The sequence below is a fragment of the Micromonospora sp. NPDC047738 genome, from assembly GCF_040642675.1.
In the GTDB taxonomy this organism is placed as follows: Bacteria; Actinomycetota; Actinomycetes; order Mycobacteriales; family Micromonosporaceae; genus Micromonospora.
The window spans coordinates 1-57671 of the sequence record NZ_JBEYSO010000030.1 but is presented as its reverse complement, the minus strand read 5'-3'; the positions used below and the strand labels follow the sequence as shown (position 1 = coordinate 57671).

Sequence of the window (57671 nt, the reverse complement as noted above, 5' to 3'; positions counted from 1 at the left end):
CCCGTTGAGATCGCCGTCGAAGTCGATCTTCGTGATGTAGTCGGACCTGCCACCGAGCGCGTGGCTGCCCGTGACGTCGACGTCCTGGTAGTGGATCGGCGCCCAGCGCAGCGCCAGCTGCGCCCTGGTGACCGCCGCGCTCGCCGGTGTCGGCACCGCGAACCCCACCGTCACGAGCGCCGCAGCCGCCACGGTCGCCACCAATGATCTCCCAGCGATCCTGCTTTTGTTGGGCATGCGTGCTCCCACGTCCCGGGGTGTAGATAGAACGATGACAATCTATCTTGTCCGCGGCCCCCGACGTGTGACCACCTGACGAAGAAAATCAACGGTGGTGAGGTAGATGAGCAGGAACGGCAGCGGGAGCCCGCGCCCCACCGCAGACAGGAGGACGCCGACTAGTAGTGCTTTGTTAGGTCGGTGGTTGTCGTTTCCGACGAATGATTCTGATCTTGCGTCGGCAGGTGGGGCATGCGCCGGTCCAGGTGGCGAGAAGTAGTTGGATCTCGCCGATGACCTTGTAGAGGGTCAGGCCGGCGCAGCCGCTTTTGGGTCAAGCCGCAGTGTGGTGATGAACAGGTGCGCGGCGGTGACGAGGGTGACGTGGCGGTGCCAGCCGATCCACGATCGGCCCTCGAAGTGGTCCAGGCCCAGGCCGGTCTTGAGCTCGCGGCAGTCGTGTTCGATTCGCCACCGGATCTTGCCGAGACGCACGAGGGTGGCCGGGTCGGTGTCGTCGGGCAGGTTCGACAGCCAGTACTTCACCGGTTCGGCCTCGCCGTCGGGCCATTGGGCGATCAGCCAGCTCAGCGGCAGCGATCCGTCCTGTGACAGGCGTGGGCGGCGTCCGGCCACCCGCACTCGCAGCAGCACGAACTGCGATTCGAGCCGGCCCTTGGATCCTTCACGCCAGCCGATGGTCTGCGCCGTGGCGCGGCCGGCGGCCAGGACGTGCTCGGTGAGGCTGACCGGCTTGCTGCGGTAGCGGGGCTTGGGCCGCGGTCCCAGACCGGAGTAGGCGATCATCTCGGGGCGGGCGCCGGCCGGGTGAGCGGTGGCCTCACCTTTGACCTGGACCGCCTCCATCAGCGGCGATGACCGGCGGACGCAGGCCCCAGCGGGCGAGTTCATCGAGCATCTCCATGGCCATCTCCCACTTCGGGCGATGACGCTCAGTCTCGGGTATCGCGCAGCGCCGCCGCCGCGCTGCGACACCCTCCGCCAGATCCTGATCATCGATGGCGGTGTCGTCCCAGGCCCGCGGCACGAACAACCGCCAATCCAGCGGGCATGACGCGCCGTCGCTGACCGCGTGCACGCTCACGCCGATCTGACAGTTAGCAACCTTTCCCAACGTGCCGGAGTACTGCCGGGCCACGCACGGCGAGCCGGTGCCGTCCTTCGGGAACCCAGTGTCGTCGATAACCCACGCTTCCGGGCCGACGACCTCGACCGCCCGGCGGGCAAGCCGCTGCCGCACCGCCACGGTGTCCCACGTCGAGGTCGTGACGAACTGCTGCAACCCCTGATGGTCCACACCCAGCCGCACGGCCATCGGCTGCATCGACTTGCGCCGTCCGTCCAGCAGCAGCCCGCGAACATACAACTGGCCTTTGGCACGCTGATCAGAACGTGCCAGCGCAGCGAACACGTCCGCGACGAACGTCTCCAACCGTTGCCGCACAACCGAAAGCTCGTGAGGGGTCACCGCGACATGACACTACCGCCAGCCCTCACAACCCCTCCGACACGCCGGACCTAACAAAGCACTACTAGAAACCGTCGCCGTTCCATCCTGGAGGGAAGAGCTCGCTGCAACAAGCGCCTGTTCTCCTGCCCTGCATTCCGCACCGCCGCCAGAAGCCCGCCCGCAACCAGGGCGGCGAGGATTTCCGATCCGAATGTCATCGAGCATGCGGCGGCGGCTTGTAGCAGGCGGCACCAGCGGTGCGCCCGCCCAAGCAAGGCCGGCCGGCGGTAACCACCCGGGTCGGGAACAGACGTGAACTGTTGACGCGGGCCTGGTTACGTGATGTGCTCGGAGCGTAACGCTAACGGCAATCATGGTCGTTAAGCCTTGAGGAGGACCATGTCTCTCACCGTGCCGCCTGCCCTGCTCGAAGCCGCCGAGGCCGGCCCCGTGGACGACGAGGCTTTCGTCGCCTGTGTCCGGGATTCCCTCCCGTACGCCTGGGACACCGTCAGTCGTGTGGTCGCCGACCTGGAATCGTCCGACGCCGAGTTCGCCGACAACGACGTACCGCCGCCCACTGAGGCGGAGCGTGGGCAGCTGCTGCGTGCGCTGGCCAGCGATGCCATCCGGGCGAGCTTGGAGCGCCACTTCGGGGTGAAGCTGGCGTTCCAGAACTGCCATCGGGTGGCGGCGTTCCGGGTGGGTGCCGTGGACTCCGGCACGTACCGTCGTTTCATCTCGACTCGGGGACAACTGCTCAACCAGTCACCAGAGCTGCGTGACTGCTGAACCGCCCGGCAGCTCGCGGCCCGGTGAGCAGGCCCAATGGCACCTGTTCCTGCTCGCCGGGCACCGCGCCGGCCGCACCCACGCGCAGGCGCTGGCGGACGCGCACCGCTACGGCCTGGCCGCAGAGGCCGCCGGCTACGCCGGCGTCTGGGTCGCCGAGCACCACTTCATCTCCTACGGCGTGTGCCCGTCTGCCATCACCTTCGCGGCGCACCTGCTCGGGGCGACCCGCCGCATCACTGTCGGCGCCGCCGCCTGCGTGCTGTCGGTCCGGCATCCGGTGAGCGTGGCGGAAGAGGCGGTGCTGCTCGACGAACTGTCCGGGGGCCGGTTTCGGTTGGGGGTCGCCCGGGGCGGGCCGTGGGTCGACCTGGAGGTTTTCGGCACCGGCCTGGATCGCTACGCGTACGGCTTCGCCGACGCGGTGGAGATCGTGGTGCGGTGGTTGTCGGGCGCGGCGCAGGTCGCCGGCAACGGCAGGTTCCCCTTCCGGCCGGTGCAGGTGGTGCCGCGGCCCCGCCGGCGGGTTCCGATGTGGGTCGCGGCGACCTCGCCCGCCACCGTGGACCTCGCCGCCCGCCACGGCCTCCCGCTGCTGCTCGGGCTGCACGCCGACCTGCCGGAGAAACGGTCGTTGCTCGACCGGTACGCCCAGGTCGCCGCCGCGCACGGCCACGACAGCACGCAGGTACCGCATGCCAGCGCCCATCTGGCGCACGTCGAGGACACCGATGCTGATGCAGCCCGGACGGTGCGAGAGCGGCTCCCAGAGTTGCTGGCCGGCACCAGGGAGTACGTCCGCCTCGACGGCGCCGCGGCCGGCCCGCCCGACATCGACGAGTACGTCCGGCGCCTGATCGCCATGCACCCGGTCGGGTCGCCGCAGCGGTGCCGGGCGGCCGTGGACGAGGCGGGGGCACTTCCCGGTGTGCGGCATCTGCTGTTTCTGGTCGAGGTGACCGGGGACCGCGCGACGACCCTGCGCACCATACGGCGGCTCAGCAGGGAGGTGTTGCGCCGGAGGTAGTGACGACCGAGAAGTGGGTGAACTGCCCGATGGCGAATCGTTGCGGCGAGTCGCGGGGATACCGCTCGGCAGGCCTGAACCATCACGTACGCTCGCGCTCATGGAAACGGTTTCCAATAGAGTGGGAGGGCATCAGCGGTGAAGGTCGCGTTCGTGGGCAAGGGCGGCAGCGGCAAGACCACCCTCGCCGCGCTGTTCGCCCGGCATCTCGCCGGCCAGGGCCTGCCGGTGCTGGCCATCGACGCCGACATCAACCAGCACCTCGCTGCCGCCCTCGGCGGGGATGCGGACGCGCCGCCGCCGGTGAAGCCGCTCGGTGAGCACCTGCCGGCCATCAAGGCCTACCTTCGCGGCGCTAACCCTCGCATCACAAGTGCGGATCGAATGGTCAAGACGACTCCGCCGGGGCGCGGTTCACGGCTGCTGCGGGTGGTCGAGGACAATCCGATCTACGCCGCCTGCGTGCGGGAGGTCGGTGGGGTGCGGCTGGCGGTCACCGGCGAGTTCGCCACGGAAGATCTCGGCGTGGCCTGCTACCACTCAAAGGTGGGAGCGGTGGAGCTGCTGCTCAACCACATGCTCGACGGCCCGGGCGAATACGTCGTGGTGGACATGACCGCAGGCGCGGACTCGTTCGCCTCCGGGCTGTTCACCCGCTTCGACCGCACAGTGCTGGTGTGCGAGCCGACCGTGCGCAGCGTCGGGGTCTACCGGCAGTACGCCGGCTACGCCCGCGACTATGGCGTGGCCCTGTCGGTGGTCGGGAACAAGGTCGAGGATGCCAGCGACGTGGAGTTCCTTTGCGAGCATGTCGGCGGCGACCTGTTGACCTGGTTCAGCAGGTCAGGCTACGTGCGGCGGGCGGAGCGGGGCATCGTCGGCCCGCTGATCGAACTCGAGCCCGCCAACCAGGCAGCCCTCGCCCAGCTCGTAGAGGCGGTGGATGACACCGTGCAGGACTGGGCGGCCTTCAACCGGTGGGCACATGAGTTCCACCGGCGCAACGCCGCCGCGTGGGCCAACGAGCGGGCCGGGGCGGATCTCACCGATCAGATCGATCCGGAGTTCCGGATGGGACCGCAGGCGGTCAGCGAGCCCGCGGTGGTGGGCCGCTGACCCACGGAGCCGCCCGTCAGGTGGCGCACTTGCCGCAGGTGCCGAAGATTTCCAGGGTGTGCCCGACGTCGGTGAAGCCGTGCTGGCTGGCGACCTGGTCGGCCCACCGCTCCACGGCAGGACCGGCGACCTCGACCGCACGCCCACACTCCCGGCACACCAGGTGATGGTGGTGCCGGCTCTGGCTACACCGCCGGTACAGATACTCCCCGCCCGGCAGCCGCGTCGAGTCGATCTCGCCGCTGTCCACCAGAATCTGCAGCGTCCGGTAGACGGTGGTCAGGCCGACCCGCGCCTTGCGGTCGACGAGCATCTGGTGCAGCTGCTGCGCGCTGTGGAAGCCCTCCACCTCGCGCAGCAGCGCCAGTACCTCGGCGCGCTGCCGGGTGTTGCGGGTCGCTGTGGGCATTGCCTCGGTCACCGTCCGTCGTCTCCGCTCGTCACAGCGCCTGCTCGACGCCCGATTCCCTGTCCTCCGTGACGTTGGTGGTCACGTGATTTCGGAACCCATTATGCATTGCGCATATGTTCACACCTCGTGCCGTAGCCGCCCGACGAGGATGGTCCAGCGAATGAAGGTGTCTGGGCGCGGCTCCAGGCGGTTGGCGAGGCGCGCGCCTGGAGGCAGGTCGACGGCTAGGCGACGCCGGCGGACATCGCCGAGTTCGACTACCGGGACTCCCCCGCCCTGGGCGCGGTCACCGCCCGGGCACGGTGGTTCTCTGGCCAACGATGCGGGCGCCACCGCCACCGGCGGTCACAGTGCATGCCACGCCCGCTGCCGGCCGGCAACTGTTCGGCGGGCTCAACCTGATCACCGACGAAGGCGGGGTCGTGGGCCGCAGCGCAATCGGCGCTGCGAAGAGGTCCCCATTCGCGATGTCCGTCCCCGGTTCCCCAGGGTTCTTGTCCCCGGGCCGGACCGGCAGCCCATGCTCGCCCACATCGTGCTGTCCTGCTGCGCCGCCGACGGCGTCCCCATCAAGATCGGCCTGCATGGCCAGGTTCCGCAGGCGCCGGCGAACACCTGGGTACGGGCCACTGGCCGGTGGATCCCGCACACTGCCAAGGTCCCCGTCAACGACGCCGAGGTTCCCTAATTTCAGGTGGAGGACTGGCAACACATCCCCGCACCCGCCGAGCCGTACGCGTAGGACCGGCGATGGTTGCACAGGTGCTGATATGAGCACCTGACAGCTAGACCCAGTTATTGGAAATGACTACCGTTCCACTCATCCAATGAGCAAGGAGCGGTTGTGACCCTATCCATCCGTACGCTCGGCACCGTCCTGGCGATAGCGACGATCGGCGCCGCCGCCGGCTGCGCTGCCAACACCGACACCGGCACCGCGACCGCGGCGAAGAACGGCACCATCGCCGTGGTCGCCACGACGCCCGAGGTCGCGGATTTCACGCGCAACGTCGGCGGCAACGCCGTCAGCGTCACCCAGATCATCAAACCGAACGTCGACCCCCACGACTACGAGCCCACCCCCGCCGACATCCAGGCGATCGGGGCCGCCAAGCTCGTCATCAAGAACGGCGTCGGACTCGAGGAATGGCTCGATGACACCATCTCCTCGGCCGGCTTCAAGGGCACGGTCGTCGACACCTCGCAGGGAGTGGCGCTGCGCAAGGGCGACCCCGGCGACGAAGAGACGAAGGACGGCGATCCGCACATCTGGCACAACCCCCGCAACGCCAAGATCATGGCGGAGAACATCGAGAAGGCCCTCGTCACCGCCGACCCCGGCCACGCCGACACCTACCGGGCGAACTTCCAGGCGTACGCGGCGAAGCTGGACAAGCTCGACGCGGACAACGAGCGCAAGTTCGCCGCCCTGCCGGCGGACGCCCGCAAGCTGGTCACCAACCACGACGCGTTCGGCTACTACATCGACCGCTACCAGCTGCAGTTCATCGGCGCGGTGATTCCCAGCCTGGACACCAGCGCCGAACTGTCCGCCACCCAGATCAACGACCTGGTCGCGAAGATCAAGGCCACCGGCACCAAGGCGATCTTCAGCGAGAGTTCCCTGCCGCCCAAGGCCGCCGAGGCGATCGCCCGCCAGGCAGGCGTGAAGGTGGTCGGCGGGGAGGACGCCCTCTACGGCGACAGCCTCGGCCCCGAAGGCACCCCCCAGGGCACCTACCTCGGCGCCGAGGAACACAACACCGACACCATCGTGGCAGCCCTCGGTGGCTGAGCCCACCCGCGCGCCGGTAGCCGACGCCGCCCTGCACCTCGCGCAGGCCGACGTCGGCTACCGGCGCCGCGCCGTGCTCACCGACGTGAACCTCACGGTGGAGCCCGGCCAGATCGTCGCCCTCGTCGGCGCCAACGGCGCCGGCAAGTCCACCCTCATCAAGGCCGTCGTCGGGCTCGCCGACGTCCTGGCCGGCACGATCACCGTCGCCGGACAGCCGGCGCGGCAGGCGCGCGGCGCTGCCGCCTACGTGCCGCAGGTCGACACCCTCGACGCCGACTTCCCCGTCACCGCCGCCGACGTCGTGCTCATGGGCCGCTACCATCCCACCCGCTGGCTGCGGCAAATCCGTGCGACCGACCGCGCCGTCGCCGCGGACGCACTGGAGCAAGTCGGGCTGGCCGACCGCGCACGCACCCGCTTCGGGCTGCTGTCTGGAGGCCAACGCCAACGGGTCCTGCTCGCCCGCGCCATCGCCGCCCAGGCCCGACTGATGCTGATGGACGAGCCCTTCAACGGGCTCGACGTCACCAGCCAGGACGTCATCGTGGCGCAGCTGCGGGACCTTGCCGCCGCCGGCACCGCCGTTCTGCTCAGCACCCACGACCTGCGCCTGGCCCGCGACCTCGCCGACACCGCCTGCCTCATCCACGGCGGGCACGCCGTCACCGGCCCCACCGAACAGATCCTCGCGGAGCTGCCCGGCACCTACGGCTACGGCAGCCAGGCCGCCGATCTGCACGCCGCGCGGCCCGGACGGTGACGGCATGAGTGCACTCGTCGCCCCGTTCAGCGTGCCGTTCATGGGCCGCGCCTTCGCCGAGCTGCTCCTGCTCGCCGTGGTGTGTGGGCCGGTCAGCGTGCTGGTCTTCCTGCGCCGGCTGGCCTTCGTCGCCGACGCGCTGACCCACACCGTTTTCCCCGGCGTGGTCATCGGATTCCTCGTCGCTGGCTGGACCGGCATCGCTGGCGGCGCACTCGTCGCCGCCCTGCTGACCGCGGTCGCGCTCACCGTGCTGACCCGCTGGGGACGGCTCAGTGACGACACCACGGTGGCTGTGCTGCTGACCGCCATGTTCTCTCTCGGCGTGGTGCTCGTGTCCCGTCAGCACTCCTACACCAGCGACCTGACCGCGTTCCTGTTCGGCCGGCTGCTCACCGTCACTCCCGCTCAGCTCGCGCAGACCGCCGTGCTGGCCGCGATCGTGCTCACCGGCCTCGCCGTCACCGCCCGGCCGCTGATCCTGCGGGCCTTCGACCCCATCGGCGCCGCCACCGCCGGGTACCGCCTCACCCTGCTCGATCTCGGGCTCAACACGGCCGTCGCGTTGGTCGTCGTCGCCGCCGTGCAGGCCGTCGGCACCATCCTGGTGATCGCCCTGCTCATCGTGCCCGCCGCCACGGCGCGCCTGCTGACCGACCGGCTCACCGCCATGGCAGTGATCGCCACCGCCGTCACCGGCCTTGCCGCCTACCTGGGCCTGTTGGCCAGCTGGACCGCCTCCGTCCGATACGGCGTTCGGCTCACCTCCGCCGCCGCGGTGGTGCTCACCCTTGTGGTCTGCTACCTGCTCGCCCTGCTCGCCGGCCAGCTCCGCCGCCGGCCGCACCCGCCCGCCGCGACGGTGACCCGGTGAGCTGGCTACTGCAGGACACCTTCGGCCGTGCCCTGGTCGAAGCCGTCGCCGTCGGGGTGCTCACCGGACTGGTCGGCGTGCACGTCGTGCTGCGCCGGCTGTCGTTCTTCACCATGACGATGGCCCACGCCACGTTTCCCGGAGTGGTCGCCGCGTCCATCCTCGGCATCAACATCTACCTCGGCGGCGTGGTCGCCGGGCTGCTGACCGCCGCCGCCGTCGCCGCGCTGGCGCGTACCCGCGGCCAAGAGGCCACCGCCGCGACCGGAGTGATCCTCTCCGCCGGCTTCGCGCTCGGCGTCGCGCTGGTTGCCACCCAGAACGGTTTCAGCCGAGACCTGTCCGCCTTCCTCGTGGGCTCGATCCTGACCGTCACCACCGAGAACCTGGTCGTGACCGTCGTCCTGCTGGCGCTCACGGCGGTCGCGCTCGCCGTCGGCGGCCGGCACCTGCTGTACGTCGGTTTTGATCCCGCCGGCGCCCGCGCCGCCGGATACCGCGTCCGGCTGCTCGACCTCGCTCTCCTGCTGCTGGTCGACCTCGTCGTCGTCGCGATCGTGCCCGCCGTCGGCACCATCCTCGCCCTGGCGCTCATCGTCGCTCCCGCCGCGGCTGCCCGCGCCTGGACCGACCGTCTCGCCCCCATGACCACTCTCGCCGCCACACTCGGTGCCGGCAGTGCCGCCGCAGGGCTGTGGTTCTCCCGGCTATGGGATGCTGCTGCCGGTGGCAGCATCTCGCTGACCGCCGCCGCCGTCCTGCTCGTGTCGCTGGCGGCACACCGCCTGCGCGACGGGTTCCGCACGACCTTCCTCACCGCGCCGTGACCGGCGAGCCCGCCTCGATTGAGGAGATCAGCGAGCTGCTACGCACCATCGCCCACCCGGCGCGCATCCGCATCCTGCAGCAGCTCACGCGAGCCGACGCGTGCGTCACCGAACTCTCGGGCGCGCTGCAGCTGCCCGCCTCGCACGTGTCGCACCAACTTCGGCACCTGCGCCACGCCCGCCTCGTCCGCCGCTACCGCCAGCAGGGCCGGATGCAATACGCGCTCACCAGCGTCCCCGCCGTCTCTCTCGTCCTGGACGTGCTCAAACACTGCACGTGAGCGTGCCAGGCGTCGACGGGCCCGACGCCGGACGAACTGTCGATGCGGCGTGGCTCCTGGCCTGGCCCGGAGAGGAGCCACGCCGCGTCGGGTTGTCCAACCGGACTCACCAGTCCCCCTGCTGAGGCATCCGGTCCAGTTGCCTCCGCTGTCGGCAGGGACGAGCGCCCGCGCCGACAGCGGCGCGGGCGCTCAGCGCGGTGGTTGGCGTTGTTACCAGGACGCCTTGCGGATCCCCGGCAGCTCGCCCCGCAGCGCCATCTCCCGGAACCGCACCCGCGACAATCCGAAGCGGGTCAGCACGCCTCGCGGCCGGCCGTCGATGACGTCCCGGTTGCGCAGCCGCACCGGGCTGGAGTCGCGGGGCAGCCGCGCCAGGTGGCGGACGGCGGCGTCCCGCACCGCCGGGTCGGTGTCCGGGTGGGCGATGGTCTGCTTCAGCTCGGCGCGGCGCTGCGCGTGGCGAGTGACCAGGTCGTCTCGGCGGGCCTGTCGGTTGGCGAGGCTCTTGCGGGCCATGTCAGCGCGTCTCTCGGAACTCGACGTGCCTGCGGACGACCGGGTCGTACTTGCGCAGCACCATCCGGTCGGGGTCGTTGCGGCGGTTCTTGCGGGTGACGTACGTGTAGCCGGTGCCGGCGGTGCTGCGCAGCCGGACGATCGGGCGGACGTCGGTCTGCCGGGCCATCAGACCGTCACCCCCCGGGCGCGCAGCTCCGCGACGACCTTTTCGATGCCCTTACGGTCCACGGTCTTCAGCGCCTTGGCGGTCAGCGTCAGGCGGACCCAGCGCCGCTCCGAGGGCAGCCAGTAGCGGTGGTTCTGCAGGTTGGGGTTCCACCGGCGGCGGGTGCGCCGGTGGGAGTGGGACACGGCGTTGCCGAAGCTCGGCTCCGCGCCGGTGACATCACAGCGACGGGACACAAGTACTCCTCAAGGGTTGCCATAACGATAATGGTTTTCATTCTTACCGTGGCTGACCGGGCGGCCTCCACTCGGGGTCCCCAACAACCTCGACCGGCACTGACGAACCGAGCCAGCACCTCCAGGGCAATGGCCCGAGAGCGGGACGGCCAGCAGAGTCGTGTCCCAGAGGAGGCGTGCCGGCTCGGCAGCGAAGCGGGCGTCACCTCTGTGCCGACCAGACGCCGGGACGTGACACCCGCACCGCGACCCTTGCGCGACCGACGCCGCCAGGCCGCCGTGGCGTGTCGTGCGAGAAGACCTCGCCTGCCACTCGCCGTCAACCACGTGCCTATAATGACAATCGTTTTCAACTAAGTCGAGAGGACTGTGATGTCGACGTCTCCGCTCGCACCGGCCGACGCCGGAGTTCCGGCGTCCGACGCCCGACCGTCGTTGACCGTGCTCAGTGGCTTCTGGCCGTCCGCCACGTACGCCCTAGCCCGCAGCCTGCTCGCGGCGGACCCGACGCTGCTGCTGATCCGGCACGACCTCGCCGGCCTCGACACCGGCACCGTCCACCGCATCGTGCGCGACCGCGAAGGAATACTCGAGGACGAGCGCATAACGCTCGCGCACGGCTGTGTCTCCTGCACCCTGCGCGAGGACGTACTGCCGACCCTCGCCCGGCTGGCCCGCGCCCACCCGCACCGCGACCTGGTGCTGATGCTGCCGGAGGTGGTCGAGCCGGAAGCCGTCGCCGCCGTCTGCGCACACTGCCTGATCGACGGCGCGCCGATCACCGACCTGTTGCACGTCGACTCGTACGTCACCGTCGTCGACGCCGAGCACCTGCTCGACGGGCTGGCCAGCACCGACGACCTCAAGACCCTCGGCATCCACGCCGCCGACAACGACGACCGCGGGCTCGCCGACGTCATCGTCCGCCAGATCGAGTACGCCGACACCCTCGTCCTGTGGGGACAGTCCCGGGAGGGCGCATACGACACCAGCCGGCTGGCGGTGCTGCTGGAGCGCATGGCGCCATGGGCGACCCAGGTGCGGGTCGACGGTGACGTCATCGACGCCGGCACCCTGACCCGCCAGCTGCGCGGCACCCGCCGGCACCGCCCCGAGACCCCCGGAGTCCTGACCCGCGGGCTGGAGGGCTACAACGTCGGCCTGCACGAGCCGCACCCCGACTGCGGAGTGGTGTCCGTGGTCTTCCGCGCCCGCCGCCCCTTCCACGCTCGACGACTGCACGACGTCCTCGAGGAGATCAACGCCGACGTGATCCGCTCCCGGGGGCACCTGTGGCTGGCCAGCCAACCGGACACCGTCATCGCCTGGGACTTCGCCGGCGGCGGCCTCAGCCTCGGCTCCCTCGGCCGCTGGCTAGCCGCACTCCCCGACCCGCACTGGGACGAGGTGTCCGACCATCGCCGGCTCGCCGCCGCCCTCGACTGGGACCCCTACTACGGCGACCGGCACCAGCACCTCGTCTTCATCGGCCTCGACCTCGACCCCGCCGGCCTGCACCGCACCCTCACCAGCTGCCTGCTCACCGACGCCGAACTCGCCGACGGCGAGGACACCTGGCGCGGCTATGACGACCCGTTCACCGGCTGCTTTCCGCTCGCCGATCTCGACCCGACCGACACCAACACCGAAGGAGACACCGCATGAAGCCCGACATCCACCCCAGCTACAAACCCGTCGTCTACCGCGACCGCGCCGCCGACTTCGCCTTCCTCACCCGCTCCACCGCCACCAGCGACCAGACGATCGAGTGGACCGACGGAAACACCTACCCCGTCATCGACGTGCAGATCTCCTCCGCCAGCCACCCCTTTTGGACCGGCAAGCAACGCCTGCTCGACACCGAAGGCCGGGTGGAGAAGTTCCGCGCCAAGTACGCCCGCCGCGGTCCGCAGCAGTCGCGATGAGCACAGCGCGCACCGACTGGGCAGGGCAGGCGCCCGCCTCGTCGGTGCCGCGAGACAGCCGGACCTAGGCCGTGTTTCGAAGTAGGTGGAGCCATTCGTTGATGGCTGGGATGTGGAGGGTGGCCAGGTAGCGGATAGCGACAGTCGTATCGGGTGGCCACCGCGCGGTGGCGTTTGAGGCGGTTGATGCCGCACTCCACCGCGTGCCGGCCGCGATAATCCTCGGGGTCGAAGGCGGTTGGGCGGCCGCCGCAGCCGCCGCGCCGGAGCCGGTGGCCGATCTGGTCGGCGGGCTCGGGAATGGTGCAGCCGATCCCGCGCCGTCGCAGGCGGCCGAGGATCGCGCGGGACGAATACACCTTATCGGCGCGTACCCGCTCCGGCCGGGTCCGAGGACGTCCGCCGCCCGGGCGGGCGATGCGGATGCCGGCCATCACCGCCGCGAACTGCGGGGCGTCACCGGCCTGCCCGGCGGTCAGCATCAGTGACATCGGCCGCTGGCCCCCTTCGCAGGCCAGATGCAGCTTGGTCGACAGCCCGCCCCGGGACCGGCCCAGCGCGTGATCGCCGGGCTCGCCAGCCGTCCCGCCACCCGTCCCAGCGGGCGGTTCGCGCTGCAGCTCACCGTTGCGGCGGGCGCCGGCGGCGTGCTGGTGCGCGCATGATGGTGGAGTCTACACTCACCTGCCAGTCGATCACCCCCGCCGCATCAGCCCGGGCCTGCAGGGCGGCCAGGATCCGGGTCCAGATCCCGTCGCGCTGCCAGCGCCGGAAACAGGGCGTAGACCGCCTGCCAGGAGCCGTAGCATTCCGGGACGTCCCGCCAGGGCGCACCCCCCGTACCCGCCAGCGGATACCGTCGATCAGAGCTGCCGCTTGGTCCACTTCGAGGGCCGGCCCGGCCGCCTGGGAGCGGGTAACAACGCCTCCAGGATCGCCCACTGGGCATCGTTCAGGTCGAACCGCCTCGTCACCGCTAGGGTGGCCACGAGGTCTCCGGTGTTCACGTTCTTCTTGGTCGATGAACCCTCTACCGGAGACCTCACTGCTTAGGGATCATGACACACCGTCACGCACCAGACTTCGAAGCAGGCCCTAGCGGACCTGCCCGCCGAGCCAGTCTTGAAAGGTGAGCAAGCCAGGGAAGTGGTCGCGCAGTTTGGCGAGGTCAGCCTGGTAGCCGCTCTCAGCGAACCACTCGAACATCCTGCCCTCGACCGGCAGGGCGACGAGGCGCGTTGGCACTCCGGTGACCTTCTCGTAGATTGCGGCCACCTCGGAGAAAGTCAGCTCGTCGCCGGCGATCTCAAGTTCCACACCCAGGTAGTCGTCCCGGTGGTCGATGACGTGCGCGGCGATGCGGCCGATGTCATCGGTGGCGATCAGCTGCATCGGCCGGTCGGGGAGCACCGGGAGCTCCATCTCCCTTTCGCCTGCGGTATCGGCGTAGTGCAGCAGGTTGTCCATGAAGAACACCGGCCGCAGGATGGTCGCGGGCAACCCCAGAGCGCGGATGTAGGACTCGATTGCCGCCTTGCTCTCGAAGTGCTCGATTCCGGTGTGCCGCTCGGCACCGCCGACCGAGCTGTAGACCAGGTGCCCGACTCCGGTATCCAGGGCGACGTCGGCGACGAGCATGCCCTGCCGTACCTCAGCTTTGAGGGTTTCCGGCTCGTAGGCCAGGGCTTGCATGCTGAACACGGCATCGACGCCACGCATGGCTCGCTCCAGGGACGCGGGGTCTCCCAGGTCGCCGACAGTGAGCTCGGCGCCGGCCAGGCGACGCGCGGCGGGGCTTTCCGGGTCGCGCACCAGGGCGCGAACCTGCCAGCCGCGGCGCAGCAGGTGACGTGCGGTGGCGCCGCCCTGCTGGCCAGTGGCACCGATGACCAGAGCCATACTCATGACGTCACCACCGGGGTGGTCTGCGCCAGCGCGATCCGCCAGGTGCCGGCGTCTTTGACCAGCACGAACGTCAGCGCTCCCGTGCGGCCGTCGTTGACGTGCTTGATCAGGTTGGCCAGCGCCACGTCCGGGCGCAGGAACGTGACGTCGAGCAGCTCGTTCGTGGTCAGCACGTCCTTCAGCGGGGTGCGCAGCGCCTCGGCCATGACCTTCTTGACCTGCTCGCGGCCGCGCAGTCGGATCCCGGTGAAGTTGACCAGGGACACCTCCTCGGTCAGCAGTCCAGTGAAACCGGCGACGTCGCTCTGAAGCTCTTCGGCGTCGCGGACGACCTGCTCGATCGCCTCGATCTCGGGGTCCATGTCGCATCTCCTCAACTAGCGGAGTGATCCGCTCCGCTTGAGGCTATGCCGGAGCGTTTCGCTCCGCAACTGGTAAAGTCTGTGGCGATGACCACGCGTAAAGACATCGCAGAACGCAACGACCGCGCGTTGCTCCAGGCCGCCCGTGACGTGCTCGCCGAAGACGGCGCGCACGCGTCCGTCGCCGCCATCGCTGCCCGAGCAGGGGTCGGCATCGGCAGCCTCTACCGCCGTTACAAGACAAAGGAGGAGCTGTTCCAGCAGCTCAGCCTGGTGTCCCTCGACCACTGGAACCAGGCGGCCGAGCAGGGCTTGGCCGATCCCGATCCGTGGGCGGGACTAACGGCATTCGTGCGCGGCTGCGTCGAGTTCGGGCAGGGCTCGCTGGCTCCCATCGCCGGCGCCATCGAGGTGACCCAGGAGATGAGCGCCAAGTCCCGCCGCGGCGACGAACTGCTCGATGAGCTGGTACGGCGAGCACACGAGGCCGGCGCCCTGCGCGCCGATGTGACCGCGGTCGACATCTCGCTGCTCATCGAGCAGCTCGGCCGTTCCCCGGTCGTCGATCAGCTTCGCAAGCAAGGCCGGGACGACCTGCTCCCCGCCGCCGCCGAGGCTCGCCGGCGGCTGATCGCGATAGCGCTCGACGGATTACGGCCGGGACATGACCCGTTGCCCGGTTCGCCGCCGGGCGTGGAACTCTTCACCGGTCGCTGGCCGAGCTAGGACGAGCCATCCATGGGATGCAAGAGCCCGGATCAGCAAACGGCGCTGATCGACTTTGAAACAGGCCCTAGCTTGATCTTTAACCTGCTGGGCGGTGGCATCGACCCCGGCTGATCATGGGGACAGCCCTTGATCGATCATTCCTCTTGTCTAGGGAAGAAGATCAAGAACCAAGGGCTGTCTGGTGATCAGTGTGCACGATGCCGGGACGACCGATGAGGTCGGGCGGCTGGCGGTGTTCCGGCGTGAGTTCCATCGTTGTCTGACCGCTCGTGGGGACGCGTTGTTCGAGCTGGCCGACGCGCTGTTGTGCGGTGACGCGCCGGTGCGGTCCCTGGTGGAGTTGTCGCTGGTGGGTGAGCACCGCCGCGGTCACGGCTCGCTGTACGCGGCGTTGAACCGCGGCCGGATCGACATCGCGCGGCTGCGGACTGCGGTGGCGGCGGTGCCGTTGCCGCGGGCCGCGGACGGGCGGATCGTCCTGGCGGTGGATGTGACGTGCTGGCTGCGGCCGGAGGCGCACACCTGTCCGGAGCGGGTGCTGTGCCATACCTACGGGCGCGGCAAGGACACCCACATCGGGGTTCCGGGCTGGCCGTACTCGTTCGTCACCGCCCTGGAGGCCGGGCGCACCTCGTGGACCGCGCCGTTGGACGCCCGCCGGCTGGCCCCCGGTGACGACGCTGCCACGGTCACCGCCGGCCAGTTGCGGGACGTGGTGCAGAGGCTGATCACTGCCGGGCAGTGGCAGCCTGGCGATCCGGACATGTGGATCGTCGCGGATGCCGGCTACGACGGGCCCCGGCTGGCGTTCCTGCTGGCCGACCTACCCGTTCAGGTTCTGGTCCGGATGCGTTCCGACCGGGTGCTGCACCGGCCCGCGCCACCCCGGCTGCCCGGCACCACCGGCCGCCCACGCAGGCATGGCGGCGAGTTCATCTTCGGTGACCCGGGCAGCTGGAGCGACCCGGACGTCGCCACGACCACCGACACCCGCCTCTACGGCACCGCGACCGCGCGGGCCTGGCACCGACTGCACCCCAGGCTGACCCACCGCACCGCCTGGGGCGCCCAGCACGGCCCGCTGCCGATCATCGAGGGCACCGTGATCCTGCTGCAGGTCGACCGGCTGCCCAGCGGCGCCACCGCGAAACCGGTCTGGCTGTGGTGGTCGCAGGCGACCGCCACAGACGTCGAGGTTGACCTGCTCTGGCAGGCGTTCCTGCGCCGCTTCGACATCGAACACACCTTCCGCATGCTCAAACAGACCCTCGGCTGGACCAGCCCGAAACTGCGCGACCCGCACGCCGCCGACCGCTGGACCTGGCTGGTGCTGGCCGCCTACACCCAGCTGCGCCTCGCCCGCACCGCCGCCAGCGACCTCCGCCGGCCCTGGGAACGCCCCGCACCGCCCGAACGGCTCTCACCGGCCCGCGTCCGCCGCGCGTTTCGGCACCTACGCACCAAAGCCGGCTGCCCCGCCGCCGCACCGAAACCGAGCCGACCAGGCCCCGGACGACCACCCGGACACCCCAACCGCCACCGAGCCGCCCGCCACGACGTCCACATCGTCACAGCCGCTACCAGCAACAAGCCGAACAGCAGCACCAAGAAAACGAAGACCTCGAATAACCCGAGGCCACGACGCACAGGTTAAAGATCAAGCTAGCCGCCGCCCGCGAGTTGGTCGCACCTGGCGACCGGTTCGCGGGCGACGCCGGCTACCGAACCGGAGCACGACCGCGCCGCGGCCCGGCACTCTGACCTGCGGCCGGGGCCGGACGGGCGACTCACCCTGGTCGAAGGCGGTTCTCCAGGGCGGCCAACCGTTCCTTCAGCAGCGACGCCATGGCTGCTTCCCTGGCCAACGCATTGCACCAGGCCGTCCACAGATCGATCCCAAGCCATGCGGGCTGCACCGGCCCGGCGGCCGGTGCAGCCCGCATGGCTTCGCCGACGAGAACAGAGCCCGGTCGCAGCAGATGTCGGCCGCCGGTTGTCTGCGGCGGAACGGGCCCGGCTGTCCCGGGAGATCCACGACACCCTCGCCCGCTGGTCGGGGCACGGGTCTCGTCGATGGTGAGCGTGGTCGGCACGTCAAGCCGGAACCGGGACCGGTTCCGCGAGGTCGTGGTCGTGCAGGTCGCCGAGATCCCATTCGGGGAACGGGTCGGGCAGGTCCCGCCAGGCGTCCTCCCCTGCGGTGATCTCCCGGTCGGTCAGCAGGCAGGCGGCCAGTGCGTTCCGCAGGCCGTCGCCGTCCAGGCCCACTCCGATGAGCACCAGTTCCTGCTGCCGGTCGCCGAAGACCGGGTGCCAGCGGGACTCCAGCTCGGCCCGCTCGTCAGGGTCGTCCGGCCATTCTCCGGACACCGCGACCGGCACGCCGACCGGGTCACACCGTCCCGACGGGCCCGCCTGGGACCACAGGGCCTGCACGTCCGGGCGGCTGGCCAGCCACAGGAACCCCTTGGAGCGCACCACCCCGAAGGCGTCCAGGCCGCCGGTCAGCAGGTCCCACAGCCGCTGTGGATGGAACGGCCGGTGGTCGCGGAACACGATGCTGGAGATGCCGTACTCCTCGGTCTCCGGCACATGCTCGCCGTTGAGCTCCGCCACCCAGCCGGGCGCGGTTTCCGCGCGGTCGAGGTCGAACCGGCCCGTGTTCAGGACCTCCGCTGGTGGTACCCGGCCGTGCGTCGCCCGGACCTGCCTGGCGGCCGGGTTGAGCCGGGTCAGCAGCGCCTCCACCACCGCCAGGTCGTCCGGGTCGACCAGGTCGGTCTTGTTGACCACCAGGACGTCGGCGAACTCGATCTGGTCGACCAGCAGGTCGGCGATGCTGCGGTCGTCACCCTCGTACGCGGCCAGCCCGCGCTGTTCGAGGGTCTCCCCCGCCTCGATGCGAGCGAGCAGCCCGGCGGCGTCCACCACGGTGACGGTGGTGTCCAGTCGGGCGAGGTCGTCGAGCACCTGCCCGTCCTCCACGCCGAAGGCGAATGTGGCGGCCACTGGCATCGGTTCGGAGATGCCACTGGACTCGATCAGCAGGTAGTCGAACCGGCCCTGCCGGGCCAGCCGCGCGACCTCGTCGAGCAGGTCGTCGCGCAGGGTGCAGCAGATGCAGCCGTTGGTCAGCTCCACCAGCCGCTCCTCGGTCCGCGACAGGGATCCACCGTCACGGACGAGCGAGGCGTCGATGTTGACCTCGCTCATATCGTTGACGATCACCGCGACCCGCAGCCCGTCCCGATTCGCTAGGACGTGGTTGAGCAGGCTGGTCTTGCCGGCCCCGAGGAAACCGGAGAGCACGGTCACCGGCAGGCGACCGGTCACGGCTCCCCCACCACCTGGCGGCCCTTGTAGAGCCCGCAGTGCGCACAGGCCCGGTGCGGCACCACCATCTCCTTGCGGGGGCACGGGCACGGGGTCAACTGCGGCACCTGCGCCTTCCACTGCGCCCGGCGGTGCCGGGTGTTCGACCGCGACATCTTTCGCTTCGGTACGGCCATGAGGGTCTCCTTCACGTGTCGAGCCAGGCTGAACAGCAACGCGAACGATAATGGTTTTCGTTTGACTCCTCGACGGCGGGTCGAACCTTCGGGGAGCACCTGCACCTCTTCGGCGGACCGGCGCAGGCCGTGCGGCACGAGACGACGCAGGTCACGGAGCCGTGCGACCACTGGAGGCGCCGGCGTGGTCGCCGACTGGCCGTCGCACCTGCCGAGGATGTCGCCGCATCCGGCTGGGCGGTCATCGGAATTGCGGCGTGGAAACCCGGCCGTTTACGGCCGGGAGGAAACGCCGCCCCTCCCCTCAGTGATCGTCTTACATGGACGGTTGGTAGGGTGTGAGGCGTGGGTGAGGTGGTGAAGCGGGCGTACAAGTACCGCTTCTACCCGTCTCCTGAACAGGCCGAACAGCTGAACCGCACCTTCGGGTGCGTGCGTGTGGTGTACAACCGGGCGTTGGAAGCCCGCACCCGGGCGTGGGCGGTGGACCGCCAGCGCACCACCTATGTGCAGTCGTCGGGGTGGCTGACCGAGTGGAAGCGCACGCAGGAGTTGGCGTTCCTGAACGAGGTCAGTTCGGTGCCGTTGCAGCAGACGCTGCGGCATCTGCAGGCGGGGTTTGTGGCGTTCTGGGACAAGCGGTCCCGGTATCCGCGGTTCAAGTCCAAGCGCAAGTCGCGGGCGTCGGCCGAATACACCCGCTCCGCGTTCCGGTGGCGGGACGGCCGGCTCACCCTGGCCAAGATGACCACCCCGCTGCACATCGTGTGGTCCCGGCCCCTGCCCGAAGGGGCGCAGCCGTCGACCGTCACGGTGTCCCGCGACGCCGCCGGCCGCTGGTTCGTATCCATCCTGATCGAGGACCCGGCCGTGAAGCCGCTGCCGCCCGCCGCGGCCGAGGTGGGCGTGGACGCGGGTATCACCAGTCTGCTCACCCTGTCCCACCCGATCCCCGGAATCAGCGACGAGGAAGGCAAGGTGGCCAACCCGCGTTACGGGCAGGCCGACCGGCGCAAGCTGGCCAAGGCGCAGCGGAACCTGGCCCGCAAACAGGAGGGCTCCGCGAACCGGGCGAAGGCCCGACTGAAGGTGGCCCGCATCCACGCCCGCATCGCCGACCGGCGGCGGGACCATCTGCACAAGCTGACCACTCGACTCGTCCGTGAGACTCAAACGGTCGCGATCGAAGATCTCAGCGTGCGCAACATGCTCCGCAACCGCCGCCTGGCCCGCGTCATCTCCGACGCAGGCTGGGGCCAGTTCCGCAGCATGCTGGAGTACAAAGCCGACTGGTACGGGCGTGAGGTAATCCCCGTCGACCGGTGGCTGCCCACGTCCAAAACCTGCTCGGAGTGCGGGCGGATCAACACCACCCTCGCACTCAACGACCGCTCCTGGACGTGCCCCGGCTGCAAGGCCGAGCACGACCGGGACATCAACGCCGCGACAAACATCCTCGCCGCCGGGCTGGCGGAGAGGTAAAACGCCTGCGGAGCTGCTGTAAGACCCCAAGGGAAAGTCCTCCCGGCAAGGCAGTCGGCGATGAAACAGGAAACCTCACGGGCGACCGTGAGAATCCCGGCCCTTCAGCTTCAGGGCCGGGAGGATGTCAATAATGTCCCGATCCGTGCGGCCAGAACCTCCAAGGAGAGGCCTCACCGACGGGTCGCCTGCTGGAGACGCCACGACCCAGGCCCACCAGCCGAAGAACACGTTGACCACCCGGCAACCACCCGGCGGGCTCGCATCCCGCCAACTACTTGACAACGGTTTTCATTTGCTGAGAGGCTGCGTTCCGGCGGCGCGAGTTCATGAGCGTTGATACCCAAGACCGGCCACGGGGCTCACGTAACTTTCGCCGCCATCACCGTTGGTCCACCCCGGCCACGTCTCGACCCGAAACGGACTGCTGCCTCTGCTATGCGTTCACTCATCGGTGTTTCCGCCGTCGTCCTGCTCGGCATCGCCCCGCCGATAGCCGTACCGGGACCGGTGCCTACGCCGCCACCCGCTGGCGGCTCTCCCAAAGCAGAGGCGCCGGCGGCTGTGACGTGGGGGGTGAGTCCGTCGAGCCCGAAGGGGCCCAACGGGCGTGCGGCATTCGCCTACAAGCTTGATCCCGGTGCCAGGTTGACCGACTACGTCGCTGTCACGAACCACTCCGCGCGGCCAATCACCCTGAGTGTCTACGCCAGCGATGCGGTCACCACAGCGCAGGGTGGCTTCGACCTGTTGCCCGCGGCGCGGCGGCCGGTCGATGTGGGTTCGTGGGTCAGCCTCACCTCCCGGCAGCTGACGATCCCGTCGAGCTCCCGGGTGGACGTGCCGTTCACCGTGAACGTGCCGGCCAACGCCACCCCGGGTGATCACGTGGGCGGTGTCGTGGCCTCGCTCACGGCTACGACCACCGACGCCCACGGCAATCAGGTGGCCGTCGACCACCGGGTCGGTACTCGCATCTATCTGCGAGTCACCGGCGAACTTCGGCCGGCGCTGGCGCTGGAAGACGTGCGGGTACAGCACCGCGGTTCACTCAATCCGTTCGGTGGCGGCGAGGTCACCGCTACGGCCACGGTTCGGAACACCGGCAACGTCCGGCTCGCCGGCGCGCCGACCGTGCACGCTGCGGGACCGCTCGGCCTGACCGCCGGGTCTGCGTCCGGCGGGACGCTTCCTGAGATCCTGCCCGGCGACGCGGTACGGACCACCGTGCGGCTCGCCCAGGTCCCGCCTCTGTTCCGGCTCACCGTCACCGCCGCTGTCACACCGACAGCCGTTGCCGGGCAGACGCTCGACCCGCCGCCGGGCACCGTGTCCCATCAGGTGACCGTCTGGGCCGTGCCGTGGTCCCAGCTGCTGATGCTGGCCCTGCTCGCCGGTGCCGCCTGGACGCTGGTGGCGGTCCGTCGACGGCGACGGCGCGCAGCGGCCCGAGACTTGGCGCACGCCCTGGCCACCGCTCGTGAGCAAGGCCGCGCCGAAGCCGCGGTGACGACAGCGGCACCGACCGAGAAACCTGCGGCCGACATGACCGCTGATGCCTTGTCGCGCGGGATAGGGCGCAGTCCAGACGACGTACCGGCGGCGCCCGTGCCGACTCCAAAGGTCGAGGAGTGACCGGCCCGCAGCGCGAGGGGTCGGCAACTTCGACAGACGACGGATCCAGTAGGGAGAATGATGAGAACAGCACCTCTGCGTGCTGCGGTCGCGGGATTCGCCCTGGCCGCTCTGGTATTGCCGGCCGGCGCTGTACCGGCGGGGGCCGCCGCGGTGTCGGTCGACGCCGCCGGGGCGGATCTGGTGTCCCTGTCGGTTGTCGACGGCGCGCTGTCGCTACGCATCCGGAACGCCACGCAGGTGGCCCGGCAGGCAGTCGGGCACGACCCGGCCGACGTGACGCTGGGACCGGACGGCGGGGTGGCCGTACGGGTACCGCAGAACAAGGCTTTCTCGTTCCTCGGTAGCCCCGGCACGTCGATCTGGTCGCTCACCCCCGGAGACACCGGTTTACCCATGCTCGACACCAGCGGGGTGCGGCGTGGCCTCGTCCGGGGGGACGTGGTGACGCTGTCACTGACAGCGGCTGAAGGTCCCGGGAACTTCACCGCCTACACCCTGTCCGGCCTTGGCGCGCCCCGCCATCTGCTCGGCCGGGCCGCACGGGACATCGCGTTGCCGGCCGCGACCCGCACTCCGGTGGTGTGGGCGTTCGACTCGGCCGGCGACTACCGGCTGACCTTCGCCGCGTCGGCGACGCTGTCCACTGGCCGATCCGTTACCACCGAGGCGACGTACCGGATCAGTGTCCCGCCCATCCAGCCGGGTCCTGCCGCGCCGGCACCCGCCCCGGCCGCTGCGGTCAAGACTCCCCCGGCCCCGCCGGCGCGTGCCATGGCGGTCCCGAACGCCGCAGCGGCCACGCCCACGGCCACATCCTCGCCCCCGCTGCCTGCGGCCGCGAACGCGGCCGCTGCCAGGTCGGCAGCCACCGGCGCCCGCCGGGTGATCGCTGATGGGCACGTCGACATGGGGCCGCAACTGTCCGGCGACGCTTGGACGATTCGGGTCCGGGACGACACGGCCAGCCCACCGGTGTGGCGCGAACTCGCCGACGTGGTCCTGCACGTCAAGGACAAAGCCAAGACAACGGTGCCGGCCGGGGCGGACTTCCTCGGCAAGGCAGGAGAGGCGATCTGGTTGCTGCCGCAGGCCCAGCAGGCCGGAATCGTCTGGCCCGGCTGGAACACCCAGCACGAGTCGGTCATCACCGGCACCCGGGGCAACGTGACCTGGACTCTCGCCGGCGTCGACGGTCCAGGACGCTTCACACTCTTCCTGACCGGATCGTTTGGCAACGCCAACGTCCTGTTCGACTCGACCAAAGGCCTGCCGCAGCGGCTGCCCATCCCACCGAACACGCACGCCCACGGCAATTGGGCCTTCAGCAAGCCCGGCCTCTATCGGCTTGCGGTACAGATGAGCGCCACCACCACCGCCGGAAAGACGGTCACCGACAGTAAGACGCTGACGATCGCGGTGGGCGACAGCACCAACCCGAACTCCGGGTTCGGCAGCGGATCCGGCACCGGCGGTGACGGCAAGCCCGGCATCGGCGATTCCGGCGGCACCGGCCGATTGCCCCGTACCGGAGAGTCGTGGGTCATTCCGGTCTCCGCCGGTGGGCTCCTGCTCGTGCTGGTCGGAGCGCTGCTGCGGATCGCCGGTCGTCGTCGCCGCGACCCGGCGGCGGCACCCGCCGGACCCATCCCCTAAGCGCCGAGGAGAGGAGGATGCAGGTGTCCGTTGTCGGTTCCGGGGCTTGCCGCGCCTGCCCGCGCCGGGCCGGCGCGTGGCCGCGACTTCTGGTGTTGCCCCTGCTCATCGGGGTGCTGGCCGGTTGCCGCGCCGAAGTGGCGTTGAGCGCGCACGACCAGCGGGTCCAGGTCATCACGACCACCGGGATCCTGCGGGACCTGGCGAGCCGCGTCGGCGGCGACCGGGTACGGGTCAGCTCACTGGTGCCGGACCGCGCCGATCCGCACAGCTACGAGCCGTCCCTGCGCGACGTCCGCAACGTCGTGTACGCCGACGTCGCGTTCAGCAACTACCTGCTGCTGGAGGAGCAGGCCGTCATCAAGACGCTGGACGCGAACCTGCGCGACGGCGTACCGAACATCTCGCTGGCCGAGGGAGCGGTGAAGTACGCGGCGGAGATCATCCCGCTGGTCGAGGACGCCTCGTTGGACACCATCTGGCTGGGCATGCGCGTGCGCGGCACCGGCACGGCGCTGGGCGCGAACCGCTCCTCCGACGTGCTTCTCACCGCCACCGCAGCGCACGGGCCGGGTGACCTGGTCGCCTACCTGACCGAGTCATTCGGCAACCCGTCGTTCTACGTCGACTCCGCCGACGGGTTCGATCCCGCAAACGGCTACCGGGATGACACCGCCCGCCTGCCACCGGACGCGCACACCCACATGAGCTGGGCGTTCACCAAGCCCGGAATCTACCGACTGACCATGCGGGCACAGCTCGCGGTCACCCCGCAGGCGGCGCCCGTCCCGCTCGGAGAGCAGGCGTTCACCTTCGCCGTCGGGGTGGATCCGCACTCGGTGCCGGGCATGTCGGACGCGGCGGTGCTGAACTCCGGACACGCCGACCTCACCGCGGACATCGACGAAGGGCGGCTGTACCTGTTCGCCGATCCGGAGGGCAACGGCGAGGCCAACCAGCGGGTGTACGACCCGGCCAGCACGGTGATCGAGGTGCCGAACAAGGCGCTGCTGGAGGTGCCCGGTGACCGCAGGTTCCGGTTCCTCGGCCGGCCCGGCACGCGGGTCTACCAGTTACCGCAGGCGGTGCTCGGCAAGCACGTGCACGGGGAGATCGACCCGCACCTGTGGCAGAACGTGCGCAACGCGATCTCCTACGTCGAGCTGATCCGCGACACCCTGGTCGGGGTGGACCCGCCGGCCGCGGCGACGTACCGCGCCAACGCCGCGGCCTACATCGCCGAACTCGAGCGGCTGGACGGCTACGTCCGGGACACGATCGCCCAGATACCCCCGTCCCGGCGGCACCTGGTCACCACGCACGACGCGTTCGGCTACCTGGGCCAGGCCTACGGAATCCAGATCTCCGGCTTCGTCACCCCGAACCCGGCCACCGAGCCCAGCCTCGCCGATCGGCGCCGGCTCACCGAGACGATCCGCAACCTCGACATCCCCGCCGTGTTCCTGGAACCGAACCTGGCGGCCCGCTCCACCACCCTGAGCGAGGTGGCCCGGGAAGAGCGGCTGCGGGTCTGCTCGATCTACGGCGACACCTTCGACGGAAACGTCACCAACTACGTGGACATGATGCGGTTCAACGCCCAGTCGCTGCGCGATTGCCTGACCGGGCCGGATCGAGGGAGGCACAAGTGACGGCACGACGGGCGCGTTCGCGCGCGGTGCGGACGGCGACGGCGATCAGCCGATGGGCGGTCGCAACCCTGGTCGCGGTGGTGGCGACGCAGACGCCTGCCGTGGCCGGGCAGCCGGCGCCGAGCCCGGGTCAGTCGATCGCCGCGGACCAGCCCATCGCCACCGGCCGGGTCGTGCTCGACGCCGGGCACGTGGACATCGGACCCCGCTACGTCGACGGCCAGTGGACCCTGCTCATCCACGACGGCACACAGCCGCAGCCGGTGTGGCGCAGCCCCGACGAGACCGTGCTACGCGTCTCCGACGCCGCGCTGCAGGCCGTTCCCGACGACCCCGCGTACGCCTTCCTCGGCATCGACGCGGGCAAGCGAGTCCACGTGGTGCCGCAGGTGCAGAACCAGGACGTGGTCTGGATCGGCTGGAACACCCAGGACCCCCAGGTGATGCAAACCATCGACCGCGGAGCCACGCTGAACCTGCTCGGCGTACGCGGGCCGGGCACGCTGACCACGTTCCTCCAAGCGGGCAACTTCGCCGCGCCGCAGGTCTTGTGGCGCTCCGCCGAGCCGGCCGCCCAGCCATTCTGGGTCGAGGTCAACACCCACACCCACGCCAACTGGGTCTTCTCCACTCCCGGCGTCTACCTGGTCACCGTGCAGGTGTCGGCCGACCTGATCAGCGGCGAAAAGGTCTCCGCCACCCGGACACTGCGCTTCGCGATCGGCGACGCGACCAGCACCGACGAAGCCTTCGCGGCTGTTGTGGACCGCAGCCGCATGCCGGTTGGCGAGGCGGCGGCCGGGGCGTCCCGCGACGCCGCTGGCGCACCAGACGACACCTCGCCGTTGCCGCTGGTCGTCGTGCTGGCGGGTGCCGCGCTCCTGCTCACCGCCGGCCTGCTCCTGGTCCTGCTACGCGGGCGCGGCGCGAAGCGCCGAGCCGAACGGGAGCGCAGCACGTCACCGTCGGGGGCTCAGCCGTGAGAGCACTGGACATCGAACACCTGAACGTGGACCTCGGCGGACGGCCGGTACTGCGCGACGTGCGGCTGCACCTCGACCGCGGGGAACTGGTCGGGCTGCTCGGCCCCAACGGCGCCGGAAAGACCACCCTGCTGCGCGCCATCCTGGCGCTGATCCGCACCAGGGGCGGCCGGGTGCTGGTAGAGGGCAAACCGTCCCGGCCCGGACGCTCGGCGATCGGGTACGTCCCCCAGCGCCATGAGTTCACCTGGGACTTCCCTATCTCCGTCGAACAGACCGTGCTCAGCGGCCGAACGGGTCGGATCGGCCTGCTCCGCCGCCCCGGCGTGGCCGACTGGCGGGCGGTCGGCGACGCACTCGACCGCGTCCAGCTGTCCGCGCTGCGCGGCCGGCCCGTCGCCGAACTCTCCGGCGGGCAACGCCAACGTGTCCTGGTCGCGCGCGCCCTCGCGCTCGCGCCGAGCATCCTGCTACTCGACGAACCGTTCACCGGACTGGACATGCCCACCCAGGAACTGCTGGGCGACCTGTTCGCCAACCTCGCCCGCGAGGGCCATGCGGTGCTGATGACCACCCACGACCTGGTCGCGGCGATGGAATCCTGCACCCGGCTGGTCCTGCTCAACGGCCAGGTCATCGCCGACGGACGGCCCGACCAACTCCAGGACGTCGAGGTGTGGATGCGCACCTTCGGGGTCAGCGAGACCTCACCGCTCCTCAAACTCGTAAAGGCCAGCTAGTGCCCATAACCGACTTCCTCACCGACCTGCTCAACCCCGACCTCGCATTCCTGCCCAAGGCACTGGCGATCGCGGTCATGTCCAGCATCGTCTGCGGCGTGGTCGGCTGCTACGTCGTCCTGCGCGGGATGGCCTTCATCGGCGACGCCGTCGCACACGCCGTCTTCCCCGGCCTCGCCATCGCCTTCGTCCTACAGGGCAGCCTGGTACTCGGCGGCGCCGTCGCCGGCGTCGCCACCGCCCTGCTGATCGCGATCTTCTCCCAGAACCGACGGGTCAAGGAAGACTCCCTGATCGGCGTCTTCCTGGTCGCCACGTTCGCCCTCGGCATCGTGATCATCTCGCAAGCGCCCGGATACTCCGGCTCGCTGCAACAGTTCCTGTTCGGCTCGATCACCGGCATCCCGGACCGCGACCTCTACCTGGTGGGAATCACCGGCCTGATCATCCTCGGCCTGGTGCTCGCGCTACACAAGGAATTCGTCGCGGTCTGCCTGGACCGGGAGATGGCCCGCTCGATGGGCCTGCCGGTGTTCTGGCTCGACATCGTGCTCTACGTCCTGGTGACCCTGGCCGTGGTGATCTCCCTGCAGACCATCGGCAACATCCTCGTCCTGGCCCTGCTGATCACTCCCGCCGCGGCCGCCCGGCTGCTCACCGACCGGCTCGGCGTGATGATGCTGCTCGCCCCGACGATCGGCGGCACGTCTGCGCTCGTCGGGCTGTACCTGTCGTGGAGCTACGACACACCGGTCGGCGGCACCATCGTCCTGGTCGCCACCACCATCTTCCTCACCGCCTGGCTGCTCGCCCCACGCCACGGCCTGCTCACCAAACGCCGCACGCGAATCCAGCGGCCTTCCGGCGAGGCAGAACCCGCCGCCGGCTCGGCCATCGCGGCCGGACATGTCTCGCCGATGCGCTGATCCGCGTCGTACGTCCGGGCACGGTGTCGGTCGGCAGAGCTCCAGGTGCCGGCCGACGCCGAGCCGGGGCTGCCGATCCCGCCACCCGACGCTGCAGAGCAGGTGTTCGTGGTGGAACTGCCCGCTACGTGCATGGATCGGGGGGTTCGGGTTCGCGGGAGCGAAGTCCGCAGCGAGTCACTGGGCGGCGCGTACGCCGAAGGCGAACCGGACGGTCGTGGTCAGCACCAGGTCTCCGCCGACGCGGGTCAGGACCCGGCTGGCGTCGGCGAGCGCGGCGGGAAGCCGCTCGGTCGGAATCCGTTCCAGCAGGGCACGAGCCCCATGCGACCAGGCCCACGTCATCCAGTGCTCGACGTCGCGGAACTGGCTGCGGAAGGTCGCCTCCTCAACCGTGACCCGTCGGTAGCCCGCGGTTTCCAGCAGCGCGGCGGTTGACTCCGGCGTGGCGAAGAGGCCCTCCTGGGCCGCCGTCGGCGACTGACGTTCTCCGTCGGGCAGGTGCTGCGCCAGAACGCGCAGTGCGTCGGTGAACCGGAGGTCGTGGGCGGCGAACGTGGTGAATCCGACCCGCCCGCCTGGGCGGAGCAGACGCCGATACGCGCGCAACGCCTCAAGGGGCGCGGGGAGCAGGAACAGCACAAGGCCCGCGAGCACCGCGTCCCAGGCGGTCTCGGGCAGCGGTGGGGCCTCGGCGTCGGCAACCTCCACCTGCACCTGCGTGAGGCCGGCAGCCCTGGCCTCGGCTCGGGTGAGCTCGACCATCCGCGGAGCCAGGTCGATGCCGATCGCCCTGCCTGTCGGCCCCACGGCCGCCGCCGCTGGGAGCAGGACGGCGCCGCGCCCGCAGCCCACGTCGACGACGCGCTGCCCGGGGCGCAGGTCGGCTCGGCGTACCAGCTCACGTCCCATCGGACCGAAGAACTCGACGCCGACCCGGTCGTAGGTTGCGGCGCCGCGGTCGAACATCTCCGCCATGGCTGCCTTCATCCGTCTCGCCTCGCTGGAGGTGAGGTTCACCTCAGGTCTCCTCGTACGGTTGTTGCCTTCGCTTCCGGAACCCACGTTAGTTTCGCCGTCTCGGCGGCCCCGGACTTCGCCGAAGCCGCCGAGACGGCGTAATGGATCTAGATGGCGGTCAGGGTCAACGTCGCGGTGTACTGGCCCGCGCCGGTATCGGTGGGCAGTTCCAGGTTGAGCCCGGCACCGAGTCGGGCTGTGCCCCGTCCGGCACCGACCGGTGCGGAGCCGAGCACGCTGCTGGCGGCCAGACCGTTGCCGGAGGCGAAGCCGGGCTTGACCTCCTGGCCCGCCGCCACACCCTGACCGTTTGCCTGTGCCAGCACGGTGGGTGCCCAGCCGAGGTACTTACCGCCCACCCGGGTGGCCCCGGAGGTGAAGTCACTCAACCGGCCGGCGACATTCCAGCCGGGCGCGCCCGGTCGGGTGTCGGTCACCGTGACAGGGCGCAGCTCACCGCTGCTCTGCCACCGGTCGCCAGCCGTGGACAGCACGGCCGCCGGCAGCGTCACTGTCCGGTCGTTGGGGTCCACGCTGACGACCAACGCCCCCTGTGTCCCGTCGATGGTGACCGTGATCGTCTGCGACGGTGCCGGCGAGGCGGCATCGTCGACGTTCAGGGTCGCCGGACCGCTCTCCGCGACCACCACCTCACCGTCGCGGTACAGCCGGACCAGGTACTGGCAGTCGTCCAGCTGGTTTGTGGCGGTGAACGAGTACGCCGCCGAGGTCTCGCCCGGCACCGCGGTGAACTCCTCCGTGCCTGGGCACTTGCTGAACCAGCGGTACCGGTTCAGGTCGCTGGTGGGGGTCTGGACCGCGGTCAGCGTCACGGTCGCGCCGGGAGCGTACGCCGGCTGCAGGCCCTGGATCGACAGCTGCACCTGCGGGTCGGGATCCGGCAGGTCGCCCACCACGAACCGGTACGCCACCGGACCGGTGGACACCTGCCGCCCGTCGGTGAGCGTGGCGTCGGCGCGGAACGTCAACGTGTAGCTTCCCAGTGCCCCGAACACCCAGTTGGCGTGGGCGTGCGTGCCGACCGGCACGTCGATCGCATCCGGCAGACCATCGTCGCTGCGGAACTTGATCAGCGGCTGCCCGACCGGGTCGGTCATGAACACCGAGACGCGGCCCGGTCCGGAGACGTCCACCAGGCTCAGGCTGACCTTCTCACCCCGGAACACCCCGGTCGGCAGCCGGGTGGTGTTCCACCCTGGCCATAACAGGTTCGGATCCTGCGTCATCGGCAGCAGCCACACCGTCGAGCCAGCCGGCCCGAGAAACGCGTACTCCGGCAGATCCGGCACCTCGACCGCAGCCTGCGGCAACACCTGGAACGCCACGTCCCCGGGGTCCCGGCTGACCGACGGCTGCACGGTGTCGTCGTGCACCTTCAACACCAACCGACCGTCCGCATAGTGCACGTCGACCGCATCGACGTGGCCCGCGGACAGCACCACATTTTCCTGAGCCGAAGCGGGGCCGGAGACGGCCACCACCAGGCCGCCGACGGTTGCGATGACCGTGCCGGCGGCGGCGGCGGCGAGGCGCTTCAGTCTTCTCGCCCTCATTTCCCTCCCTCCAAAACATAAAATGAAAACCGATGTCAGATACGCGGGGGAAGCTAGCACGGCCTCATCGCCATGTCGAGACAGCTGGACCGGCATGCGGCCCAGGCGTTCCACATACGCCTACGTGACGGGTCAGCTCGTCACCTCTGTCCTGTGTCGCGGGCGGGACGACACGCTTGACAGCTTCATGGAAACGATTATCGTTTCCAACTGCCTGCGACGTGGTGTCGCGGGCGTGAGGAGGAGTTGCATGCGAGCCAGGATGTCGGCACTGACCGCCGTCACGGCGGCGATGACCGCCGGCGTACTGGCCTGGGCCGCACCCGCCCAGGCCAGTACCGTGGTTCTGTCCCAGGGGCACGTCGACGCGGTTGACGTCGCCTTCGAGAACGGCGCGCTCGAGATCTCGGTCCACGACGAGACCGTCGACCCGGACGTGGAGCGCGACCCGGCCGACGTGGTGTTCGTCGTCAAGCCTGGGGCGGCCATGACCGTGCCGGACGACCCGAGGTACGCGTTCCTCGGCGCTCCCGGCGCCACCGTCCACGTCCTCCCCGAGGTCCAAGACGAGAACCTGCTGTGGCCCGGCCTCGCCACGGAAGAACTGCAGTCGGGCGTCTTCGCTAGCGACAGCATCCAGATCAGGGTCACCAGAGTCATCGGTCCGGACGGGTTCAGCCTGTTCACCACCGACCCGGTGGGCGCGCCGAACGTGCTGGTCGACAGCGAGGACGGCCTGCCCGACGCGATCACCAGGCCAGTCGGCAGTCACCTGCACGCCAACTGGGCGTTCGAGAAGGCCGGCACCTACCGCATCAAGGTCGAAGCGACCGGAATCCTGGCCGCCACCGGCAAGCGGGTGACCTCAGCAGCGGCGTGGCTCACCTTCCAGGTCCAGTGCTGACCCGCACCACCAACCCAGCTTTCAGCCGGTAGAACGGAGAAACAGATCATGAGGCTTGCCAAGCGGCTGCTGGCGGTCACCGCCGCCGTCACCGCCACTGTCCTCGGCCTGGCCGCCGCACCGGCGTCCGCCGCCACCATCGAGACCGGGCACATCGACGTCCTTGACCTCGACTACGCCAACGGTTCGCTCACCCTCGACATCAGGACGTACAGCCCCGCCAACGACGACCTCTCCCCGGCGGCCACGACCCTGCGGCTGCCGTCGAGCTCCGCCATCACGGTGCCGAGCGGATCCGCCTGGAACTGCCTCGGAACGGCCGGCTCCACCGTCTACGTCGCCCCGCAAGCCGAGAACACCAACCTGCTGTGGGCCGGCTGGAACACCGAGGACGTGCCCGCGGACCAGGGACCGATCAAGATGGAACTGGTCAGCGTATCCTCGGTCCCCGCCGGCGGCCGATTCACCCTCTACACCACCAACGCCTTCGGCACCCCCAGCTACCGGCTCAACTCCAACACCGCCACCGGCTGCCCGATCTCCGCCTGGCCGGGGGGCATCAGCGCCGGCACGCACGCCCACGGCAACTGGGCGTTCTCAGCACTGGGCACCTACACGCTGACGTTCAAGGCCACCACGCAGGGCGGCTCCGGGGTCGCCAGCCCCACCGTCAGCTACACCATCCAGGTCGGCTGACACCGTAACCATTCCCGCGGCCCCCGACCGTCCATCAGGACCCGGTCGGGGGCCGTGGGCAACGTGACGGTCTGTCGACGGCGACCCTGTCCAACTGGTTCAGCGATGCCATGCCGGTGCTGGCTCCGGCGCTCTACCTGCTCGGCGGCTGAGATCTCCTCCGGCTTGCTCCTGGCGCAGTACGGACTCGCCGTTCACCTCCTCTTCGATTCCGGTTGGGCAGCGCACTCTCATCGCCCCCTTGTGGCCTCGCCGATGCCGCTACTGGAAATAGTTTTCGTTTTCGTGTTCTAATGCTTGCCCGAAGCCGCCCGGAGAGGGAGACGTATGACCCAGCCGTACCGGCCAGCCGAGTGCCTGGAGGCCGTGAGCGCCTGCCTGGCGGAGGTGCTCGATCTCGACCCGCTGCAGGTGCAGCCCGAGGTGCTGCTCACCGAGCTGGGCCTGGAGTCGTTCACGGCCGTGCGGCTGCGGCGCCGGCTGCGCGAGGATCTCGACGCCGACCTGCCGCTGACCGTCTTCCTGGACGGGGCGACACCGCGCACGGTCGCGGCCGCGGTGGAGTCGGCGCGCCTGCAGGCCACCGACACGATCCCAAGCGTGCCGGCGCAGGAAAACGCCTCCGCCGACCCCGGACGCGAGGCGTTCCCCCTCACCGCGGTCCAGGCCGCCTATCTGGTGGGCCGAGATCCGTCCTTTCCGTTGGGCGGCGTCGCGACCTTCTTCTACTTCGAGTACGACCGGCAGCCCGCCGACGATCCGGAACTGGACGTGCTGCGGCTGGAAGCGGGGTGGAACCGGCTGATCGCCCGTCATCCCATGCTGCGGATGGTGGTCGACGCCGACGCGCGGCAACACATCCTGCCCGCGGCGCCGCCCTACCGCATCGCCGTCGTCGACCTGCGCGCCTGCGACGACGATGACCTCGCCGGTGAGCTTGCCCGGCTGCGGCACCAGTGCTCTCACCAGCTACGGCCCGTTGAGGTGTGGCCGCTGTTCGATGTGCGGGCGGCGCTGCTGCCGGACGGGCGGACTCGCCTGTTCCTGGGGATGGACATCATCGCGCTGGACATGGCGAGCTGGATGCGGCTGATGCGCGAGTGGGGGCAGCTCACCGCTGATCCCGACGCGGACCTGCCGGAGGCGTCCACCACGTTCGCGGCGGTGCTGGCCCGCCGCGACCACGATCCGGCTGAGACGGCGCGGCGGTCCACGGATCACGCCTACTGGTCGCAGCGGGTGCCGGCCCTGCCGCCCGGGCCGGCCCTGCCATGGGCGAGGCCCGCCGTCGACCTCGGCGTTCCGCGCTTCACCCGGTACGCCGCCGAGCTGACCGACCAGCAGTGGGCGGCCCTGCGGCGCCACGCTGCGGCCCGTGGCCTGTCCGCGACCGCAGTGCTGCTGGCCGCATGCGCGCTGGTACTGCACCGCTGGGGCACCACCGCGCCGTTCTGCCTGAACACCACGCTGTTCGACCGGCCCGACGATGCCGACCTCGACGCGGTCGTGGGCGACTTCACCACCACGGTGCTGAGCGAGTCCCCGGCCCTCGACCTCACCGCATGGGACGGGTTCGGCTCGTACGCCGCCGTGGTGAACCGCCGGTTCTGGACGGACCTGGACCACCGCTCCGTTTCCGCCGTCGAGGTGCTGCGCGAGCATCGCGACGGCGACCTCACCCCGGCCTACCCGGTGGTGTTCACCAGCGGTGTGGGTCTGGGCGGCGACGGCGAGGCACCGACCGCCTGGCTCGGGCGGGAGGTATTCGGGGTGTCGCAGACCCCGCAGGTGCTCATCGACCACATCGTGTGGGACGAGGCCGACCGCCTGCGGATCGCCTGGGACACCGTCGACGGCTGCCTGCCCGACGGCTTCGCCGCCGCGATGCGCGATGCGCACCTGCGCCTCCTGAGGCGTCTCGCCGACGATGAGGCCGCCTGGTCCGACCCGGCGCTCGGGTGGGACCCGTCGTTCCTGCCGGACGAGCCGATGGACTGTGCACCGTTCGGCGACGCGGGACCGCTGATCGACGACCCGCTGCGGTCAGCCGCCGCGCTGGCGCCGGACGCGGTCGCGCTGATCGGCGACGGTGGCCCGGTGACGCACGGCGACCTTGCGGCGCGCGCCGGGCGCAGCGCCGCAGCGCTGACCGGCCTGGGTATCGGGCCCGGCGATCTGGTGGCGGTGGCGGCACCCAAGGGAGCGGCCCAGGTCGCCGCCATCCTCGGTGTCACGGCCAGCGGCGCCGGCTACGTCCCGGTGGAGCCGACCTGGCCGGCGCCCCGCATCGCCTCGGTATGTAGCCAGGCCGGCATCCGGCACGCCCTGGTGGTCGGCGACCCGGCGCCGGCGTGGCCGCGGGAGGTGCGGGTGCACCAACTGCAGCCGGACGGCACCCTGCCGGCGCCGCAGGTCGACGGGTCCGACCGCCGCCGGGCGGCACCGGACGATCTGGCGTACACCATCTTCACCTCCGGCTCGACGGGGCGACCCAAGGGCGTCGCGGTGGAGCACCGGCAGGCCCGCACCACCCTGGACGACCTGGCCGACCGGTTCCCGCTGGCCGCCGGCGACCGGGTCCTGGCGCTGTCGGCGATGAGCTTCGACCTGTCGGTGTACGACGTGTTCGCCATCCTCGGCGCCGGCGCGGCGATGGTGTTGCCGGATCCGGCCCGGCAACGCGACCCGGGCCACTGGCTGGGCCTGATGCAGCGCCACCGGGTCACCGTGTGGAACACCGCCCCGGCGCTGCTGGAGATGCTCGTCGAGTACGCCGAGATCGACCCGGACGCGGCCAGGGCCGCGCTGTCGGCGCTGCGGCTGGTGCTGCTGTCCGGTGACTGGATCCCGGTCACCCTGCCCGACCGGCTGCGGGCCCTGGCCCCCGGGGCGCAGGTGGTCAGCCTCGGCGGCGCCACCGAAGGCTCGATCTGGTCGATCTGCTACCCGATCGGGCAGGTCGACCCGTCCTGGCCGAGCATCCCGTACGGGCGCGCACTGCGCGGCCAGTCGTTCCACATCCTCGACGACAGCGGCCGGCCATGCCCCGTCGGGCAGGCCGGGGAGCTGTACATCGGCGGTGACGGAGTGGCCCGCGGCTACATCGGCGACCCGGAACAGACCGCACACCGCTTCTCCACCCACCCGGTGCTGCGCCGCCGCGTCTACCGCACCGGCGACCTCGGCCGGTGGCGGCCCGAAGGCACCATCGAGTTCCTCGGCCGGGTCGACCGGCAGGTCAAGATCCGCGGTCACCGCATCGAGCTGGGCGAGATCGAATCCGTGCTCGACCGGGCACCCGGCGTGCGGCAGTGCGTGGCCCGCTCCGTGCCCGGCCCGGATGGCCGTCCCCGCCTGGTCGTCTACGTCGCGGCCGCCGATCCGAACACCGCGCCCGGCGATGAGGAGCTGGTGGCCCGGCTGCGGGCCAGCCTGCCGGACTACATGCTGCCGAGCCGGTTCGTCCGCCTGGCCGCGCTGCCGGTGACCGAGAACGGCAAGGTCGACCACGCCGCCCTGCCGAACCCGTACGAGACTGCTCCGTCCCCGCCTGCTGCCGTCGCGACCGGCCCGGCCGGGGCCGCTGAGACTCCACGTGCGCCGCAGCCTGCCGCCGACCGGTTGCCGGCGTTGCTGCAGCATGCCGTGCGCCTGGGTCTACAGCTGCGCGTCACCGTGCACCCGGGACGCCTCGACCCCGCCGCAGCCCTGGCGGCGGCGGCCGCCCTGGCGGCCGTCGGCCCGCTGCCCCTCGCCGACGGGTACGAGATGACTCCCCGCCTGACCGACGACGCGCTGCTCGAGCTCACCGTCACCGCCCGTTCGGCGCCGCCGGCCATCGACGACACGGCGATGGAGCCGTCGCTCGCGGCGTCCGCCTCCGCGGTCGCCCCCGGGATTGCCGATCTGCCGGACCCGGAGCTGGAGCGAGGCATCGCCGCCGTTCTCAGCGACCTGCTGGGCACGCCGGTCGACGTCACCACCCCATTCTTCCGGCTCGGCGCCACCTCGCTGACCCTCGTTCGCGCCCACCGCAGGCTGGCCGCCGAGGTCGACGGCGACCTGGCGGTGGTCGACCTGTTCACCCATCCCACGGTGCGCGACCTGGCACGTCACCTCACCGCCCGACGGTCCGTCGGCGCACCCACCGCCGCCGGAAGCCAGGACCTTCCCGCGTTGGTCGCCGCCACCGGTCCCCTGGAGGCCAGCACCCACTCCCCTGCCGGCGAACCGCCGCAGCCGCCCGTCGTAGCGCCGCGGCCGGCAGGCCGGCGGCAGGCTCGGGCCGTCGCGGCGGAGGCCGCCCGATGACCGGCGGGCAGATCGCCGTCACCGCCGCGTCCTGCCGGTTTCCTGGCGCGGCCGACGTCGACGCCTTCTGGCGGCTGCTCGTCGACGGCCGCGAAGGGCTGACCCGGTTCACCGACGAAGAGCTGGCCGAACGCGGTGTGCCGCGGCGGCTGCGCCGCGACCCGGGTTACGTGCCGGTCGGTGGGCTGATCGAGGGGCAAGAGCTGTTCGACCCGGCGCCGTTCGGGCTCACCGACGCCGAGGCCGCGCTGCTCGACCCGCAGCAGCGGCTGTTCCTGGAGTGCTGCTGGCAGGCCCTGGAGCAGGCCGGGCACGGCGGGGGCCGCGACGCCGGTGCGGTCGCCGTGTTCGCCGGCGCGGCGCACAGCGCGTACCTGACCAGCAACCTCGCCGGCCGATGGGACCCCACGGGCGGCGGCGCCGACCCGGGCGGCAGCCTGCAGACCGCGATCAGCACCCACACCGACTACCTGCCGCTGCAGGTCGCGTACCGGCTCAACCTGACCGGGCCGGCGATCGCGGTCAACACCACCTGCTCCACCTCCCTGGTCGCGGTGCACCTGGCCGCGCAGTCGCTGCTGGCCGAGGAGTGCGACACCGCGCTCGCCGGCGGGGTGTCGCTGATCGTGCCGCAGGGCCGCGGCTACCGGCACGTCCCGGACGGGATCTTCTCCGCCGACGGGCGGGTCCGCCCGTTCTCCGCCCGCGGCTCCGGCATCGTCTACAGCCAGGGCGTCGGTGTGGTGGTGCTGCGGCGGCTGGCCGACGCTCTCGCCGACGGCGACCCGGTGCTCGCGGTGCTGCACGGCAGCGCGGTCAACAACGACGGCGCGGACAAGGCCGGCTTCACCGCCCCGTCGGTGCGCGGGCAGGCCCGCGTCGTGGCCGAGGCCCTCGCGGTCGCCGGTGTCGAGCCACGCCAGGTCGGTTACGTGGAGGCGCACGGCACCGCCACCCGGCTCGGCGACCCCGTCGAGGTGGAGGCGCTACGGCGGGTTTTCGGCGCCGACGGGCCGGCCTGGTGCGGGCTCGGCTCGGTGAAGGGCAACATCGGCCACGCCAACTCCGCCGCCGGCATCGCGTCGTTCATCAAGACCGTGCTGGCCCGTCGTCACGGGATCGTGCCGGAATCGCTGCACGCCAAGCCGGTCAACGACCTGCTCGGCCTGGACGGCTCCCCGTTCGACGTCGTCACCGAGACCCGGCCGTGGTCGGCCGCGCCGTACGCCGGGGTCAGCTCCTTCGGCATCGGCGGCACCAACTGCCATCTGGTGCTCGGCCCGGCACCCCAGCAGCCACCGTCCACCCCGGACGCGCGGCCGCAGCTGCTCGTCGCATCCGGCCACACCCCGCAGGCGGCCGCCGCCGCGAGGGACGCGCTGGCCGCGGTGCCGGCCGACGAACGGCTGGCCGACGTCGCGTACACGCTGCAGGTGGGCCGCGCGCACGGCCCGCACCGGGTGGCCGGCGTGGCGGCCGTCGGGCACCGGCGACGGATGCCGGCGCCGGTGGCCGCCGCGACGCGGCCACCCCGGCTGGTGTTCGCCTTCCCCGGCGCCGGCAGCGCGTTCGCCGGCATGGGTGGGCAGCTCTACGAGCAGGAACCCGTCTTCGCCGCCGCCATCGACACCTGCGCCGACCTGCTCGCCGGCGAGCTCGACGCCGACGTACGCGCGGCGCTGCACCCGGCCACCGATCCGGCACGGCTGGCCGACGCCGCGTTCGGGTTGCCGGCGCTGTTCGCCGTCTCCGTCGCCACCGCCCGACTGCTCGACAGCTGGGGTGTGCGACCGGACGTGGTGCTGGGCCACAGCGTCGGCGAATACGCTGCCGCCGTCGCCGCGGGGGTGTTGAGCCTGCCTGAGGCCGCCCGCCTGGTCGCTGTGCGGTGCACGCATGTGGCTCGGTCGGCCGGTGGCGGGGCGATGCTGGCGGTGCCGCTGCCCGCCCACGAGGTGACGGGGCTGCTCGCCGGGCACCCGGCGCTCGACCTGGCGGTGGTCAACGCGCCGGACGCGTGCGTCGTTGCCGGCCCGGCGGCGCCACTGCAGGCGCTGGAGGAGGCGCTGCAGGCCGACGGCATCGCGGTGACCCGGCTGCGGGTGTCCGCCGGGCTGCACTCCCGGCTGGTCGAGCCGGCTCTGCCGGCGCTGTGTGCGGCGGCCGACACGGTCCGCCCGCGCCGGCCACGCATCGAGTACGCGTCGACCGTCACCGGTGCCCTCGCCGACGCCGAGCTGACCGACCCCGGCTACTGGGTGCGGCAGCTGCGCCAACCGGTCAGGTTCTCCGAGGCGCTCCGTGCCGCCGTCGGCGACGCACCGGCCGTGCTGGTGCAGGCCGGGCCGGGTGCCGCGCTGGTGACCCTCGCCCGACGGCACGGGTTGGCCGCCCTGCGCGACGCGTTCGCGACGCTGCCCGCCGACGAGCCGGGCACCGACGCGGTCACCCTGCGGGAGGCGGTCGGCGGCCTGTGGTGCCACGGCACCCCGGTCGACTTCGCCGCCCTGCACCTGCCGGGCCGCCACCGGGTCACCGCGCCCGGGTACGCCTTCCAACGCCGACGCCTGTGGATCGACCCGGTGGACACCAGCAGCATCGCCGGTGCCGGCCGGCCCGACACCGACGAGCCGCTGCTCGTGCCGGTCTGGCACCAACAGCCCCCGGCGCCAGCCGCGCCGCGGCTGCCCGGTAACTGGCTCGTCGTGCCCGGCGTCGACCAGCGGCTCGCCCGGGCGGTCGTCGACGCTGTCCGCGCCGCCGGTGGCGCGGCCCGCACCTGCGACGCCGACAGTGACTTCGCGGCCCAGGAGGAGCCGGCGTGGGCCGGACTGATCGTCCTACCCGGCGCGCCGGTCGCCGAGGATGTCGCCGATGCCGATGCCGGTGCGGGCGCCGGCATCGGTTCCGCGGCGGCCGACGTGGACCGGGCCGCCACGCTGGCCGGCCAGCTCGCCGCAGCCCCGGTCCCGCTGCTCGTCCAGGTCACCCGCAACGCCGTCGCGGTCCTGCCGGCTGAACGGCCGGATCCCGGCGGCGCCGCGGCCCGCGTGCTGCCACGCGTCATCGCCCAGGAGCGGCGCGGGCTGCGGTGGCGCACCATCGACATCAGCGGCGACGACAGCACCGAGATGGTCGCGGTCCACGTGGTCGCCGAGGTGGCGGGTCTCGCCGACGGTACCGGGTCGGGCGTCGAGGTGGCTGTCCGCGGCGAGCAACGCTGGCGGCGCACCGTTGTGTCGTGGCGCCCAACAGCCGGGAACTTCTCCGAAGCCGCCGCAGCGACCGCGGTGATCGTCGGCGGGCTCGGCGAGGTCGGCCTGACCATCGCCGGTCACCTCGCCGGCGCCGGCCACCGCGTGGTGCTCACCTCCCGGCACGGCGAACCGCCGCCGGACAGCGACCGAGGCCGGGCGCTGACCGCGCTGCGCGACGGCGGTGCCGACGTCACGGTGCGCCGGCTCGACGTCACCGACGCGGCCGCCACCGCCGCCCTGCTCGCGGAGCTGTCCGACCGAGGGCCGCTGGCGCTGCTGGTGCACGCCGCCGCGGCAGCCGGCGACGACCGGTGGGTGATGCTGCGCGACACCGCACCCGCCGACATCACCCGGCACCTCGCGCCCAAGCTGACCGGCGCAGGCGTCCTGCGCGACGCCGTAGCCGCGCTGCCGGACGAGCGGCGCCCCGGGCTGGTGCTGCTGATGTCCTCTGCGGCCACCATGCTCGGCGGCGTCGGCACCGGCCCGTACGCGGCGGCCAACGCCGCCATGGAAGCGTTCGCCCACACCGCCGCCACCGGACGGACCCGGTGGCTGGCGGTGGCGTGGGACGGCTGGCGCACCAGCGCCCACGGCGAAGACGCCGCCGTCACGCTGACGAGCACGCTGGACGCCGCTGGCGGCCTCGCCGCCCTCGACCGGCTCCGCGGCGCGATCACCGCACCACCAGTGGTGGTGGTGTCCCACCGCGACCTGGTCACGGCGATGGCCGATGCGGCCCGGGCCGGCGCGCAGGCCGCGCCGGTCGCATCGGTCGCGTCGGCGGAATCTGCGCTGACGGCGGTCGAACGCGCGGTCGCCGACGTGTGGGCGCGGTTGACGGGCAGCCCGGTCGACAGCCCGACGGCCGACTTCTTCGCCCTCGGCGGCCACTCCCTGCTGGCGACGCGGATGCTCGCCGAGCTGCGCGACCGGTTCGGTGTCGACCTGCGCCTGCGTGACCTGCTCGACCACCCGACCGTCGCTGGACTGGCCGCGCTGCTGAAGCCGGCCGCCGGTGTCCCGGCAGCCGAACCCGCAGCGGCAGCGCTGCCGTCGCCGGCTGGTCCATCGGGCGTCGATGCGGAGGGCACGTTCCCGCTGACCCGGGTGCAGCATGCCTACTGGGTCGGCCGCGCCGGCGGCTACCGGTGGGGCGACCGGCCCTGCCACTTCTACCTGGAGTACGACTGCCCGAACCTTGACCTCGACCGCTACCAGCAGGCGTGGCGGCAGGTAATCGACCGGCACCCGATGCTGCGGGCCGTCGTCACCACCCAGGGCCGCATGCGCGTCCTCGACCACCTGCCCGCCTACCGCATCCGGGTCCATGACCTGACCGGCGCCGACGATGAGTACCGGCAGCGCCGGCTGGCCACGCTGCGCGAGCGGATCTCCACCCGGCCTGGCCCGCCGGAGACGTGGCCGCTGTTCACCGTGCAGGCCGCCCGCCTGCCCGACGGGCAGGTCCGGCTGTTCATCGGCGTCGACGTGCTGATCTGCGACGCGTCGAGCTGGTGGCTGATCGACCGGGAGCTGCACGCCTTCTACACCGACCCGCACGCCCCGCTGCCGGCACCAGTGGTGCACCCCGCCGCCTGTGTGGCGGCGCTCGAGGCCCGCCGCGCCGGCCCGGCCGCGACAAAGGCCGCCGCGTACTGGCGGCAGCGGCTGCCCGGCCTTCCACCGGCGCCGGCCCTGCCGGTAGCCGAGCACACCGCCGCCCGGTTCGTGCGCCGGACCGCGCGGCTGTCCCCGACCCGGTGGCGGGCGCTGCAACGGCACGCCGCGCAGCACCGGCTCACGCCGAACGCGGTGTTGCTGGCCGCCTACGCCGATGCCCTGCAGGAGTGGTCCGGCAATGACCGGTTCAGCCTCATGCTCACCCTGTTCGACCGGCCGGACGACCTGCCCGGCGCGGGTGCGGTCGTCGGTGACTTCACCTCCCTGATCGTGCACGAGGTGGACCGGCGCGCACCGGCGCCGTTCGACGAGCGGGCCGCCGCAGCGCAGCAGCGGCTGTTCGCCGACCTGGACCACCGCGAGTTCTCCGCGCTGGACGCCCTGGCCGAACGCTCCGCCGCCGGAGGACAGCTCGCGTCGGTGCCGGTGGTGTTCACCAGCGCCCTCGGTGTGGCCGACATGATCGGCGAGGACCACGACCTGCAGTGGGCCGGCCGGCAGGTGTACGGGGTCAGCCAGACCCCGCAGACCCTGCTCGACCATCAGGTCCTCGAACAGGGCGGCGAGCTGTGGCTGCAGTGGGACGCCCTCGAACCGGTCCTCGACCCCGACCAGGTCCAGGCGGCGTTCGACGCCTACACCACCGCGCTGACCCGCCTGGCCGACGACGCGGACGCCTGGACCGACCAGCCGGCCGCCGGCTCCCGCACGCCGGCACCTCAGCCAGCCGCGTACCGGCCGGCGCCGGTCGAGCTGCCGGACGTCGCGCTGCCGATCCGCGCCGGCACCGGCGCGCACACGCTGTTCCTGATGCACCCGTCCGGCGGGGACATCCTGTGCTACACCGAGCTGGCCCGACTGCTCGACGAGCGGGTGAACGTGCTGGCGCTGACCGACCCGGCCCTGGTCGGCGCGGCAGCGCCGGACACCATCGCCGACCTCGCCGCGCTGTACCTGGCCGTGGTGCGGCGGGTGCAGCCGGCCGGGCCGTACCTGATCGGCGGCTGGTCGATGGGCGGCAGCGTCGCCCAGGAGATGGCCCGCCAGGCCCACGCCGACGGCATCCCGGTGCCACTGCTGGTCATGGTGGATTCCAACGACCCGACCTACATCCGCCCGATTTCCGGCACGCCGCCGCAGGTGCAGGCCGACCTGGTCGTCCGCCACCTCGGCGCGCTGGAGGCCTATCTCGGCATCGACCTGGACAGCACCCGCCCCGGCCTGCGGGACCGGCTGGCCGCCGCCACCGAGGACAACCGATACGGCCACGCCGAACAGCAGCTACGCGCCCACCGACTGCTCGGCCGCGGCGAGCAGGTCCGGGACCGGCTGGCGGTCCTCGACCGTCACCTGCGGGCCCTGGCCGCCCACGGGCCTTCCCGTCTCGACACTGCCGGCACCACCACCCTGCTGGTACGCGCGGCGCAGCCGGCGCCGCGCAACTCCGGCATCGGCATGGGCGTCGACGACACCCCACGCGGCGAAGCCGGCCTCGGCTGGACCCGGCACCTGACCGGTCCGCTGCGCGTCGTCGGCGTCGACGCCCACCACTACTCGGTGCTGCGCCGACCCGCGGTCGCCGCCGTCGCCGACGCGATCAACGACGCACTTCACCCGCACCTGTCCACGAACAACGACATCCGATCCTGAAGGTGATCATGGCAACTCCTCTACGTCGCCGGCATGCCGGCGTCCTGACCGTCCTCGCGCTGCTGGCCACCATGGCCGGCTGCGGCGGCACCGCCGCGCCGGCCACGACGACCTCCGGCGACACGCTGCGCTACGTGTCGATCGGCTCGCCCGCCACGGCCAGCAACGACCCCCACGGCGGGCTGGCCAACGAATCCGACGCACTGCGCTTCGCCCTGACCTACGACGTGCTCACCGGCCAGGGACCCGACGGCCGCACCCAGCCGCGGCTGGCCGAAACCTGGCAGCCCGACAAGACCCTGACCAGATGGCGGTTCACCCTGCGCCGCACCGCCGTGTTCAGCGACGGCCGGCCGGTGCGCGCCGCGGACGTGCTGTACTCGCTGCGGCGCATCGAACGCAAGGCCACCGAGAACTACGGCCGGCTCGCCGCGTTCGACCTGGCCGCCTCACGGGTCGTCGACGAGCACACCGTCGAGATCGTCAGCCGGCAACCGTTCGCCGACGTACCCCGCGCCCTGGAGTCGGTGACGTTCGTGGTGCCCGAGGGCAGCGACGACTTCACCACCCCGGTGCCCGGGTCCGGGCCGTTCCGGCTGATCAGCAGCGACGCGCAGACCGCGGTGCTGGAACGCCACGACCGGTGGTGGGGGCCCACCCCGCCGCTGCGGCGGATCGAGGTTCGCGCCGTGGCCGACCCGCAGGCCCGCGCGCAGGCCGTGCTGTCCGGGCAGGCCGACGTGGCCGCCAGCATCGCCCCGACAGCGGCGAAGCAGGCCGAAGGCCGCGCCGATCTGACGCTGGTGCGCCGCCCGGCGGTGACCATGTACCCGTTCGTGATGCGCACCGACCGCAAGCCCTTCAACGACCCCCGGGTACGCGAGGCGGTCAAGCTGGCCGCCGACCGGCCGGCGCTGGTGCAGGCGGCGTTCCTCGGCTACGGGCAGGTCGGCGACGACGTGCTCGCCCCGGCCGACCCGTCCGCCCCGACCGGGCTGGCCCCGCGCCAGCGCGACGTCGCCCGGGCCAAGCAGCTGCTGGCCGAAGCCGGATACGGCAACGGCCTGACGGTCACGCTGCACACCACCACCTCCTACCCGGGCATGGACACCTCCGCCACCCTGTTCGCCCGCCAACTGGCCGAGGCCGGTATCACCGCGCAGGTGAAGCTGAACCCACCGGACACCTACTTCACCAACGTGTGGGCCAAGCAGGACTTCTACACCGGCTACTTCGGCGGCATCCCCTTCTTCGACGTAGCCCGGGTGGCGCTGCTGTCCACCTCCCCCACCAACGAGACGGCCTGGAAGCGGCCGGCGTTCGACACCGCCCTGAACGCCGCCCTGGCCAACCCCGACGAGGCCGCCCGCAACCGGGCCCTGGGTGAGCTGCAACGGCAGGTCCGCGACGAGGGCGGCTACGTCGTGTGGGGCACCGGCGACGGCCTGGACCTGACCCGCAAGGGCGTGCAGGGCCTGCCCACCGGTCCGGGGTTCGCCCGGCTGTACATCGACCAGGTTCGGGTCGACGGATGATCCGCCGGCTGGTGCGGGCGCCGCTGCTGCTGGTCGGGGTCTCGGTGCTGGTGTACGCCGCCACCGAGGCCCTGCCCGGCGACGCCGCGGACGCCCGCACCGCCGGGCGGGCCACCGCCGCGCAGCTGGCCGAACTCCGTACCCGCACCGGCCTGGACGCCCCGGCCTGGCAGCGGTACCTGGACTGGGTCGGCGGGCTGCTGCGCGGTGACGCCGGTGTGTCGCTGCTGTCCGACCGGCCGGTGGCCGACCTGGTCGGCCAGCGGCTGCCGGCCACCGCCACCCTGGCTGCCGCCGCCCTGGCGGCGGCCGTGCCGGCGATGCTGGCGCTGGCCTGGGTCGCCGGCACGCCGTCGCGGACCGGCCGGATCGCCGCAGCCGCCGTCACCGCCGCGGCGGCGGTGCCGCAGGTGGTGGTCGCCGCCGGCCTGACCGCCGTGTTCGCCGGGATGCTGGCCTGGCTGCCGCCGGTGTCGCTGCTGCCGCCCGGCGGCACTCCCGCCGACCTGCGGGCGCTGGCGCTGCCCGTGCTCAGCCTGGCGCTGCCGTCGGCGGCGTACGGGGCAGCCCTGCTGCACGGCGTCGTCGCGGACGCCGCCGCCCGGCCGTACGTGCGCGACGCGCACCTGCGCGGGCTGCCCCGGTGGCGCGTCGCTGTTCTCTACGTCGGCCCGATGCTGCTGGCCCCGGCCGCGCGGGTCGTCGCGGTGGTCGCCGGTGGTCTGGTCGCGTCGACCGCGGTGGTGGAGACCCTGTTCGGCTACGCCGGGCTCGGTGAGCTGCTCACCGGGGCCGTGGCCAACCGGGACACCCCGGTGGTGCAGGCGGTGGCGATGCTCGCCGCCGCGGTCGTGCTCGCCGGTCTGTTCCTCGCCGACCTGCTCGCCGCCGCCACCGACGCGCGGCGTTCACCGGCATGACCGGCCCCGCTGCGTGGCTCTCCCGCGTCCGGCACGGCGCCTGGACCGGGGTCGCGGCCGTAACGATCGTCGGTCTGCTGGCGATGGCGGGCGGCATCCTGGCTCCCCACGATCCCACCGCTCCGGTTGGTGCCCCTTGGACGCCGCCAGGCCCCGACGCCGTGTGGGGCACCGACGCCCTCGGCCGCGACGTGCTGTCGAGGGTGCTCGCCGGCGGCCGGTATCTGACGGTGACCGCCGCTGCGGCGGCGGTCACCGCCAGCACGCTCGGGGTGGCCGGCGGCCTGGTCGTCGGCTGGCACCGCAGCCGGGTCTCCCGGCTGCTGACCGCCAGCATGGACCTGCTGCTGGCGGTGCCGCTGCTGCTGATCGCGATGGTCCTCGCCGTCGCGCTGCCGGGCCCGGCAGCGGTGGTCGCCGGCACGGTGTGCGGGGGCACCCCGCTGACCCTGCGGGTGGTCGCCGACACCGTCACCGCGGTGCGGCACACCGGGTACGTCGAGGCCGCTCTCGGCCGCGGCGAGTCCGACCCGGTGATCCTGGCGCGGGAGGTGCTGCCCGCGCTGGCCGGGCTGGTCCGCGCAGACCTGGCCGCCCGGTTCGTCGTCGCCCTGCAACTGGCCGCCGCGCTGAGTCTGCTGGGTCTGGGGCCGGCGCCACCTGCGCCGGACTGGGCCGCCATGATCCGGGAGAACCTCACCGGCGCCGCGCTCAACCCCGCTGCGCTGGCCGCGCCCGCGGCCGCGCTGGCCGTGGTGTCCCTGCTCGTCACGGTCGCTGGTCAGCTCGCCGGCCGCACCCGCGGACGGCCGGCATGACCGGCAACGGCTCTACATCAGACGCGGCGGTGGCCGGCGGGCTGTCCGTCACCGGCCTGCACGTCGTGGACGCTGACGGCCGCACCGTGATCGGCCCGGTCGACCTGCACGCCGCGCCGGGTGAGGTCGTGGCGCTGGTCGGCCCGTCCGGCGCGGGCAAGACGGTCCTGCTGTCGGCCGTGCTCGACGCGCTGACGCCGCCGCTGCGACGCGCGGCGGGTCAGGTGCGCTGGCAGGGCACACTCGTCGCGCCCGGCGCGGCGGCCCGCCGGTGGCGGCGTCGCCGCGTCGGGGTGGTCGGCCAGGATCCCGCCCAGGCGCTGCACCCGTTGCGGCGCGCCGCCGCGCTGATCGCCGAAAGCGGCGCCGATGCCGCATCCAGCCGGGCAGCGCTCGCCGCGGTCGGCCTCGCCCCGGCCAGGTACGCCGACCGTCGTGCCCACCAGCTCTCCGGCGGACAGGCCCAGCGCGTCGCCGTCGCCCGGGCGGTAGCCGCCGAACCCGATCTGCTGGTCCTCGACGAGCCGACCAGCGCTCTGGACGAGGCGGCCATGCAGTTCGTGGCCGCCGCGGTCCGCGTCCGGCGTGGCGATCCCCGCTGTGTCACCCTGCTCGTGTCGCACGACGCCGCCGTCGTGGCCGCCCTCGCCGACCGCGTCGTGCAGATCGGCGCACCGGCGACGTCCACGGCGACCGGATCGGTGTCGCGGCCGGCGCCCGGGGCCACACCGCTGCTGAGCGTCCGCGGCCTGACGGTGTCGCAGCCGCCCGGCGGCGCCGCCCTGCTGCGCGAGGTCGACTTCCAGGTGGCCGCCGGCGAGTTCGTCGCAGTGCGCGGACCGTCCGGCGGCGGAAAGAGCACCCTGCTGCGGACCCTGGCGGGGCTGCACCCGGTCGACGCCGGGCACGCCCGGCTCAGCGACACGGACCTGCCCTGGCCGGTCCGCCACCGAACCCAGCCGCTGCTGCGGGCCGTCCAACTAGTCGGCCAGCACCCGGCCGACGCGCTCAACCCCGCCCACCGCGTCGGCGCCACACTGGCCCGCCCGCTACGCACCCTGGCCGGCGTCGACGCCCCCGACACTCACATCGCGCGGCTGCTGACCCAGGTCGGCCTGGCCCCGGACATCGCCGCACGCCGCCCCCACGAGCTGTCCGGCGGGCAGCGGCAACGCGTCGCGCTCGCCCGCGCCCTGGCGGCCGGACCGCGGCTGCTGCTGGCCGACGAGATCACCGCCGCGCTCGACGCCGGCACCGCAGCCGGTGTCCTGGACCTGCTCGACCAGCTGCGCGCCGGCGGACTGGCGGTGCTCACGGCCAGCCACGACCCGGCGGTCGCCGCCCACGCCGACCGCGTCCTGCTCCTGCACGACAACGACCTCACCTCGGAGGACCCTGCCCATGCCCGTTGACCCGCCCACCACCAGCCAGGCTGCCGCAGTGCTGGCTGCACACCCGTGGATCGCCGACGCGTACCCCGACGAGGCGGGCCTGCGGATCGCACCCGAACCCGCCGCGCTGGCCGTCGGCGCCCACCCCGGCGCGCTGGTCGTCGAGTTCCTCGACCACTGGAGCGAGCTGTACGAGGCGACGTACGCCGGCGCGCACGGCCGCCACGCCGACGACCTGGATCTGTCCGGCTGGCGAGCCACCGACACCGGCAAGCCGCTGCCCACCGAACACATGACCGAATGGGTCGATCGGACCGTCGCGCTCATCCGTGGCACCGGAGCCCGTCATGTGCTCGAACTCGGCTGCGGCACCGGGCTGCTGACGCACCGCCTGCACCCGCACCTGACCGGATACGTCGGCACCGACGTCGCCGAACACGCCGTAGCCACCCTGGCCGCGGCCGCGCCACCCACCGTGCGGGTGCTGCGCGCCGCCGCCCACGAGCTGGCCGGAGCGCCCGTACGACGGGCCCTGCACGAGCTGGGCTTCCCCGAGGGGCGGCCGGACTGCGTCGTGCTCAACTCGGTCACCCAATGCTTCCCCACCGTCGCCTACCTGACCCATGTCGTGGCCACCGCCATCGACCTCGTCGCCCCGGGCGGCGCCGTGGTCGTCGGCGACGTGCGCCACGCCGGGCTGCACGAGCACTTCTGCCGGTGGGCCGAACGCGCCGCCGACCCGGACGCCGACGACGCCACCGTGGCCGCGCGGGCGACGGCCCGCGCGGCCCGGGAGGAGGAGCTGCTCGTCGACCCGGCCACCATCGCCGCCGCCACCGGCGGCACCGGCCGGGCCGTCCATGTCGGCGTGTACGCCAAGACGATGCGGGCCGACACCGAACTGACCCGCTTCCGCTTCGACACCGTGCTGCACGTCGATACCGCGGCCCCGGCGTCGCGGCCGCCCGCCGTGCGGTGGGCTGACCTGCCGGTACCCGACCGCCTCGACGTGGTGCGGAAGCTGCTGGCCGGCGGGCCTGTCCACGTGCACGGCATCACCAACGCGCTGCTGCACCCGGACGCCCCGGACGCGGTCACCGCGCACGCGCTGTACGACGTGGTAGGCGACCGCGGGGCGGTGCTGCTGGACCCGCGCGACCCCACGCTGCTGGAACTGGTCTCACCAGCCGACGCTGCTCCGGTTCCGGCCGCTGCCCTTGCCGGCGGCGACCGGCAGGCCCACGAGCCGCTGCCCGCGTTCGTGCGCCGACGCCTGACCGAGGAGGCCCGCCGCACCCTGCGCCGCCGCCTGCCCGCAGCCGCCGGCACCCCCGTCCGCGTCGACCTGGGCCGGGCCGCCGGATGAGCGTCGAGTTGATCCGGCAGCGGGCGACGCGGGCCGGCGAGCAGGCCATGGCCGGGGTGAACCGGGCGGCGTTGCCGGGGTTCATGCGCCGGCTCGACGAGGCGGCGCTGGTGGCCATGGCGGCCACGCTGCACGCTGGCGGCGCCTTCCGGGCAGGTGTGGCGCGCACCGCGGACGAGGTCGGTGACCTGCTGCGCGTCGCCCCGCGGCACCGGTGGATCCTGCGCCGCTGGCTGGCCGTGCTCACCACCGAGGGCTGGCTGCATCACGACGCCAGCCCCGGCCGCTACCACGGACTACGCCCGGCCACCGACGATGATCTGGCCGCCACCGCCCGCGACCTCGACGCCGCCCGCGCCGGCCTGGGCTACCCGGCCGCGATGACCCGGTTCTTCACCACCACCGCGGCGCACCTGCCGCAACTGCTACGCGACGAGGTCCCCCTGCAGGCGCTGCTGTTCGCCGACGACGACCTGGCCACCGCCGAGGCCGCCTACAAGGACAACGTCATCAACGGCTACCTCAACGCGGTCACCGCCGCCGCCCTCGCCGCGCTGGCCAGCCGGCACCACGGGGCACAGCCGCTGCGAATCCTGGAACTCGGCGCCGGCATCGGCGGCACCACCACCGACGTGCTGCCCACGCTGGCCGGGCAGCCGGTGACCTACCACTTCACCGACGTGTCCCGGTTCTTCCTCGACACCGCCCGGGACCGGTTCGCCGCCTACGACTTCCTCACCTACGGGCTGTTCGACATCAACCGCCACCCCACCGACCAGCTACCCGCCGGCTCGCAGGATGTCATCGTCGCCGCCAACGTCGCGCACAACGCCGTCGACGTGACCCGGCTACTGGCGGGGCTACGCACACTGCTGACACCCGGCGGGCACCTGCTGCTCATCGAATCCTGCCGCGAGCACTACCAGATCGCCACATCGATGCAGTTCCTCATGTCCGCCCGCCCAGGCACCCCGGCTGCCGGAAGCGGCGACCTACGCGCCGGCACTGATCGGATCTTCCTCACCCGCACCCAGTGGCTGGCGCAACTGTCCGCCACCGGGTTCACCGCCGTGCTGGACCTGCCGCACCCCGACGATCCGCTGAGCGCCCTCGGCCAGCACGTCTTCCTGGCAGCCCGGTGAGCCGCCCCGGACGTCCTGCCGCTGCGGCCACCGGCCGTCGCGATCCCGCTGCCTCACCCGACGCGTACGGCACGGACCACATCCATGGGGCCGACCTCGGCACGCAGCCCCGCCTCGGCCAACTCGGCCCTCAGGTCGTGCTCCGACAGTACGTGCCAGGGGTAATCGACGGTGTGTTCCCGCAGCACAACGTCGCCGTCGAGCACTCGGTAGCGCATCCGCCAGGTCACCGTGTCGGGCCCGGCCGGCTCGGCGCTGCCGCCGCCCTCATAGGTGTGCCGGCCGATGCGCACCGCGCCGAAGGTGGTGAACCCGACCACCGCCGGCTCAGCCGGCGGCTGCAGGTTGACCACCAGGGGCGCGCCGGGCGCCAGGCGCGCGGCGACCCGATGCCAGAATTCGCGCCGGTCCTGCGGGGGCAGGTGCCCGATCATGTTGGCCGCAAGCACCGCGCCGAGCCGCTCGGGTAGTGGCGCGCCGAGCGCGTCGCCGGCCAGCACGGTGACCCGCTCGCGCAGGTCCGCGTCGGCGGCGACGCGGGACAGCAGCACCGCCCGCAGGACCGGCGACGGCTCCACGGCCAGCACCGCCGCGGCGGGGCAGGCGCCGGCCAGTATCTGCGTACCGAGGCCGGTGCCGGCGCCGACGTCGAGCACCGGCCCGTGCTCGGGTTCGACCCCGCGCAGCGCCGCCCGCACCGGGTCGCGGAGCACCTGCCACGCCGGTCCACTCAGGACGTCGATGAACTCCCCAGAGGCTTCGTACCCATCTTCCATGCCGCCAGGTTACTGGAAACCGTTCTCATTTTCGACTAGGCTGCCGTGGTGACACGCCGGCCATCACCGCTGGAGGCTGCGCCGCCCATGACCCTCACCTCGACCGCCGCCCCCACCGAGCACGACCAGACCACCGTGCTGGCCGGCATCTGGGCCGAACTGCTCGGCATCGACCCCGACGCGCTACCCCGTGACGTCAGCTTCCTGCGTCTGGGCGGCGACTCCGTGCTGGCCGTACGGATGTCCGCGCTGGTACGTCGGCGACTCGGCGTGCAGCTCGCCCTGTCCGACGTACGCGTCGACACCACACTCACCGAACTGGCCGCCCTGGTCGCCAGCCGCGCCGCCGGCACCACCACCGGCGACCGGCCCCTACCCGTAGACCTGCACCGCCGCGCCGACCCGGCAGCGCCGTTCCCGCTGCTGCCGCTGCAGCAGGGCTACTTCGTCGGCCAGCAGGACGGCTGGGAACTGTCCTACGACTCCGCGCACTACTACCTCGACCTCGCCCTGACCGACATCGACCCCGACGAGGCACCGGAGGCGCTGCGCGACGCGCTGCAGCGCCTGGCCGCCCACCAGCCCACCCTGCGGGCCCGGGTCACCCCGGAAGGCCACCAGCACGTGCTGCCCCTCGAGCATCCCGGCGCGGTTCCGCCGCTGCACGTGCTCGACCTGCGCGACGATCCGCACCCCGACACTCGGCTGGAGGTGCTGCGCCGCGAGATGAGCACCCGCGGCCCCGATCCCACCCGCGGGCCCGGCGTCGACGTGCGGCTGAGCCTGCTGCCCGCCGGCCGGGGCCGGCTGCACCTGTCGCTGAGTCTGCTGCTGCTCGACGGCTGGTCGTCCAACGTGCTCACCCGCGAGCTGCTCACCCTCGCCGCCGACGTCAACGCCACCCTGCCCGCCCTCGACGTCGACTTCGGCGACTACGTCAACGCCCTCGAGCAACTTCCCGCCACCACCGGGTGGCGAGCCGACCGAGATTGGTGGCGGGCGCAACTGCCGAGCTGGCCGCCGGCGCCAGCGCTACCGCTGACCCGCGACCCCGCCGAGGCGACGCCTCAGGTGATGGCGAACCGGGAGGCCCGGCTGCCGGCAGCCGTCTGGACGGCGCTGCGGCAGCGGTGCGCCGAGCAGGGCGTCACACCGTCCGTCGCCCTGCTCACCGTCTACGCCACGGTGCTGGCCCGCTGGGCCGGGCACCACCGGCTGCTCCTGAACACGTTGCAGCTCAACCGGCTTCCGCTGCACCCCGACGTGCACCGCCTCGTCGGCGCGTTCGCCTCCACCATGCTGCTGCCGGTCGACCTGCCACCCGGCGCCAGCTTCGCCGAACTGGCCGGGCAGACCCAGCGCCGGTTCGCCGAGCACACGGCCCACAACCTCGTCTCGGGTGTCGAAATCGCCCGCGACCTCGCCCGCCTGCGGGGCACCCACCGACCGGTCGCCCCGGTGGTGTTCCTCAGCACCATCGGCATGGACGCAGCGATGGGCGAACGGGCGCCCCGGCACGCGGGCCCGCTCGGCGAGGTGAACGCCGCCGACCACCACCACCAGCTGCGTACCCCGCAGGTGGCCCTCGAAGCGCGCCTGTTCGAACTGGACGACGAACTCGTACTGGTGTTCAGCACCGTCGCCGAGATCCTGTCCGCCGAGCAGGTCGACCGAGCGTTCGCCGAGTTCGTCGACCAGGCCGCCGCCCTCGCCGACACCGACGCCTGGCATGAGGTTGTGCCGCTACCTGCCACGCCGGACCCCGACCCGCTCGCCGGTGGCCTACGCCTCGGGCTGCTCGACGAGGCACCGCAGGCTGGCGACGACGAGCCCGGCCCACCCCGCGATCGCGTCGAGGAACAGATCGCCGCCGTCTTCGCCGACCTGCTCGGCGTCGCGGTCACCGACCGCACCACCGACTTCTTCGCCCTCGGCGGTGACTCCCTGCTCGCCGTGCGCGCCCTCGCCCGGCTCGCCCGCGACGGCCTCATGGGCGCCACCGTACGGGACTTCCTCGCCGCGCCCACCGTTGCCGGCCTCGCCGCCGCCGCTCGCCCCACCCCGACCCAGTAGAGGGAGCACCACCGACGTGTACGACGTCATCATCATCGGCGCTGGCTCCGCCGGACTCAGCGCCGCCCAGGTCCTCGGCCGCCAGCAACGCCGCACCCTGCTCATCGACGGCGGCCCACCGCGCAACCACCCCGCCGACGGCATCCACATGTACCTCAGCCGCGACGGCTTCCCACCCCTGCGCCTACTCGAGACCGGCCACCGCGAACTGGCCGCCTACCCCAGCGTCGAGATCCGTCAGACCCGCGTCGAAGCCGCCCACGGCAGCATCGACGACTTCACCGTCACCCTCACCGACGGCGCCACCCACCACGCCCGCCGCCTGCTACTGGCCACCGGCCAAGTCGACGAACCCTGGCCCATCGACGGCGTCGCCGAACGCTTCGGCCGCAGCGTCTTCCACTGCCCCTTCTGCCACGGCTGGGAAGCCCGCGGCAAGAGCATCGCGGTGCTCGGCCGCGAACCCGCCCAGGTCATGCTCGCCGCCTACCTGGCCGACCGGTACACCAACGACGTCGTCGTCGCCACCCACGGCCCGCACCAGCTACCCGAGCCGATCCTGGACAACCTCAAGGCGCTGAACATTCCCCTCATCGAGCAGCCGGTCACCGCGCTCACCGGCGACCTCGACGCCCTGCAGCTGCACCTCGCCGACGGCACCACCCTGGACCGGCAGGTCGTCTTCCACCGGGCGCCCACCCGCCAGCACGCACCCATGGCCGCCCAGCTCGGCGCCGAACTGCTGCCCGACGGCTACGTGCGTGTCGACGAGTTCGCCCAGACCACCGTGCCCGGCGTGTCCGCCGCCGGCGACCTCGCCCGCCTGCCCGCCCTACCCGACGGACTCACCCTCGTCAGCCAGGCCACCGCCGACGGCGTACGCGCCGCTGTCTGGCTCGAACAGGGCCTGTTCCGCGCTGGCCTACCGGTCCCGTTGCTGATTCCGTAGTCGGATGTCAGCAATCCCAGCCTTTCGGCTGGAAAGGTCCGTAACGGTGTCAACGGAGCGCGGGTTGCGCTTCGGTGTCCTGATGACGGTCTCGCGTTTCCTGCTGCCGTTGGCGCGGCAGGGTTTCGCCGCCTGCCCGCCCACCCGCGGCCTTGCGGCTGCGGGTGGTGGTGCGGGTCTTCTGGTCGGCTCCACGCGGTTTCGGCGTTTGCGCGCCCGGGTCTCCGGCCACTCCGGTACCCGTTGATTCTGCCGCGGCGAGGGCGGCGAGGTTGCGGGCTGCGTTCTCGTCCCGGTCGATGACCAGGTCGCAGGCGTCGCAGGTGAACACTCGGACGTGCAGCGGCAGCTTGGCTTTCACCGTGCTGCAGGCCGAGCAGGTCTTGCTGGAGGGATACCAGCGGTCGGCTACTATCCGCCGACCGCCCTTCCATGCGGTTTTGTACCCAACCTGCCGGCGGATCTCCGCGAAGCCGGCGTCGGCGATCTTGCGGGCGAGGCGTCGGTTGCGGAGCATGCCGGCCACGTTGAGGTCTTCGACCACGACGGTGCCGTACTCGGCGGTGATGTCGGTGGTGAGCTTGTGCAGGGCGTCGGCGCGTAGATTCGCCACCCGATGGTGCACGCGGTTGCGTTCGGTGTTCGCGGCGAGCCACCGCCTGGACGGCCGCTGCCCGGTGCGCCGGTCCGGCCCCTGACGGCGGGAGACCCGCCGGGACAGCCGTTTGAGTTGCTTGAGCGCGCCGTCGTAGTGCGCCGGGTTCGGCACGAACCGCACCGTGCCCTGGCTCTCGGCGATCACCGCGAGGCACGTCACGCCCAGGTCCACACCCGCCGCCCCATCCGGACGTGCCGGAGCACGGCCGGTGGCACGCTGGATCTCGACCTGGAAGGAGACGAACCACCGGCCCCGCTCGAACCTGACCGTGGCGGACAGGATGCGGGCGGTGCCGTTAGCGATACGACGTTCCAGCTTGCGGGTGGACTCGTGGGTGCGGATCGTCCCCAGCCGCGGCAACGTGACATGCCGCCGGTCCGGCTCCACACGGATGGCACCGGTAGTGAACCGGCAAGCCAGCCGGGCGGTGTGCTTGGACTTGGGCCGGGGCATGCCCACCCGCTTGCCCTCACGCTGCCCGCGCTTGGACGTGGCGTAGTTGTCGAACGCCGCCGCCGCGTTCGCCAAACCCGTGCTGTACGCCTCCTTGGAGTTCTCCTGCCACCAGCCGGCGAAACGCGGGTCGGTCTTCTTCACCTCGTTGAACACCTTCCGCAACACCGGCAGCGACCACGGCCGCCACGGCGTCAACTCCTCCTCCGCGATGCCGTACGAGGCCTCCGCCTTCCGCTGCCACAACGACGCCATCACCCACGAGACAGCCCAGTTGTACGCGGCACGAGCCGCACCACAATGCGACCGCAGCCGCTGCTCCTGCCCGGCGTTCGGATCCAACGCGAAACGAAACGCCTGGACCACGAAACCGGGCCGCGGCTCGAACTTCTTCACACCAACGGCACCTCGCCGGTCACGGCGGCCAGAGCGCGGGCGGCACGGTTCTTCGCCGCCCGCTGCCCGTACAGCCGGGCACACATCGACGTCAACACGTCGGCCACGTCCTCGACCAGGCCGTTCGTGGATTCCTCCGGGTCCAGAACCACCAGGCGACGCCCGGTCGCAGCAAGCGCGGCTTGCAGGTGCTCCACACCGAACCGGGCCAGCCGGTCCTTGTGCTCGACCACGATCACCGCCGCAGTCGGGTCGGCGAGGAGGCGATGCAGCTTGCGGCGCTTGCCGTTCACGCCGGAGCCGATCTCAGTCACGATCTCCGCCACAGCAAGGCCCTGGGCGTTTGCCCCCTCCACAACCCGCACGGTCTGGCGGACCAGGTCACCCCTCTGATCGCTGGACGACACGCGGCAGTAGGCGACCACGCGACCCGCTGCGGACCGCGCCTCTTCCACGATCCACGTACCAGACGGCGCCTGACGGACAGGGACGGGCAACTTACCGTCCTTCACCCACCGCCAAGCTGTCTGATAGGTCACGCCCTGCTCGCGTGCCCAGACTGAGAGCTTCACACCCCCACAATACATGCGAATTTTTGACTATGATTGCCCACAAAATCCAGAGCTGTTGCCAACCCCTTGGCTGACGGCGACCACCGGCAGCTGCCACCCCGAGAGTTCCTCAACGCGGATGCCGGCCCCGTCGCAGCCGTCGACCCGGCGGGGCGTCCCCGGGCTCAACCTGTGGCTCGAACGCCCCCGCTGGCCTCCGGCACGCCCTACTCGTACGGGTTCTTGGGTGGCGCGATCTTCTGCCAGGTGTCCACCTCCAGGTACGGGATGTCGGATCCGTTGATCGGGTCCTTGGCGGTCTGCGGAACCCACCGGCCGGTGGCCTGCACCCAGCTATCGGCGGGCAGACGGGGCACATCGCCGCTGAGGCCGATCTTGATGGGCATGCCGTCGGCGGCACAGCAGCTGAGGATGATGCGGGCGAGCATGGGTTGGCCGTCCGCGCCGGGTGCGATGAAGCCGGTCAGCTGGACCTGTCGGTCGCGCAGCGTCTTGCCCTCGCCGTAGAGGGCGCGGGAGCCGTAGTCGAGGAGGGTGAGCTTGACCGGGTCGCCCGACGGCAGTGGCGGGAAGGGGCTGTACTCGCCCGCCGTTCCCGCGGTCTCCTGCCGGCTGCTGGTCAGGGCGGAGCCGGCACGGGCGGCGGTGTCGGCGCCAAGGGCCGACGGCGCGACGAAGAGCAACGCGAGAGTCGGCAGCAGTAGCAGCCAACCCGCCGCCGGCCCGGAGTGGTCGTGCCCGTGCCCGTCGTCGTCGGCGGAGTGGGCATCCGCCTGGCGCGGGCCACGGAACTCCTGCGCTAGGGCCACCACGGCGGCGATGATCAGCAGGATCGCGGCGGCGATGAGGAACGGCCGTAGTCCCTGTTTGACGTAGCGTAGATATACGTCGGTGACGCTGGCGCGCAGGATCGCACCACCGAAGAACACCATCACCACGGCCTGAGCGCCCCGGTTCACCAGATCACCATCCCCACTGCTGCCGCGACCAGCACGGCCAAGACGAAGGTCGCCGGCGCGAAGCGGACGGCGAACCGTCGCCCGAACATTCCGGCCTGCATGGACACGAGTTTCAGGTCGACCATCGGACCGACCACGAGGAACGCCAGCCGGGCGGTCAGGGAGAACTGCGACAGCGACGCGGCGACGAACGCGTCCGCCTCGGAGCAGATCGACAGCAGCACGGCCAGGGCCGCCAGCGCCAGCACCGACAGCACCGGCCGGGCGGCCAGGTCGTGCAGGAACTGTTGGGGCACCGCCACGTTGATGGTGGCCGCGGCCATCGCGCCGACGACGAGGAACCCGCCGGCGTGAATGATGTCGTGTCGGCAGGCCGCCCAGAACGCTGCCATCCGCGGCAGGCCGTCGAGGTGCGCCCGGTGCGGCAGGCGGATCCACTCCGTGCGGCCCAGCCGCAGCCACAACCATCCGATCAGCAGCGCCACGACCAGACTCGCCCCGCCACGGGCGGCGACCATCTCCGGGTTACGCGGAAACGCCACGGCGGTCGCGGTCAGCACGAT

The 57671-nt window shown here is 71.8% G+C and carries 48 protein-coding genes and 2 pseudogenes (1 of these 50 running past the window's edge); 32 read left to right on the top strand and 18 right to left on the bottom strand.

Going from position 1 to position 57671, the window contains the following annotated elements; translation table 11 throughout:
• Positions 1-201 carry the start of a hypothetical protein gene (locus ABZ783_RS31095; protein WP_357444478.1) on the bottom strand. Its footprint begins 819 nt before the window's first position, so only the first 201 of its 1020 coding nucleotides appear in the window; it begins with the start codon at positions 199-201; the stop codon falls past the left edge of the window.
• A 327-nt stretch (positions 202-528) separates the two neighbouring features.
• Positions 529-1708, bottom strand: a pseudogene (locus ABZ783_RS31090) (IS701 family transposase).
• Positions 1709-2089: 381 nt separating this feature from the next.
• Here ABZ783_RS31090 and ABZ783_RS31085 point away from each other — a divergent pair.
• From ABZ783_RS31085 to ABZ783_RS31075, 3 genes are all read left to right on the top strand, one after another.
• Entirely contained in the window at positions 2090-2482 is a 393-nt protein-coding gene (locus ABZ783_RS31085; RefSeq protein ID WP_357444475.1) for an SCO5389 family protein, read from the top strand.
• Positions 2472-3509 (top strand): LLM class flavin-dependent oxidoreductase, encoded by a 1038-nt coding sequence (locus ABZ783_RS31080; RefSeq protein WP_357444472.1) that lies wholly within the window; start codon positions 2472-2474, stop codon positions 3507-3509. Before ABZ783_RS31085 ends, ABZ783_RS31080 begins: the two co-directional genes overlap by 11 nt.
• A gap of 138 nt (positions 3510-3647) precedes the next feature.
• Positions 3648-4625, top strand: coding sequence for an ATP-binding protein (locus ABZ783_RS31075; RefSeq protein ID WP_357444469.1), 978 nt, complete (start codon positions 3648-3650; stop codon positions 4623-4625).
• 16 nt (positions 4626-4641) lie between these two features.
• Here ABZ783_RS31075 and ABZ783_RS31070 read toward each other — a convergent pair whose 3' ends face one another.
• Positions 4642-5034, bottom strand: coding sequence for a transcriptional repressor (locus ABZ783_RS31070; RefSeq protein ID WP_357444466.1), 393 nt, complete (start codon positions 5032-5034; stop codon positions 4642-4644).
• A 523-nt stretch (positions 5035-5557) separates the two neighbouring features.
• On the opposite strand from ABZ783_RS31070, the gene ABZ783_RS31065 reads away from it, so the two are divergent.
• The 6 genes from ABZ783_RS31065 (at position 5558) to ABZ783_RS31040 (ending at position 9577) form a co-directional block, all read left to right on the top strand.
• A complete protein-coding gene (locus ABZ783_RS31065; protein ID WP_357444463.1) occupies positions 5558-5725 on the top strand; it encodes a hypothetical protein in 168 nt (55 codons plus the stop codon).
• A 156-nt stretch (positions 5726-5881) separates the two neighbouring features.
• Complete coding sequence (locus ABZ783_RS31060; RefSeq protein WP_357444460.1) at positions 5882-6832, top strand: metal ABC transporter substrate-binding protein; 951 nt, start codon at positions 5882-5884, stop codon at positions 6830-6832.
• Entirely contained in the window at positions 6825-7595 is a 771-nt protein-coding gene (locus ABZ783_RS31055; protein ID WP_357444457.1) for an ABC transporter ATP-binding protein, read from the top strand. The genes ABZ783_RS31060 and ABZ783_RS31055 overlap by 8 nt, the downstream gene beginning before the upstream one ends.
• 4 nt (positions 7596-7599) lie before the next feature.
• Positions 7600-8469, top strand: a complete 870-nt coding sequence (locus tag ABZ783_RS31050; protein ID WP_357444454.1) for a metal ABC transporter permease — start codon at positions 7600-7602, stop codon at positions 8467-8469.
• Positions 8466-9296 carry a metal ABC transporter permease gene (locus tag ABZ783_RS31045; RefSeq protein ID WP_357444451.1) on the top strand — a complete coding sequence of 277 codons (831 nt, stop codon included), beginning with the start codon at positions 8466-8468 and terminating at the stop codon, positions 9294-9296. Before ABZ783_RS31050 ends, ABZ783_RS31045 begins: the two co-directional genes overlap by 4 nt.
• The gene (locus ABZ783_RS31040; RefSeq protein WP_357444448.1) at positions 9293-9577 is read left to right on the top strand and encodes a metalloregulator ArsR/SmtB family transcription factor; all 285 of its coding nucleotides are present in this window, start codon (positions 9293-9295) and stop codon (positions 9575-9577) included. Before ABZ783_RS31045 ends, ABZ783_RS31040 begins: the two co-directional genes overlap by 4 nt.
• A 213-nt stretch (positions 9578-9790) precedes the next feature.
• On the opposite strand, the gene rpsN is transcribed toward ABZ783_RS31040, so the two are convergent.
• Genes rpsN through rpmB form a run of 3 tightly spaced genes read right to left on the bottom strand, consistent with a single transcriptional unit; the run spans position 9791 to position 10501 of the window.
• Entirely contained in the window at positions 9791-10096 is a 306-nt protein-coding gene (gene rpsN, locus ABZ783_RS31035; protein ID WP_357444445.1) for a 30S ribosomal protein S14, read from the bottom strand.
• A gap of 1 nt (position 10097) precedes the next feature.
• On the bottom strand, positions 10098-10265 hold the full coding sequence (gene rpmG / locus ABZ783_RS31030; protein ID WP_357444442.1) for a 50S ribosomal protein L33: 168 nt from the start codon (positions 10263-10265) through the stop codon (positions 10098-10100).
• Positions 10265-10501 carry a 50S ribosomal protein L28 gene (rpmB, locus tag ABZ783_RS31025; RefSeq protein ID WP_357444439.1) on the bottom strand — a complete coding sequence of 79 codons (237 nt, stop codon included), beginning with the start codon at positions 10499-10501 and terminating at the stop codon, positions 10265-10267. Before rpmB ends, rpmG begins: the two co-directional genes overlap by 1 nt.
• 372 nt (positions 10502-10873) lie before the next feature.
• Between rpmB and ABZ783_RS31020 the strand changes: the two genes are divergently transcribed.
• On the top strand, positions 10874-12166 hold the full coding sequence (locus tag ABZ783_RS31020; RefSeq protein WP_357444436.1) for a GTP-binding protein: 1293 nt from the start codon (positions 10874-10876) through the stop codon (positions 12164-12166).
• Complete coding sequence (locus ABZ783_RS31015) at positions 12163-12426, top strand: type B 50S ribosomal protein L31 (protein WP_357444433.1); 264 nt, start codon at positions 12163-12165, stop codon at positions 12424-12426. The genes ABZ783_RS31020 and ABZ783_RS31015 overlap by 4 nt, the downstream gene beginning before the upstream one ends.
• A gap of 137 nt (positions 12427-12563) precedes the next feature.
• Here the strand turns inward: ABZ783_RS31015 and ABZ783_RS31010 are convergent.
• The 3 genes and pseudogenes from ABZ783_RS31010 to ABZ783_RS31000 all read right to left on the bottom strand — a co-directional run.
• A pseudogene (locus tag ABZ783_RS31010) lies at positions 12564-13433 on the bottom strand (IS5 family transposase); the annotation flags it as partial.
• A gap of 88 nt (positions 13434-13521) precedes the next feature.
• Positions 13522-14331, bottom strand: a complete 810-nt coding sequence (locus ABZ783_RS31005) for an NmrA/HSCARG family protein (protein ID WP_357444430.1) — start codon at positions 14329-14331, stop codon at positions 13522-13524.
• The gene (locus ABZ783_RS31000; protein WP_357444427.1) at positions 14328-14693 is read right to left on the bottom strand and encodes an SgcJ/EcaC family oxidoreductase; all 366 of its coding nucleotides are present in this window, start codon (positions 14691-14693) and stop codon (positions 14328-14330) included. Before ABZ783_RS31000 ends, ABZ783_RS31005 begins: the two co-directional genes overlap by 4 nt.
• A gap of 45 nt (positions 14694-14738) precedes the next feature.
• Between ABZ783_RS31000 and ABZ783_RS30995 the strand changes: the two genes are divergently transcribed.
• Entirely contained in the window at positions 14739-15419 is a 681-nt protein-coding gene (locus ABZ783_RS30995) for a TetR/AcrR family transcriptional regulator (protein ID WP_357444424.1), read from the top strand.
• Positions 15420-15603: 184 nt separating this feature from the next.
• A complete protein-coding gene (locus tag ABZ783_RS30990; protein ID WP_357444421.1) occupies positions 15604-17076 on the top strand; it encodes an NF041680 family putative transposase in 1473 nt (490 codons plus the stop codon).
• Between the two features lie 440 nt (positions 17077-17516).
• Here ABZ783_RS30990 and ABZ783_RS30985 read toward each other — a convergent pair whose 3' ends face one another.
• Positions 17517-18755 (bottom strand): GTP-binding protein, encoded by a 1239-nt coding sequence (locus ABZ783_RS30985; RefSeq protein ID WP_357444418.1) that lies wholly within the window; start codon positions 18753-18755, stop codon positions 17517-17519.
• Positions 18752-18931 carry a 50S ribosomal protein L32 gene (gene rpmF / locus ABZ783_RS30980; RefSeq protein ID WP_357444415.1) on the bottom strand — a complete coding sequence of 60 codons (180 nt, stop codon included), beginning with the start codon at positions 18929-18931 and terminating at the stop codon, positions 18752-18754. Before rpmF ends, ABZ783_RS30985 begins: the two co-directional genes overlap by 4 nt.
• Before the next feature lie 345 nt (positions 18932-19276).
• On the opposite strand from rpmF, the gene ABZ783_RS30975 reads away from it, so the two are divergent.
• The 7 genes from ABZ783_RS30975 to ABZ783_RS30945 all read left to right on the top strand — a co-directional run bounded on the left by ABZ783_RS30975 (position 19277) and on the right by ABZ783_RS30945 (position 28005).
• Positions 19277-20413: an RNA-guided endonuclease TnpB family protein gene (locus tag ABZ783_RS30975; protein ID WP_357444412.1), complete on the top strand. Its 1137-nt coding sequence runs from the start codon at positions 19277-19279 to the stop codon at positions 20411-20413.
• Between the two features lie 438 nt (positions 20414-20851).
• Complete coding sequence (locus ABZ783_RS30970; protein ID WP_357444409.1) at positions 20852-22048, top strand: DUF916 domain-containing protein; 1197 nt, start codon at positions 20852-20854, stop codon at positions 22046-22048.
• Positions 22049-22108: 60 nt separating this feature from the next.
• On the top strand, positions 22109-23704 hold the full coding sequence (locus tag ABZ783_RS30965; protein ID WP_357444406.1) for a TIGR03773 family transporter-associated surface protein: 1596 nt from the start codon (positions 22109-22111) through the stop codon (positions 23702-23704).
• 17 nt (positions 23705-23721) lie between these two features.
• Positions 23722-25356, top strand: coding sequence for an anchored repeat ABC transporter, substrate-binding protein (locus ABZ783_RS30960; protein ID WP_357444403.1), 1635 nt, complete (start codon positions 23722-23724; stop codon positions 25354-25356).
• Between the two features lie 77 nt (positions 25357-25433).
• Positions 25434-26339, top strand: coding sequence for a choice-of-anchor M domain-containing protein (locus tag ABZ783_RS30955; RefSeq protein WP_357444517.1), 906 nt, complete (start codon positions 25434-25436; stop codon positions 26337-26339).
• Positions 26336-27079: an anchored repeat-type ABC transporter ATP-binding subunit gene (locus ABZ783_RS30950; RefSeq protein WP_357444400.1), complete on the top strand. Its 744-nt coding sequence runs from the start codon at positions 26336-26338 to the stop codon at positions 27077-27079. The genes ABZ783_RS30955 and ABZ783_RS30950 overlap by 4 nt, the downstream gene beginning before the upstream one ends.
• Positions 27079-28005 carry an anchored repeat-type ABC transporter permease subunit gene (locus tag ABZ783_RS30945; protein WP_357444397.1) on the top strand — a complete coding sequence of 309 codons (927 nt, stop codon included), beginning with the start codon at positions 27079-27081 and terminating at the stop codon, positions 28003-28005. The genes ABZ783_RS30950 and ABZ783_RS30945 overlap by 1 nt, the downstream gene beginning before the upstream one ends.
• Before the next feature lie 177 nt (positions 28006-28182).
• Here the strand turns inward: ABZ783_RS30945 and ABZ783_RS30940 are convergent, their stop codons facing one another.
• Both ABZ783_RS30940 and ABZ783_RS30935 read right to left on the bottom strand, forming a co-directional pair.
• The gene (locus ABZ783_RS30940; protein ID WP_357444394.1) at positions 28183-29025 is read right to left on the bottom strand and encodes a methyltransferase domain-containing protein; all 843 of its coding nucleotides are present in this window, start codon (positions 29023-29025) and stop codon (positions 28183-28185) included.
• 107 nt (positions 29026-29132) lie between these two features.
• Positions 29133-30599, bottom strand: coding sequence for a choice-of-anchor M domain-containing protein (locus ABZ783_RS30935; RefSeq protein WP_357444391.1), 1467 nt, complete (start codon positions 30597-30599; stop codon positions 29133-29135).
• A 250-nt stretch (positions 30600-30849) separates the two neighbouring features.
• On the opposite strand from ABZ783_RS30935, the gene ABZ783_RS30930 reads away from it, so the two are divergent.
• From ABZ783_RS30930 to ABZ783_RS30885, 10 genes are all read left to right on the top strand, one after another.
• Positions 30850-31503, top strand: coding sequence for a choice-of-anchor M domain-containing protein (locus ABZ783_RS30930; RefSeq protein WP_357444388.1), 654 nt, complete (start codon positions 30850-30852; stop codon positions 31501-31503).
• A 48-nt stretch (positions 31504-31551) separates the two neighbouring features.
• Positions 31552-32199, top strand: a complete 648-nt coding sequence (locus ABZ783_RS30925) for a choice-of-anchor M domain-containing protein (RefSeq protein WP_357444385.1) — start codon at positions 31552-31554, stop codon at positions 32197-32199.
• A gap of 327 nt (positions 32200-32526) precedes the next feature.
• Positions 32527-36510: an amino acid adenylation domain-containing protein gene (locus ABZ783_RS30920; protein ID WP_357444382.1), complete on the top strand. Its 3984-nt coding sequence runs from the start codon at positions 32527-32529 to the stop codon at positions 36508-36510.
• Positions 36507-43100, top strand: a complete 6594-nt coding sequence (locus ABZ783_RS30915) for an SDR family NAD(P)-dependent oxidoreductase (protein ID WP_357444379.1) — start codon at positions 36507-36509, stop codon at positions 43098-43100. Before ABZ783_RS30920 ends, ABZ783_RS30915 begins: the two co-directional genes overlap by 4 nt.
• Positions 43101-43108: 8 nt before the next feature.
• Entirely contained in the window at positions 43109-44635 is a 1527-nt protein-coding gene (locus ABZ783_RS30910; protein WP_357444376.1) for an ABC transporter substrate-binding protein, read from the top strand.
• Positions 44632-45555: an ABC transporter permease gene (locus ABZ783_RS30905; protein WP_357444373.1), complete on the top strand. Its 924-nt coding sequence runs from the start codon at positions 44632-44634 to the stop codon at positions 45553-45555. The genes ABZ783_RS30910 and ABZ783_RS30905 overlap by 4 nt, the downstream gene beginning before the upstream one ends.
• On the top strand, positions 45552-46373 hold the full coding sequence (locus tag ABZ783_RS30900) for an ABC transporter permease subunit (RefSeq protein WP_357444370.1): 822 nt from the start codon (positions 45552-45554) through the stop codon (positions 46371-46373). The genes ABZ783_RS30905 and ABZ783_RS30900 overlap by 4 nt, the downstream gene beginning before the upstream one ends.
• Positions 46370-47785: an ATP-binding cassette domain-containing protein gene (locus ABZ783_RS30895; protein ID WP_357444367.1), complete on the top strand. Its 1416-nt coding sequence runs from the start codon at positions 46370-46372 to the stop codon at positions 47783-47785. Before ABZ783_RS30900 ends, ABZ783_RS30895 begins: the two co-directional genes overlap by 4 nt.
• Positions 47775-49130: a class I SAM-dependent methyltransferase gene (locus ABZ783_RS30890; RefSeq protein ID WP_357444364.1), complete on the top strand. Its 1356-nt coding sequence runs from the start codon at positions 47775-47777 to the stop codon at positions 49128-49130. The genes ABZ783_RS30895 and ABZ783_RS30890 overlap by 11 nt, the downstream gene beginning before the upstream one ends.
• Positions 49127-50272 (top strand): class I SAM-dependent methyltransferase, encoded by a 1146-nt coding sequence (locus tag ABZ783_RS30885; protein WP_357444361.1) that lies wholly within the window; start codon positions 49127-49129, stop codon positions 50270-50272. Before ABZ783_RS30890 ends, ABZ783_RS30885 begins: the two co-directional genes overlap by 4 nt.
• Positions 50273-50325: 53 nt before the next feature.
• On the opposite strand, the gene ABZ783_RS30880 is transcribed toward ABZ783_RS30885, so the two are convergent.
• Entirely contained in the window at positions 50326-51048 is a 723-nt protein-coding gene (locus tag ABZ783_RS30880) for a class I SAM-dependent methyltransferase (RefSeq protein ID WP_357444358.1), read from the bottom strand.
• An 87-nt stretch (positions 51049-51135) separates the two neighbouring features.
• On the opposite strand from ABZ783_RS30880, the gene ABZ783_RS30875 reads away from it, so the two are divergent.
• Positions 51136-53121, top strand: coding sequence for a condensation domain-containing protein (locus tag ABZ783_RS30875; RefSeq protein WP_357444354.1), 1986 nt, complete (start codon positions 51136-51138; stop codon positions 53119-53121).
• A gap of 16 nt (positions 53122-53137) precedes the next feature.
• Positions 53138-54070, top strand: a complete 933-nt coding sequence (locus ABZ783_RS30870) for an NAD(P)/FAD-dependent oxidoreductase (protein ID WP_357444351.1) — start codon at positions 53138-53140, stop codon at positions 54068-54070.
• Positions 54071-54119: 49 nt separating this feature from the next.
• Here the strand turns inward: ABZ783_RS30870 and tnpB are convergent, their stop codons facing one another.
• The 4 genes from tnpB to ABZ783_RS30850 all read right to left on the bottom strand — a co-directional run.
• Positions 54120-55577 (bottom strand): IS607 family element RNA-guided endonuclease TnpB, encoded by a 1458-nt coding sequence (gene tnpB, locus ABZ783_RS30865; RefSeq protein ID WP_357444348.1) that lies wholly within the window; start codon positions 55575-55577, stop codon positions 54120-54122.
• Positions 55574-56149, bottom strand: a complete 576-nt coding sequence (locus ABZ783_RS30860; RefSeq protein ID WP_357444345.1) for an IS607 family transposase — start codon at positions 56147-56149, stop codon at positions 55574-55576. The genes tnpB and ABZ783_RS30860 overlap by 4 nt, the downstream gene beginning before the upstream one ends.
• A gap of 206 nt (positions 56150-56355) precedes the next feature.
• Positions 56356-57108: a TIGR03943 family protein gene (locus ABZ783_RS30855; RefSeq protein ID WP_357444342.1), complete on the bottom strand. Its 753-nt coding sequence runs from the start codon at positions 57106-57108 to the stop codon at positions 56356-56358.
• Positions 57105-57671: permease (locus ABZ783_RS30850; protein ID WP_357444339.1), on the bottom strand; the 567-nt coding region annotated here is incomplete at its 5' end. The genes ABZ783_RS30855 and ABZ783_RS30850, both read right to left, overlap by 4 nt.

Bases quoted from the DNA above. Each gene is read 5' to 3' on its own strand.
- ABZ783_RS31020 (WP_357444436.1), top strand. From the start codon at position 10,874: ATGTCGACGTCTCCGCTCGCACCGGCCGACGCCGGAGTTCCGGCGTCC.
- ABZ783_RS30960 (WP_357444403.1), top strand. From the start codon at position 23,722: ATGCAGGTGTCCGTTGTCGGTTCCGGGGCTTGCCGCGCCTGCCCGCGC.
- ABZ783_RS30935 (WP_357444391.1), bottom strand. From the start codon at position 30,599: ATGAGGGCGAGAAGACTGAAGCGCCTCGCCGCCGCCGCCGCCGGCACG.
- ABZ783_RS30995 (WP_357444424.1), top strand. From the start codon at position 14,739: ATGCCGGAGCGTTTCGCTCCGCAACTGGTAAAGTCTGTGGCGATGACC.
- rpmF (WP_357444415.1), bottom strand. From the start codon at position 18,931: ATGGCCGTACCGAAGCGAAAGATGTCGCGGTCGAACACCCGGCACCGC.
- rpsN (WP_357444445.1), bottom strand. From the start codon at position 10,096: ATGGCCCGCAAGAGCCTCGCCAACCGACAGGCCCGCCGAGACGACCTG.
- ABZ783_RS30965 (WP_357444406.1), top strand. From the start codon at position 22,109: ATGAGAACAGCACCTCTGCGTGCTGCGGTCGCGGGATTCGCCCTGGCC.
- ABZ783_RS30925 (WP_357444385.1), top strand. From the start codon at position 31,552: ATGAGGCTTGCCAAGCGGCTGCTGGCGGTCACCGCCGCCGTCACCGCC.
- ABZ783_RS31005 (WP_357444430.1), bottom strand. From the start codon at position 14,331: ATGAGTATGGCTCTGGTCATCGGTGCCACTGGCCAGCAGGGCGGCGCC.
- ABZ783_RS30875 (WP_357444354.1), top strand. From the start codon at position 51,136: ATGACCCTCACCTCGACCGCCGCCCCCACCGAGCACGACCAGACCACC.
- rpmG (WP_357444442.1), bottom strand. From the start codon at position 10,265: ATGGCCCGGCAGACCGACGTCCGCCCGATCGTCCGGCTGCGCAGCACC.
- ABZ783_RS31050 (WP_357444454.1), top strand. From the start codon at position 7,600: ATGAGTGCACTCGTCGCCCCGTTCAGCGTGCCGTTCATGGGCCGCGCC.
- ABZ783_RS30905 (WP_357444373.1), top strand. From the start codon at position 44,632: ATGATCCGCCGGCTGGTGCGGGCGCCGCTGCTGCTGGTCGGGGTCTCG.
- ABZ783_RS30885 (WP_357444361.1), top strand. From the start codon at position 49,127: ATGAGCGTCGAGTTGATCCGGCAGCGGGCGACGCGGGCCGGCGAGCAG.
- ABZ783_RS30920 (WP_357444382.1), top strand. From the start codon at position 32,527: ATGACCCAGCCGTACCGGCCAGCCGAGTGCCTGGAGGCCGTGAGCGCC.
- ABZ783_RS30930 (WP_357444388.1), top strand. From the start codon at position 30,850: ATGCGAGCCAGGATGTCGGCACTGACCGCCGTCACGGCGGCGATGACC.
- ABZ783_RS31065 (WP_357444463.1), top strand. From the start codon at position 5,558: ATGCTCGCCCACATCGTGCTGTCCTGCTGCGCCGCCGACGGCGTCCCC.
- ABZ783_RS30890 (WP_357444364.1), top strand. From the start codon at position 47,775: ATGCCCGTTGACCCGCCCACCACCAGCCAGGCTGCCGCAGTGCTGGCT.
- ABZ783_RS30880 (WP_357444358.1), bottom strand. From the start codon at position 51,048: ATGGAAGATGGGTACGAAGCCTCTGGGGAGTTCATCGACGTCCTGAGT.
- ABZ783_RS30915 (WP_357444379.1), top strand. From the start codon at position 36,507: ATGACCGGCGGGCAGATCGCCGTCACCGCCGCGTCCTGCCGGTTTCCT.
- ABZ783_RS30970 (WP_357444409.1), top strand. From the start codon at position 20,852: ATGCGTTCACTCATCGGTGTTTCCGCCGTCGTCCTGCTCGGCATCGCC.
- ABZ783_RS30895 (WP_357444367.1), top strand. From the start codon at position 46,370: ATGACCGGCAACGGCTCTACATCAGACGCGGCGGTGGCCGGCGGGCTG.
- ABZ783_RS30900 (WP_357444370.1), top strand. From the start codon at position 45,552: ATGACCGGCCCCGCTGCGTGGCTCTCCCGCGTCCGGCACGGCGCCTGG.
- ABZ783_RS31000 (WP_357444427.1), bottom strand. From the start codon at position 14,693: ATGGACCCCGAGATCGAGGCGATCGAGCAGGTCGTCCGCGACGCCGAA.
- ABZ783_RS31085 (WP_357444475.1), top strand. From the start codon at position 2,090: ATGTCTCTCACCGTGCCGCCTGCCCTGCTCGAAGCCGCCGAGGCCGGC.
- ABZ783_RS30910 (WP_357444376.1), top strand. From the start codon at position 43,109: ATGGCAACTCCTCTACGTCGCCGGCATGCCGGCGTCCTGACCGTCCTC.
- ABZ783_RS31070 (WP_357444466.1), bottom strand. From the start codon at position 5,034: ATGCCCACAGCGACCCGCAACACCCGGCAGCGCGCCGAGGTACTGGCG.
- ABZ783_RS31015 (WP_357444433.1), top strand. From the start codon at position 12,163: ATGAAGCCCGACATCCACCCCAGCTACAAACCCGTCGTCTACCGCGAC.